This is a genomic window from Pseudomonas sp. JUb42 (assembly GCF_024807945.1).
Classification (GTDB): domain Bacteria; phylum Pseudomonadota; class Gammaproteobacteria; order Pseudomonadales; family Pseudomonadaceae; genus Aquipseudomonas.
In genome coordinates, this window is sequence record NZ_JANUFD010000013.1 from 56,985 (window position 1) to 114,655 (window position 57,671).

The window sequence follows — 57,671 nt, forward strand, 5'->3', positions numbered from 1 at the left end:
ACCGCGCCGCTGCGCGAAACGCCCAAGAGCGTGACTGTCATCCCGCAGCAGGTTATCCGCGACACTGCCGCCACCAGCCTGGCCGATGCCTTGCGCACGACACCGGGCATTACTTTCGGTGCAGGCGAGGGCGGTAACCCGAACGCTGACCGGCCGATCATTCGTGGCTTCAATGCCGAGAGCGACGTGTTCATCGATGGCATGCGTGACGTCGCCGCGCAAAGTCGCGAAATCTTCAATATTGAATCGGTGGAAATCAGCAAGGGTCCGGGCTCGGCCTTTACCGGTGCCGGTTCCACGGGCGGCAGCCTGAACCTGATCACCAAGGAAGCGCACCTGGGCAATGCCTACAACGGCGGCTACACCTTCGGTTCCGACCAGACCCAGCGCTACACCCTGGACGTCAATCAGCAGATGACCGATAGCTCGGCCGTGCGCCTCAATCTGATGAAGCACGATGCCAACGTGGCCGGGCGTAATGACGTCGACGTCAGCCGCTGGGGCTTCGCGCCGTCGTTCGCTTTTGGTCTGGGCACTGACACCCGCGTGAAGGTCGATTATTACCACCTGGAAACCGACGATATGCCCGACTACGGCATTCCGTTGGCTTACAGCGGTACGGCGCGCAGTAAGTACAACGTCGACAAGCCGGTCGACGTCAATAAGAACAACTTCTATGGCCTGACCGACCGCGACTACCGCAAGAGCAAGAACGACAGCGGCACCCTGCGCATCGAACATGACCTGAACGATGCCGTCACGGTTTCCAACAGCTTCCGTATGTCGCGTTCGACTCTGGACTACATCGTTACCAACCCTGATGACAGCCGCGGTAACGTCAACAGCGGCACGGTTTCGCGTTCGGCCAAGAGCCGTAATTCGACGTCCAGCGGTTTCGTCAACCAGACTGACCTGAGTGCGAAGTTCGACACTGGCTTTATCAACCACAGCCTCAATACCGGCGTGGAATTCAGCTATCAGGACACCCATAACCGCGCCTACAACGTGCTCAGCGCTACCGGCGGGACTATTGCCAGCGTCTGCTCGGCTGCGCTCATCCGCTCCGGTGATTGCACCAGCCTGTACGACCCGACGCCCAAAGACGCGTGGAACGGCCAGATCACTGACAGCGCGGCGTATACCGATACCGACACCAAGACCTCTGCGGCCTATGTGTTCGATACGCTGAAGTTCAACGAGCAGTGGTCCCTGAACCTGGGCCTGCGCTACGACAACTACGATGTGCGCTCAAGCGGTTACGCCACGGCCGGTCGCGGTACGGTGGCGGGCAACTTCGATCGCCAGAAGACCAGCAACCTGTGGAACTACCAGGTTGGTGTGGTTTACAAGCCATTGCCTAACGGCAGCGTGTATGCGGCCTGGTCGACCTCGAGCAACCCGTCCGGTGAAACCAGTGGTAACGGTGGCCAGGAAGTCACGGCGGCGAACGGCGATCTCGATCCGGAAAAGAACCGTAACTATGAGCTGGGCACCAAGTGGGACTTCTTCGGTGATGACTTGTCCCTGACCGCCGCGCTGTTCCGCACCGAAAAAACCAACGCCCGTATCACCGATCCGGACAACAGCACCTATCAGGTACTGGACGGCGAGCAGCGTGTTGACGGCTTCGAGTTCACCTATACCGGCAAGCTCACCAGCAAGTGGAAGGTCTATGGCGGCTACACCTATATGGAAAGCGAGCTGGTCAAGACCACACTGGCAGCGGACAAGGGCAATCACATGCCAAGCACCCCGCGTAACAACTTCAACCTGTGGTCCACGTACGAGCTGATTCCGAAGCTGACCATCGGCGCCGGTGCCACCTTCGTCGACTCGCGTTTCGGCAACGAAGCCAACTCCATCGAGGTACCGTCCTACTGGCGCTACGACGCCATGGCCAGCTATGCCCTGACCAAGAACGTCGACTTGCAACTCAACGTGCAGAACCTGACCGACAAGCGTTATTTCGACCAGGTGTTCCAGACCCACTACGCCCACGTAGCGGCTGGCCGTACCGCGTTGATGAGCGCCAGCTTCCACTTCTAAGTTGAAGTAGCGATTAAAGCCCTGCTTGCCTTCGGGTGAGCGGGGCTTTTGTTTGTGGGGCGAGCACGCACAACCTGTTAAATCACAGCCATTGATGTGAGAGCGAATTCGTTCGCGAAAGCGCAATTTCAGCAACTGACGCGAATGAATTCGCTACCACACGTGTTGATGTCCGGTAAGTGCCCGTGCTGCGTCGAGACCGTCTACGTAAATAATTGATACAAATCGATAACGCTAATGAGAATGCATTCCGTTCAGTTCATACTACGCGGCATGGCTGATGAGTGAGGTAATCCAGGGTGTTGAAGAAAGTTTTGTTTCAAGTGCATTGGTTCTTCGGAATCACGGCCGGGTTAGTCCTGGCCTTGATGGGGATAACCGGTGCGCTGTATTCGTTTGAAGACGAAATCACCGAGTTACTGAACCCGAGCGTCGTGCTGGTTCAGCCCCAGAGCGTGCAGATGACGCCTGCCGCGCTGGCAAGCAAGATCGAGGCGGATACTGGCAAGAAGATCTCGATGTTCCGCATCGAAGTCGATGGTAACCGTGCCGCTCAGGTTTACTACACACCGCCGCCGGGCGAACGCCGCGGCATGATGCAGTACTTCAACCCTTATACCGGCGACATCACCGGCACCACCGGCAGCGACCAGGTCTTCGGCTTTATCCTGACCCTGCACCGCTTCCTCGCCGCCGGCGAAACGGGCAAGCAAATCACCGCAGCCTGCACCTTGATCCTGGTGTTCTTCTGCCTGTCCGGGCTGTATCTGCGCTGGCCGCGACAAGCCCTCAACTGGCGGGTGTGGCTGACCCTGGATTGGGCCAAGAAGGGCCGCAGCTTCAACTGGGACCTGCACTCGGTGTTCGGCACCTGGTGCCTGATCGTTTATCTGTTGCTGGCCATCACGGGGTTGAACTGGTCCTACCAATGGTTCAATGACGGTCTGACTCGCTTGATCGGCGACCCGGCGCCTGCTGATCAGCGCAAAGGTGGCGGTGGTGGCGGCCAACGTCCGGGCGGCGGCCGTGGCGGTCAGGAACAGGCCCCCCCGGCAGCGCCGACTATTGATTACGTAGCGATCTGGGATAGCATCCAGAAAACCGCCGGGCCGGATCTGCGCGGCTATAACCTGCGTCTGCCAAACGCTGCCGGGCAACCGGCGACGGTGTTCTATTTGCTGAAAACCGCACCCCATGAGCGCGCCCTGAACCAGATGAGTCTCGATCCGGCCACGGGTAAGGTCTTTAACGTCTCGCGTTATGCCGAGAAGGGTGTCGGTAGCCAGTTGCTGGCCAGTAACTATGCGTTGCACGTCGGCAGTTACTTTGGCCTGACCGGTCGCCTGATCATCACCTTTGCCGCGCTGTTGATGCCGCTGTTCTTTATTACCGGCTGGCTGCTGTATCTGGATCGTCGGCGCAAGAAGCGCCAGGTCAAGGCGGCACGTGGGGCGTTGGCTCCAGTGGCGGGTAGCACCGGTGAAGGCGCGCCATGGCTGATCGGTTTTGCCAGCCAGAGCGGTTTTGCCGAGCAACTGGCCTGGCAGGCCGCCGGGCAACTGCAGACCGCCGGTTGGCCGGTGCAGGTGCAGCGCCTGGCCGATGTCACCGAGCAGGACCTCAAGCGGCGACAGAATGCGCTGTTCGTGGTCAGCACCTTTGGTGATGGCGAGGCGCCGGACAGCGCCCGAGGTTTCGAGCGCAAGGTGCTCGGTCAGCCCCTGGCCCTGGAAAATCTCAACTACGCGGTACTGGGCCTGGGCGACCGTCAGTATGCGGATTTCTGTGGTTTTGCCCGGCGCCTCAATGGCTGGCTCAACGAGCGCGGCGGCAACACGCTGTTCGCCCCGGTTGAAGTGGACAGCGGCGATGCCACGACCTTGCAACACTGGCAGCAACAACTGGGGCAACTGACCGGCACACAACCGGCCACGACCTGGCAGGCGCCGGCATTCGATAACTGGACCCTGGGCAAGCGTCAGCTCCTTAATCCGGGCAGCAGCGGTTCGCAGGTGTTCCTGCTGGATCTGGAACCGCCCGCCGGGCAAACCTGGCAGGCCGGTGATTTGGTTGAAGTCATGCCGCGTAACAGTCAGGCGGCAGTGGCGCAGTTCATCAGCGGCCTGGGCATTGCTGCCGACACCTCGGTGAAGGTGGATGGTTTGCAGGAAAGCATCAGTCAGGCTCTGGAAAGTCGCCAGTTGCCGATGCACCGCGCCCATCTGGTTGGTCTGCATGCTCAGGCGCTGATCGATGCGCTGGTGCCGATTGCCGTACGTGAATACTCCATCGCTTCGATTCCGGCCGATGGCTCGCTGCAGCTGGTCGTGCGTCAGGAGTTGCACGCCGACGGCAGCCTCGGGCTTGGCTCTGGCTGGCTGACCGAGCATGTTGCACCGGGTGATTCGGTGAGCCTGCGCGTGCGCCGCAACAGCGCCTTCCATATGCCGCTCGAACCGGTGCCGCTGATCATGATCGGTAACGGTACGGGCCTGGCCGGATTGCGCAGCCTGCTCAAAGCTCGCATCGAGCAAGGGCACACGCGTAACTGGCTGATCTTTGGCGAGCGCAATATCGCCCATGACTTCTACTGTGGCGATGAGCTGCAAGGCGCGCTGGCCAATGGCGGCCTGGCTCGCCTGGACTTGGCGTTCTCCCGTGATCAGGCCGAGAAAATCTACGTACAGGACCGCCTGCGCGAAGCGGCGGACGAGCTGCGTGAGTGGCTGGCGCAAGGCGCGGCGATCTATATCTGCGGCAGTCTGCAGGGCATGGCGGCGGGGGTTGATCTGGCGTTGAGCGAGATACTCGGTGCCGAGGAACTGGAGAAGCTGGTTGAGCAGGGACGTTATAGAAGGGATGTCTACTGACAAAACCCGTGTAGGAACAAAACTGTCAGATTGAACGCTGGGGGAGCGAAATTTGTGGGAGCGAATTCATTCGCGAAGAGGCCGTTACATTCAATGCATTTGCATCGTCTCGCCTACCGTCTTCGCGGATAAATCCGCTCCCACAGGGTGATGTGTATTGCCCTGATAAAAAGGTGGTGTGTCGAACAGGCACACCGCCTTTTTTATTTGCGCAACTGTCAAAACTGACAGTAGATCCGCTCTGGAATGCACCTTAGTTTGCCCGCGTTATCTCATCAGAAGCGGAAGGACAGAGTGGATAAACTGAACAGGCTTGTTATCGATCACATCGACGTTGATGTAAGAGAGCTAGTGCTCAGCCGTGGAACTATCAGCGAGCTTGATACAGTCGATGCAATCGACTATCTGCTGATTTCCAGCCAGAGCAAGGACTATGACCCCGCTCAGGGCGGTTGGGTAGCGGAGCTATATGAGGCAGGTATTTCTGTCGAGGCGCTTGAGCGTGAACCTGCATTGGATCTGCGTCCATTGTTGCCTTGCTGGATTTCCAAAGAAATTATCCGGCAGCCCGGGCATTATTTTAAACGGCTCGTGGTATTTGAACCGATTGATCCCGCCGAGTCTGCGGCGAAGGATGTTTGGGTTGCCTTTCAGGCATTGCGATTGTTTGCCGGTGAAAGCGCGGGTGCCGATGCGGATATCCGGGTGGCAGCTCCAGTTTTGAGTTCTTTCGCGGGAGAAGAAGACTTCTCTGTGATGTTGAGAATGATCTTCTTTGCCGCCACCAGCCTGGCAGCACGAGGGCGCTGGGGGTACATCACTATCATCGTGCCTGATGAGCGCGCCGATCAGGCGAGTACCGAGTTCGCCTCGCTCAAGAGCAGTTACTTGTCACCTCCCTTTGAGCCTGAACATATCAAGGCATTGGTTGCACCGATCAAGGCCCAATATGAGCATGCGCATCGGGTCGAGCGCTTGGCGCACGCGGCAGAGCTAGGTCTGACGGAGCGTCAGGCTATTGCCATTTATTACTACACCGTTCAATCCTACATATTCGTTAACAGGGCGCTGCGCCAAGAGGATGTCACGGATCCTGAGTTCATGTTTTTCCAACCCTTCATAGAAGCATTGAGCTCGGGTTTGGCAGCGCTGGTTAATCATATTTCTGGTACTCGAGTGTCGCGAAATATAGCTGCTTTTCCGGGCGTAGAGGATCTCTACAAGGTTTCCAATATCGTGCGAGAGGCCGCCTATACCAGTACTACCCTGAATGAAATGCCGGTTGCCCAAGACTATAAAATCATGCTGAAAGGACAGATTGGTAAAAGTATCGAAGTGCTGTCGCACTACCCCCAAGAAAGAGAAGTGTTGTTTGATCGCACAATGCTTCATTTGATAAGTCATATCGAAGACGTGTATTGGGAGTCGGCCCCAGGCATTCCGGCCTCATTCAGAGCAGTTACAACCGATGAAATGCTGGCCAATACATCAAATATTCATTTTTCCTGTTTGTAAGAGGATGATGCCGTGACTGTTTTACCTCTACCTTCAAGAAAGACTGTCAAAATCATTCTCTGCCATACGCCGGATTTTTCCAGACTAAAAGCCCTGTCAGATGAAGAGCAACAGCGCGAATTGAGCACCTTTCTTGCGGTTATCTATGCGACGGACTTTATGGCTCCGTTCGACTGGATGACAGAGTTTGCCGGAAAACATGATCAGCTTGCCGACCTGACAGTGCTGGACAAGGCCGATGCGGCGATGGTGAGAAAATTGCTGATTGCCAATCTGCGGTGTGATCGCTTTTATACCGGGCATCTTGAGCACTTGCTGCGTTCAGGGTACCTGGAGGCGGCTCTGGATCGGTTGCGGGTTCTGTTCGCCGCACTTTGAGCCAGGGGCAGGAGCGGCTTTGAGAGTCAATTGTGTGAGAGCGAGGCTTGCCCGCTAATACGGTTTTCAGCCACAGAGGACGCGGCGAATGTACCGGCCTATTCGCGGGCAAGCCACGCTCCCACAGGATCTGTGTTGTCCAGCGTATATTTGAGTTGAGGCGATTTGTGGGAGCGAATTCATTCGCGAAGAGGCCGTTACATTCAATGCAGTTGCATCGTCTCGCCTACCGTCTTCGCGGATAAATCCGCTACCCAGGTTGATGTGTATTGCCCTGATAAAAAGGTGGTGTGTCGAACAGGCACACCGCCTTTTTTATTGCCTGTATTACGCCGCGACAAACTGCTCGGCGTGGTGGCAAGCCACCTGGCGATTATCGATCAGGCGCAGTTCCGGCAGTTCGTTCACGCAGCGCTCGGTCGCGTAGGGGCAGCGCTTATGGAAGGCGCAGCCGGTTGGCGGGTTGAGCGGGTTGGGCAGCTCGCCGACGATCTTGATCTTCGGCTTGAGCGGGTCCGGGTGAATGGTCGGGGTCGCCGACAGCAAGGCCTGGGTGTAAGGGTGCAGCGGACGGTTGTAGATCTCTTCCTTGGGACCCATTTCCGCCGGGCGGCCGAGGTACATCACCAACACCGTATCGGCGACGTGACGCACCACCGACAGGTTGTGGGAGATGAACACGTAGGCGGTCTGGAACTGCTGCTGCAAGTCCATGAACAGGTTCAACACCTGAGCCTGGATGGACACGTCCAGTGCCGAAGTCGGTTCGTCCGCCACCAGCACCTTGGGTTGCAGCATCATGGCCCGGGCCAGGGCGATCCGCTGGCGCTGACCACCGGAAAACATGTGCGGGTAACGATGGTAGTGCTCAGGACGCAGACCGACCTGAGCCATCATTGCCTGAACCTTTTCCCGACGTTCTTCCTTGGACAGGTTGGTGTTGATCAGCAGGGGCTCGCCCAACTGGTCACCGATTTTCTGCCGCGGGTTGAGCGAAGCGTAAGGGCTCTGGAACACCATCTGCACGTCGCGGCGCAGTTGCTTGCGCTCGGCCTTGCTGGCGCCAGTGACTTCCTGTCCGGCGATCTTCAGCGAGCCGGATGACGGCTCTTCGATCAGGGTCAGGGCCCGGGCCAGGGTCGACTTGCCGCAGCCGGATTCACCGACCACAGCCAGCGTCTTGCCGGCTTCCAGTTCGAACGACACACCGTTGAGGGCGCGCACCAGGGCGTGGCCCTTGAACATGCCACGGGAGACTTCGTAGTGACGGGTAAGGTCGCGGGCGGTAAGAACGACGCTCATTACGCCACCTCCTGATTCAACGGATAGAAACAGCGTGCGAGGCTATGGGCTTTCGGGTCCAGGCCTGGGCGCTGGGTGCGGCAGTTGTCCTGCACGTACGGGCAGCGCGGCGACAGCAGGCAACCTTGTGGGCGGTCATAGCGACCGGGGACCATGCCTGGCAATGTCGCCAGACGCTCGGCGCCCATGCTGTGCTCGGGAATCGCTGCCAGCAAGGCTTCGGCGTAAGGGTGCGCGGGGATGTCGAACAGCTCGGGGACCTGACCGACTTCCACCGCTTGCCCGGCGTACATCACGCAGACGCGCTGAGCGGTCTCGGCGACGACAGCGAGGTCGTGGGTGATCAGCACCAGTGCCATGTTCTGTTCTTTCTGCAGGCTCAGCAGCAGCTCCATGATCTGCGCCTGAATGGTCACGTCCAGGGCCGTGGTCGGCTCGTCGGCGATCAGCAGCTTGGGCTCACCGGCAATGGCCATGGCGATTGCAACGCGCTGGCTCATGCCGCCGGACAACTGGTGCGGGTAGGCATTGAGACGTTGGGCGGCGCCGGGGATTTCGACTTTTTCCAGCAGCTCGAGGGCACGTTGACGCGCCGCCTTGCCGGACAGATTGAGGTGCTGGCGCAGCACTTCTTCGATCTGGAAACCGACGGTGTAGCTGGGGTTGAGCGCGGTCATCGGGTCCTGGAACACCATGGCCAGGTCCTTGCCGACGATGCGGCGACGCTGGCGATTGCTCAGCTTGAGCAGTTCCTGGCCGTCGAAGTTGACCGAGTCGGCGGTGATGATGCCGGGGTGATCGATCAGGCCCATCAGCGCCATCATGGTCACCGATTTGCCGGAACCCGATTCGCCGACGATGGCCAGGACTTCGCCCTTTTCCACTTCCAGGGACAGGCCGTCGACAACAGGAACGGCGTTGCTGTCGCCGAAGCGGACATTGAGATTCTTGATGCTTAAAAGTGACATGTGAACCTCCTCAGGCGGCGTTCTTGAGTTTCGGGTCCAGCGCATCGCGCAGGCCGTCGCCCATCAGGTTGATTGCCAGCACGCTGAGCAAGATGGTCAGGCCGGGCAGGCTCACCACCCACCAGGCGCGTTCGATGTAGTCCCGCGCCGAGGCGAGCATGGTGCCCCACTCGGGCGTTGGCGGTTGCACGCCCAGACCGAGGAAGCCCAGTGCAGCGGCATCGAGGATTGCCGAGGAGAAACTCAGGGTCGCTTGAACGATCAGCGGCGCCATGCAGTTGGGCAGCACGGTGATGAACATCAGGCGTGGCAGAGTGGCACCGGCCAGACGGGCGGCGGTCACGTAGTCGCGGTTCAGTTCACCCATCACGGCGGCCCGGGTCAGGCGCACGTAGGACGGCAGCGAGACGATGGCGATGGCGATCACGGTGTTGATCAGGCCTGGGCCGAGGATGGCGACAATGGCGACGGCCAGCAGCAGCGACGGCAGGGCCAGCATGATGTCCATCAGGCGCATGATCGAGGGGCCCAGAATGCGCGGGAAGAACCCGGCGAGCAGGCCCATGAAGATGCCCGGAATCAGCGACATCACCACCGAGGACAGGCCGATCAGCAGCGACAGGCGCGAACCCTGGATCAGGCGCGACAGCAGGTCGCGACCCAGCTCGTCGGTGCCGAGCAGAAAGCGCATCTGCCCGCCTTCGAGCCAGGCTGGCGGCGTCAGCAGGAAGTCGCGGAACTGCTCGCTGGGATCATGGGGTGCAACCCACGGCGCGAACAAGGCGCAGAAGATGATCAACAGCATGAATGCGAGGCCCGCGACGGCGCCTTTGTTCTTGGCAAAGGCTTGCCAGAACTCTTTGTACGGGGATGGATACAGCAGGCTTTGATCGACTGCTGCCACAGGAGTAGGTGTGCTCATGGTCGTGGTCTCAGCGCTGATGACGGATGCGTGGGTTGGCCAGGCCGTAGAGGATATCCACGACGAAGTTGACCAGGATCACCAGGCAGGCGATCAGCAGAATGCCGTTCTGTACGACAGGGTAGTCACGGGCGCCGATAGCCTCGATCAGCCACTTGCCGATACCCGGCCAGGAGAAGATCGTTTCGGTCAGCACCGCACCGGCCAGCAGCGTGCCGACCTGCAGGCCGAACACCGTCAGTACCGGGATCAGCGCGTTGCGCAGGCCGTGGACGAATACCACGCGCGCAGGCGACAGGCCCTTGGCCCGTGCGGTACGCACATAGTCTTCGCGCAGCACTTCGAGCATCGAGGAGCGGGTCATCCGGGCGATTACAGCCAGCGGGATGGTGCCCAGCACGATGGCCGGCAGGATCAGGTGATGCAGGGCATCGAGGAACGAGCCTTGCTCATCGCTGAGCAGGGTGTCGATCAGCATGAAACCGGTGCGCGGCGGGATGTCGTAGAGCAGGTCGATCCGCCCCGAGACCGGCGTCCAGCCCAGGGACACTGAGAAGAACATGATCAGGATCAGGCCCCACCAGAAGATCGGCATCGAGTATCCCGCAAGCGAGATACCCATGACCCCATGGTCGAACAGGGATCCTCGCTTGAGTGCCGCGATCACCCCGGCCAGCAGCCCCAGGATGCCAGCGAATATCAGGGCGGCAATCGACAGTTCCAGCGTGGCCGGAAACAGCGATGTGAACTCGCTCCACACGCTTTCGCGGGTGCGCAGGGACTCGCCGAGATCGCCATGGGCGAGCTTGCCGACGTAGTCGATATATTGCGCATACAGGGGCTTGTTCAGGCCAAGACGTTCCATGGCTTGGGCGTGCATTACGGGGTCTACCCGGCGTTCGCCCATCATGACTTCGACCGGGTCACCTGGAATCAGGCGAATCAGGGCGAAGGTCAGCAGGGTGATGCCGAAGAAGGTGGGTATCAACAACCCCACCCGGCGGGCAATAAAACTCAACATCTTCTGGTGTACCTCATCAGCCGGTTAGGCATACCCGTCGTCTCTCGGATTGATCGACGACGGGCGTTTCTTCTTTTACTTCACGCCGGTAGTGGTGAAGTTGTTATTGGTCAGGGGACTAATGTGATAGCCCTCGACGTTCTTGCGCATTGCAGTGAACAGCTTGGGGTAAGCCAGGCTGATCCACGGTTGCTCCTGGTTGAACACTTGCTGGGCCTTCTGGTAAAGCGCGGCGCGCTCTGCCGGATCGGTCTTGGCCCGTGCTGCGCTGATGGCGTCTTCGAACGCCTTGTTGCACCAGCGAGCGTAGTTCTCACCGTTCTTCGCTGCATCACAGCTCAGGTTCGGTGTGACGAAATTGTCCGGGTCGCCGTTGTCGCCGGCCCAGCCTGCAAAGACCATGTCGTGCTCGCCGTTCTTGGCGCGCTTGAGCATTTCGCCCCATTCCATGACGCGAATATCTACCTTGATACCCACTTGCGCCAGATCCGACTGCAACATCTGTGCCCCCAGCATCGGGTTGGGGTTGGTCACGGCCCCGCCATTGCGGGCGAACAGGGTAAACACCGTGCCTTCAGGCACTCCAGCGGCCTTGAGCAGGGCACGGGCCTTGGCCGGGTCGTGGGCAGCGTTCTTGATCGATGTGTCATAGCCCAGCATGGTCGGCGGGTACGGCCCGACACCTTCGGTCGCCTTGCCTTCGCCGAACAGCGCCTTGATATAGGCCTGCTTGTCGAACGCCAGGTTGATCGCCTGACGCACCCGCGCATCGCCCAGGTACTTGTGCGAGGTGTTGAGGGCGACATAGCTGGTCATCATGGCTTCCATCTCGTCGAGCTTGAGATTGGGATCCTTCTTGATGCTGTCGATATCGTCAGGTTTTGGGTAGAGGGCGACCTGGCACTCGTTGGCCTTGAGTTTTTGCAGGCGCGTATTGTTGTCGAGCGTGATGGCAAAAACCAGTACTTCGCTCGGAACCGGGCCCTTCCAGTAATCGGGGTTGGCTTTATAGCGGACCTGCGCATCCTTGGCATAGCGCGTCAGGATGAACGGGCCGGTGCCGACGGGTCTGCTGTTCAACTCGGCGGTTTTGCCGCTTTTAAGCAACTGGTCACCGTACTCGGCCGAGTAGATCGAGGTGAAGGGCATGGCCAGGTCGCGCAGGAACGGCGACTCGGGACGCGACAGGGTGAACTTGACGGTGTAGTCGTCGACCTTGTCGACGCCCTTGAGCAGGTTGTTGAAGTCCATGCTCTCGAAATAGGGGAAGCCGGTCAGGGACTTGTCATGCCACGGATGCTTGGGGTCCATCTGGCGATGGAAGCTCCACAGCACGTCATCGGCATTCATGTCACGGGTCGGCTTGAAGCCATCGATGGTCTGGAACTTGACCCCGTGGCGCAGCTTGAAGGTGTAGGTCAGGCCGTCCGGGCTGATCTCCCAGCTTTCGGCCAGGCCCGGCACGGTGTCGGTGGTGCCGGGTTTGAACGCGACCAGACGCTCGAGAATGGTTTCCGCCGAGGCATCGGCCGTTACCGCAGTGGTGTACTGGACGATATCGAAGCCTTCAGGGCTCGCTTCGGTGCAGACCACCAGGGGCTTGGCCGACACGCCGACTGCGACGCTGAACAAGGCCAGGGCAATCGAGTTGCGCAGTGAGATCAGTTTCAAAATAAACCCTCCATCAGAGACCTGTAGGAGACCTGTGGGAGCGTGGCTTGCCCGCGATGAACGATAACGCGGTACATCTGAAGTACTGCGCTGACTTCATCGCGGGCAAGCCTCGCTCCCACAAATCCACATCCAATTCAGTTCATTACAGAATGTTGAAAGGAATCGTCGTCACGACCCGCAGTTCATTCAGGTTGCCATCGGCCTGGAACTCGCTGGCACGGTGGGTGGTGTAGGTGGCGCGGATGGTCGAGGCCTTGAGCGGGCCGCTTTGCATCGTGTACGAAGTACCGACCCCGTATTCGTAGTGATGTTCACCGTCCATGTTCTTCACGTCGTAGGCCGTACCCTTGTAGTGAGTACCGTCGATGCCCCAGCCGCGGGCCTTGTAGACGTTGAACTTGAGGCCTGGCACGCCGTAGTCGGCCATGTTCAGCACGTAGCCGATCTGCAGCGACTTCTCGTTCGGGCCGTTGAAGTCCGAGAGCAGGGAGTTGGCCAGGAAGATCGCGTTGGTTTCGTGGGCGTAGTCGAAGTACTCGTCGCCGATGACTTGCTGGTACGCCAGGGTCAGGCTGTGGGCCTGGTGGGTACCGGTGAACGACAGGCTGTAGGTGTCGTTGTCGATCGGGCCGAGCTTGCGCTCCCCGGAATCCTTGGTCTTGTAGTAGTTCAGGTTGGTGCTCAGAGCCAGGGTATCGGTGTTGCCGATATCGTGGGTGAAAGCGAAGTAGTACTGCTTCCAGAAGTCTTCGACATTCGAAGCATAGAAGCTGGTGGTCAGGGCTGCGGACGGTTTGTAGTCCATGCCGAACATGTCGATCCGGTCAGCGAAGGCGCGGGTGCTGGCGTATTCGGAGCGGAACTTAGTCAGGCTCTGCTCGGTACGCGGCGAGACGCGGTCGAAGCTGCCGGCCTGGAACGACAGGTTGCTCAGCTCGTCACTCTTGAGGCTGAAGCCTTGGAAGCTCGACGGCAGCGCGCGGTTGCCGATATAGGCGATCACCGGGGTGTTGACCGACTGGCGGCCGGCGGTGAGGGTGGTGTTGGAGACGCGGGCCTTGATATTGCCCAGGCCCAGCTTGCTCCACTGGCCGACGGCGTCGCCGTCGTTTTCGGTCAGGGTACGGTTGGAGCCACCGGCCATGTCCTTGCGGTCACGGTCCAGGGCTACGGCGTTGTAGACCGCCAATTCCGTGGCGAAACCTACGGTGCCTTGGGTGAAACCCGAGGTGTAGTTGAGGATGCTGCCTTCTACCCAGTTGATCCGGCGCGGGGTCGGAGTCGGGGTGTCGCCGCCTTTCCTGTAGGAAAAACTGGTGTCGCGACGGGCCAGTTCATTGGCGTACCAGTTGCGGGTCGAACCGGTCAGGTGCTGGTCTTCGATAAAGCCTTTGGCATCTGCCTGGGCGTTGTCCGTGCTGACGGTAGTCGGGACGAATGCCTGGCTGATTTCCTCGGCCTGAGCCATGCCCGCGATGGAGGCGATGGACAGGGCCAGTAGTGTTTTACTCACGGTTTTCACTATTTGAAGCTCCCTTATTACTTTTTATAAAGCGCCAGTTTTATGGTCTGGCTTTGGTGAAGCAGGGCTTGTGGCCCTGCTTTGCACGGTTTGGATCAGTCGTTGTGTACGCTTGATCACTCGGCGAGGCTGACGCCGGAAAAGTTGTTGCGACCGAACGGGCTGACACGGAAGCCCTGCACACTGGCACGCAACGGTTGGTTGACCGTCGAGTGGGCAATGGGGGTGATCGGTACTTGCTGTTTGAGGTAGTGCTGCGCCTGCTTGTACAGCTCGCTGCGCTGGCTGCGGTCGCTGCTGGCGACGGCGGCCTTGATCAGGGCGTCGTATTTCTCGTCGCACCACATGGAATAGTTGTTACCGCCAATCGAGGCGCAGCTGTACAGGGTCCCCAGCCAGTTGTCCGGGTCGCCGTTGTCGCCGGTCCAGCCGATCAGCGAGATGTCGTGCTCGCCGTTCTTGCTGCGCTTGAGGTATTCGCCCCACTCGTAGCTGACGATGCGCGCCTTGATACCGACCTTGGCCCAGTCGGACTGAAGCATTTCAGCCATCAACTTGGCGTTGGGGTTGTAGGGGCGCTGTACCGGCATGGCCCACAGGGTCAGCTCCGTGCCTTCCTTGACACCTGCGTCGCGCAGCATCTGCCGGGCTTTATCCGGGTTGTAGGGGGCGTCCTTGATGCTGTCGTCGTAGGACCACTGGGTCGGCGGCATGCCATTGGTGGCCAGTTGGCCTGCGCCCTGATACACCGCATCGACAATGGCCTTCTTGTCCACCGCCATGTCCAGCGCCTGGCGCACCTGTAGGTTATCCAACGGTTTTTTGCGCACGTTGTAGGTGATGTAGCCGAGGTTGAAACCGGCCTGTTCGATCACTTGCAGCTGCTTGTCGGCCTTGAGCGCGGGCAGGTCGGCGGGGCGCGGATTGAGGGTGACCAGGCATTCGTTCTTGCGCAGTTTCTGGATGCGCACCGAGGCGTCGGTATTGATGGAGAAGATCAGTTGGTCGATCTTCACACGCTCCGGCGCCCAGAAATCCTTGTTGCCCTTGTAGCGAATCTGCGCGTCTTTCTGATAACGCTGGAATACAAACGGGCCGGTGCCGATTGGTTGCATATTGATATCGCGCACAGTGCCCGATGCCAGCAGTTGTTCAGCGTATTCGGCGGAAAGAATCGAAGCGAAGTTCATTGCAATATTCTGGATAAACGCCGCATCGACTTTGTTCAGGGTGAAAACCACGGTCAGTGGATCCCGCTTTTCCACGGACTTAATGTTCTGGTCCAGGCCCATACTGGTGAAGTAGGGAAATTCTGTCGGATAAGCGACGCGAAATGGATGCGCTTTATCAAGCATGCGGTTAAAAGTAAACAGCACGTCGTCGGCGTTGAAGTTGCGACTGGGCGTAAATGCCTTATTGCTGTGAAACTTCACGCCCTCGCGCAGGTGAAAGGTGTAAGTGAGGCCATCCGGGGAGACCTCCCAGCGCGTGGCCAGTGCCGGAACCACGGCAGTGCCGCCTGCTTCGAACTCGGTCAGGCGGTTATAAATGGGCTCGGCGGCGTCGTTGTCGGTGCCGGAGGTGTACTGGGCAATATCAAAGCCTGCCGGGCTGCCTTCGGCGCAGAACACCAGATTGCTGGCGGCCTGACCAATGGGAGTTTGAGCCAATAGGGCCAGCCCCATTAGCGATGAAATGGCGAGTTGATTACGCATGGTTTTCCTGTTCCTTCGATAATGATCTTTCACGCGCAACATGCCGGTATACAGGCATGGAATAGCCTTCGATCCGGAAGTATTCTCGATTGCACGATTAGAACTGCCATGACAAGCGCAGTTGCCCTCGAAGGTTTATCCGTCGGGCGGTACAGTAGATAGTCAGGGTATTAGTAAGTATGTAGGAAACTTCCGTGTGCTGTGTAGGTGATTGCTTTTTGCAATCATTTTCCAGGCATCGAGTAGAGTTTTCCTGACAAGAAAAAAAGCAACTGCGCTGTATGAACAGCGCAGTTGCCACAGTCTTACTTGACGCTTACACCGTAGAAGGAGTTCAAGCCGAATGGGCTGATCTTGAAGTCCTGTACTTTGACACTCATCGGTTGGTAAACCGTGGAGTGGGCGATAGGCGTCATTGGCACGGCAGCCTTGAGCAGGTGCTGGGCCTGTTTGTACAGTTCGGTACGCTTGGCCTGGTCAGTGGTTTCCTTGGCCTGGTGGATCAGCGTGTCGAACGGCTTGTCACACCATTTGGCGAAGTTGTTGCCGTTGACCGCGTCGCAACCGAACAGGGTGCCCAGCCAGTTGTCCGGGTCACCGTTGTCGCCGCTCCAGCCAATCAGCATCGCGCCGTTTTCGCCGTTCTTGGCGCGCTTGATGTACTCGCCCCACTCATAGCTGACGATCTTGGCGTTGATACCGATCTTCTTCCAGTCGTTCTGGAGCATCTCGGCCATCAGTTTGGCGTTGGGGTTGTACGGACGCTGAACCGGCATCGCCCACAGGGTGATTTCGGTGCCTTCGGCCACGCCTGCTTTCTTCAGCAGTTCCTTGGCTTTGGCGACGTCGTACGGCGCATCTTTGATAGTTGTGTCATAGGACCACTGGGTCGGTGGCATGGCGTTGACCGCCAGCTGACCTGCGCCCTGATACACGGCATCAATGATGGCTTTCTTGTCGACGGCCATGTCCAGTGCCTGCCGCACTTCCAGCTTGGCCAACGGGTTCGGCTTTGGGTCGTCCTTGATCTGCGGCATCACGTTGTACGCGATGTAGCCCAGGTTGAAGCCAGCCTGGTCAGGCATTTTCAGCTCTTTATCAGCCTTGAGCGGGGCCAGGTCGGCCGGACGCGGGTAGGCAGTGATCTGGCATTCGCCTTTCTTGAGCTTCTGCGCACGTACCGAAGCGTCGGTGGTGATGGCGAAGATCAGGTTGTCGATCTTGACGTCTTCAGGCTTCCAGTAATCCTTGTTGCCGGTGTAACGGATGTTGGAGTCTTTCTGATAGCTCTTGAACACGAACGGACCAGTACCGATAGGCTTCTGGTTGATGTCTTCAGGCTTGCCTTCCTTGAGCAGTTGGGCTGCGTATTCAGCGGACTGAATGGACGCGAAGCTCATCGCCAGGTTCTGGATGAAGGCGGCATCGACGGTCGCCAGGGTGAACTTGACCGTGTGGTCGTCAACCTTGTCGATCTTGGTGATATTGGTGTCCATCGCCATGTCGGTGAAGTACGGGAACTCGGTCGGATACGCCTTACGGAACGGATCGTCCTTGTTGATCATGCGATTGAACGTGAACAGCACGTCATCGGCATTGAAGGTACGGGTTGGCTTGAAGTAAGGCGTGGTGTGGAACTTGACGCCCTCACGCAGGTGGAACACGTAGGTCAGGCCATCAGGGCTGACGTCCCAGCTGGTTGCCAGGCCCGGAATAACTGCGGTGCCGCCACGTTCGAACTGGCTAAGACGGTTGAAAATGGTTTCAGCCGCAGCGTCGAAGTCGGTACCGGTGGTGTATTGGCCTGGGTCGAAACCGGCCGGGCTGCCTTCAGAGCAGAACACCAGGTTGGATGCTGCCTGGGCGAACGGTGCACCAGCGAGCAGACCTGCGCTGAGTACAAACGGGATGACCGCTTTTTTAAGCATGGTGGCCTCAGTTGTTGTGTTTTTTTGAATTAGAGGGAGGGCCTTGTGAGCCGATCCTGCCGATACTTATGCAGGGGGCATACCCAAAGCAAGATATTGGCGTCAAGGAAGGCACAAAGAGTGGCACGGGCGTACACGAATGTCGCAAAAGTATAATTTTCGGCGCATTTAAACGTTTGCGCGTCGGAATCAGGAATGTTTCTCGCACTATTGTGGCGCGAGGAAATGTGGGAAATGCACCCGCGCAGAGCGCGGGTGTTACTTAAGCTGACCAAAAACTCAGCTTATTTACCCAGGCTCACCCCATAGAAAGGCGTCAGACCGAAGGGGCTGATCTTGAAGTCCTGAACTTCCTTGCGCATCGGCTGGAACACCTTGGAGTTAGCGATCGGGGTGATCGGCACCTGCTCCTTGAGGATGTGCTGCGCCTGTTGATAGAGCTTGATGCGCTCGTCGCGATTGGGCGTCAGGCGGGCCTGTTGCACCAGTTTGTCGTAGGCCGGGTCGCACCATTTGGCATAGTTGCTGCCCTTGACCGCCGCGCAGCTGTAGAGCACGCCGAGCCAGTTGTCCGGGTCACCGTTGTCGCCGGTCCAGCCATAAATCATCACGTCGTGCTCGCCGGCTTTGGCGCGCTTGATGTACTCGCCCCATTCATAGCTGACGATATTGGCCTTGATGCCGACCTTGGCCCAGTCCGACTGGATCATCTGCGCCGACATCCGTGCATTGGGATTGGACGCACGTTGCACTGTCATGGCCCACAGGTTGATCTGTGTGCCCGGCGCGACACCGGCTTCCTTGAGCAGCGCCTTGGCTTTGTCGGGATTGTAGGGCGCATCCTTGATCGTAGGGTCGTAGCTCCACTGGCCGGGCGGCAGGGCGTTTTCGGCCAGTTGCCCGGCGCTCTGGTACACCGCCTTGATGATTGCCGGCTTGTCGATGGCCATGTCCAGGGCCTGACGCACCTTGAGTTGGTCCAGCGGCGCGTGGGTGACGTTATAGGCCAGGAAGCCCAGGTTGAAGCCGGCCTGGCTGAGCACCTTGAGATTCGGGTCTTTTTCGGCCTGCTCGATGTCCTGTGGACGTGGGTAGCCGCTGACCTGGCATTCGCCGGTCTTGAGCTTCTGCAGGCGCACGGCGGCATCGGTATTGATGGAGAAGATCAGGTTATCGAGTTTGACGTCCTCGGGCTTCCAGTAGTTCTTGTTGGCGCTGTAGCGGATCTGCGAATCCTTCTGATAGCGCTTGAACACGAACGGCCCGGTGCCGACCGGCTTCTGATTGATGTCTTCGGCCTTGCCCTGTTTGAGCAACTGGTCGGTGTATTCGGCAGACTGAATCGAGGCGAAGCTCATGGCCAGGTTCTGGATGAAGGCCGCGTCGATATTGTTCAGGTTGAAGCGTACGGTCTTGTCGTCGATTTTTTCGACGCTCTTGATCGTGCTGTTCATGTCCATGTCGTTGAAGTACGGCGACTCGGACGGGTAGGCCTTACGGAATGGCTGGTTGGGGTCGAGCAGACGGTTGAAGGTAAACAGCACGTCGTCGGCGTTGAAGTCCCGGGTCGGGGTGAAGTAATCGGTGGTGTGGAATTTCACGCCCTGACGCAGATGGAAGGTGTAGGTCAAACCATCGGCAGCGACGTCCCAACTGGTCGCCAGCCCCGGCTCGACTTCGGTGCCGCCACGCTTGAACTGGGTCAGGCGGTTGAACACGGTTTCCGCCGAGGCATCGAAGTCGGTACCGCTGGTGTATTGGCTCGGATCAAAGCCCGCGGGGCTGGCTTCTGAGCAATACACCAGGGTTCCGGCGGCGTGGGCAAACGGCGCGCAGGCCAGCATGGCCGCCAGCAGCAATGGTTTGAATGGCACTGTTCTTGTGGAGCGTGGACTCATGGGGACCTCAAGCGTGCGGCAGGAGAAGCGTCGCAGGGCGACGAACGGGCAGACTTCCGAGCATGCCGCAGCCGAGACTTTTCACACAAGAATCAAATCGTTATATCAACTGATCTGAATGACATGCTTGCCGAAGTCCTTGGTGTTGAATTTGCCGTCTTTGCCGGGCACCGCGTTCTTGTCGAGCAGGTCACCTATGCCCAGAAGCTCCTGAATGGTGCTGAATACGTACTGCCAGGAGGTCATGCCATCTTGCCCGAGTCTGGTCAATTCAGCTGTCATCGAGTCACGCAGTTGCTGATGCACTTTGTCCAGTTCGCTTTTCAGGCCGCCTCGTCTGATGGCTTCTGAGTGAGCCTCAGCCCATTGCCTGACCGTTTCATCCTGCCACTGACTGTCGTTGGGGTGAGCAAAGTACGCACTGGCAACGCTGAGCGGATCATCTCCAGGCACGCCGTTCCAGTGGTCGACCACTGCCTTCACTACGTCGATAACGGCCATGCCCGCCAGATTAGCCGCCAACTCGTGGAAGGGGTGTTCGGCATGGTCCTTGGCCAGCTGTGAGTGGGTCGGATCGGTCGAGCCATTGCTGTTGGGATCGCCAAACTCAGACTGGACGTCGCCGATGCTGTTGCCGACCATCTTGAATACGGCCTGGAAAACTGTGCCGTAGACATTTTTGATCTGCTGCAGCGGCAGTGCGGTGAACTGCCAGTAGAGCTTCAAGTATTTGCCAACTGCGGTCTGGCTCATCACATCGCGAAACTCCAGGTACGCCGTATAGGCAAGGAGCCATTCCGGGTTCTGATGTTCTTCGAGAAGAATCAGCGTCATCTTTTCGTTATCGGACCGCTCGCCGGGGACTCGCAGGCTGATGTCCGGGGCTTGCACCGGCGCAATCAGTTTTGCCAGCGGATAGGCAAGGCTGCCAATCACATCGGCGCCGCTGAACGTACCCGTCACCAAGGGAAATTGATGCCTGCACTCGACCTTGGACGTCCAGGGCAGGACCTTATAGCCCTGCTTGATCAAGCTCAGCTCGACGTAGTTGGAGTGGGCGAAAAGATCCTCCAGCACGTGCAGGGCAGCGCCCAGTCGTTGCAGCCCTTCAGTGGTGCGGCCCAGGCGTATGACATGGGCCAGCTCCTGGCGCATATAGTCCAGAGAGCGCTGCAGGTAACGTTTCATCGAACTCTGGTGAACCACTTCCAGCAGGGCGTTATCGGGCAGTACCCAAGGTTCGAAATCCGCATCGCGGCTCTTGGGATCCTGCGGTTTGGGATTGCTGACCCTGGGGTTATCGACATGCTCGCTGGGGCGGTACACCCCAAGTTTTGCCTCGGTCACGGTGAAGTCGGCGGAGTGTTTTTTGCGCAGTGCGTTGAATTTTCGCGCGGCCAGCACATCGACGATCCGGGTGAGGGCCGAACGGGACAGAAGGTCCGGGAAGTCCTTGGGCGTATCGGCGCCGCGCACTATTTTCGGGTCGAGCAACTGCGAGTAATCGCGCAGCCAGTTGCCGAAATAGACGGTCTGGCGCTCATCTCCGCTAAAGCCCAGCCCTGCCAGGCCTGCCTCGATGGTTTCGTGACTGAAGCGGCCTTCGTGATGGTCATCACTGCTGCCGGCTTCAAAGCCTTCACGATGATTCGTGCCTTTGCCGACATCCATGCCACTGCCGCCCTGAAAGCGGGCGATGGCCTGCATGGCGTCAGCGCAGTCGACGATAATTTCTGCTTCGTCCGCGTCCGCCAGCGTGTAGCGAGCAATACTGATTGCATGCTCTCGGGTGATCACGCAGTCAGCCATCGCACGGGCATAGCGCAAGCCTTCCTCGCCCCGGGCATCGCCGGTACGAACGATGTCCTCGGCCAGATCCTGGCGCAGCACGTTATCCACATGATGGCCAAACTCATGCAGCAGCAGCGCCAGTAGCTCCCAGGCGCGCTCGGGTGCTTGCAGCAACTGATCGAAGGCCAGGGGATGGATATTGATGGTGCGACTGCCGTTATCGTAGTCGGCCGGGTCGCTGGCCTCATGGTTGATCCGGTGCAGGGGCGGCTCGAAGGTGCGCTGACACAGGGATTGCTGAAGCTTTATATAGACACGCGGCGGCAGGTCGAAGCCGAAGATCGATGCCATCAGCATGACGAACTGTGGTGTAGCGCTGCGCGTTGCCAACTCGGTCAACTGCTCAAGGGCGAAGTTGCTCTGCAGGTGGGCCGAAGGCACGGGCATGCTCTGGATCTGGGTGTTGGTCGGGCGCAGCAAGGCGCGGATAGGACAGGTGTTTCTGTGGCTGGGACTCATCCGTGATTCCTCTTTAGAACGGGCGCGGGGGTGCCTTGCCTGCCAGATGGCGGGCGGCGGTTGCGCAAAAAGTGTTTTGGGGTGTTGCGGGGCCCGAGTGTACGGTTGTTACAGACCGTGCAAATCAGCCAGGAGAGGGGCGCGATGTAGGACTACGGAGATGTTCCAGCGGAAAACGACGGCAGTCTGGCTGCCGCCGTGTTGTTCAGGTTATTGCGGCATCTGCACTTCGATCATGCCTTCAGCGATGACATTGACCTGGCTGGTGCCCGCTTCGACCTCCGGTGCCGGTGCGGAATCGCGTGGCGCCGCTTTCATCATCATGACTGGCGCGCGCATATAGGGCTGTGGATAACCCGAGGTGTTGAGATTCAGGTTGACCACTTTGTAACCGTTGCCGCCCATGGCGTCGGTGACCAGTTGCGCGCGCTTCTTGAAGTTGAGCACGGCCTCCTTGAGCAGCGTGTCTTCGCTGGCCATGCGCGCAGGTTTGGAAATCGAGAAGTCCATGCCGGCGATTTTCAGGTCAGTGAGCAATTCGCCGGTGAGCTTGGACAGCGCGGCAAAGTCGGCGCTTTCCAGGCGCAGCTCGGCATGTTCGCTCCAGCCGATGATCTTCTGGCTCTTGTCATCGTAGATCGGCGTGCTGTTGCGGCTGCCCTGGCGCGTGGTGATGTCCTTGACCTCGCGGGCCTGGGTCACGGCCTTGTTCAGGGTTTCGGTGATCTGCGCGGCCAGTTTGGCCGGGTCCTTGTTCTGGGCCTCGCTGTACAGGGTGACCTGCATCAGGTCGCGGGGCACTTCCTGGCTGGCCTCGGCGCGCACTGAAACCAGGTTGTAGCGTGGCTCGTCCGCCAGGGCCGAAAAGCTGGCCAGGGTCAGGGTAGACAGGGCGAAGAGGGCGGCTGCGGGGCGTAGGCTGAACATGAAAACTCCTTGTTGATGGACTGCCCGGACGAAGTCTGTACAGGCACAAGAGCATCAGACTGTAGAACCCGATTCTTGTTCCAGCCAGGCAATTCAGGCACTTGATTTAATACCCAGCTGCGGTGCTTTGACGCAGTTTCACTGTATTTGATGACGCATTGGGTATACTCGCGCGATTCGCCTGGAGCACTCATCAGGAGAGCTCATGCTCGCCCCCGTTCAATTGCTTTCAGCCACTCGCCAGAATCTCTGGCGTCTGACATTCATACGTACCCTGGTATTGGGTGCCCAAGCCGGGTCGGTGGGTTTTGCCTGGTTGTTCGACCTGCTGCCATTGCCCTGGCTGCAACTGGCAATCACCCTCGGCTGCTCCATGGTCCTGTGCGCCCTGACGGCCGTTCGCCTGGGCGCATCCTGGCCTGTCACCGAGCTGGAATACGCGGTACAGCTGGCCTGCGACCTGTATATCCACAGTGCGCTGCTGTACTTTTCCGGCGGCTCGACCAACCCCTTCGTGTCCTACTATCTGGTGCCCCTGACCATCGCCGCCGTGACGCTGCCGTGGCGTTACTCGCTGATCCTGTCCGGGATTGCCCTGGCCCTGTATACCTTGCTGCTGGCGCAGTTCTACCCGTTGGTGACCTACCCGATTGCCCGGGAAAAGATGCAGATCTATGGCATGTGGCTGAGTTTTGCATTGGCAGCGGCGGTGATTACCTTTTTCGCCGCGAAAATGGCCGAAGAGCTGCGGCGCCAGGAGCAGCTGCGCGCCGAGCGTCGCGAAGAGAGTCTGCGTGATGAGCAACTGTTGGCCGTCGCGACCCAGGCCGCCGGTGCCGCCCATGAGCTGGGCACGCCACTGGCAACCATGAGCGTATTGCTCAAGGAAATGCGCCAGGACCATAAGGACCCGGCCTTGCAGGACGACCTCGAAGTGCTGCAGGAGCAGGTCAAGCAGTGCAAGACCACCTTGCAGCATCTGGTCCGCGCCGCCGAGGCAAACCGTCGCCTGGATGTGCGGTTGCAGCCGGTCACCGAATGGCTGGACGAATCCCTCAATCGCTGGCACCTGATGCGCCCCGAAGCCACTTATCGCTTCCAGTTGCTGGGCGAGGGCGCCGCGCCGCAACTGGCGCCGCCGCCGGACCTGACCCAGGCTTTGCTCAATCTGCTGAACAACGCCGCCGATGCCTGCGCCGAAGGCCTGGAAGTCATGCTGAACTGGGACAGCGAGGAAATCTGCGTCAGTATCCGTGATCATGGGCCCGGCGTGCCGCCAGCGATTGCCGAACAGATTGGCAAGCCGTTTTATACCACCAAGGGCAAAGGCTTCGGCCTGGGCCTGTTTTTGAGCAAGGCCAGCGTGACCCGCGCCGGTGGCTCGGTAAAACTCTACAGCCATGAAGAAGGCGGCACGCTCACAGAGCTGCGTCTGCCCCATGGCACCCGAGGAGACGAAGTATGAGTGACGAGATCCAGGTTGAAGGCGAGGAACTCCCGCATTTATTGCTGGTAGATGACGACGCCACGTTCACCCGCGTGATGGCCCTAGCCATGAGCCGTCGCGGTTTCCGGGTCAGCACCGCTGGCTCCGCCGAAGAGGGACTGGCCCTGGCCCAGCAGGATCTGCCTGAATACGCAGCCCTCGATCTGAAGATGGAAGGGGACTCTGGCCTGGTGCTGCTGCCCAAGCTGTTGGAACTGGACCCGGAAATGCGCGTCGTAATCCTGACCGGTTATTCGAGCATTGCCACGGCCGTGGAAGCGATCAAGCGCGGCGCGGCCAACTACCTGTGCAAGCCGGCCGACGCCGACGACGTGCTGGCGGCGCTGCTCTCCGAGCATGCTGACCTCGACACCCTGGTGCCGGAAAACCCGATGTCGGTGGACCGCCTGCAGTGGGAACACATTCAGCGCGTGTTGACCGAGCACGAAGGCAATATCTCCGCCACCGCCCGTGCGCTGGGCATGCACCGGCGCACGTTGCAGCGCAAGTTGCAGAAGCGTCCGGTACGTCGATAACCGCTCTTTCATGGATGAGCCTGTAGGGCGCCCGGCTTTTTAGCGAAGGGCGCCGATGTTCAATTTTTGCCGAGCCTTGCCCATGAATCCGAATGCCGAACACTCCGCGGTCAATGACACCGTGCGAGGTAACTTTTTTCCCCGGGTCTGGAAGCTGGTCACGCCGTACTGGCGCAGCGAAGAAAAGACCGTCGCCTGGGTCTTGTTGATTGCCGTGATCGCGCTGTCGCTGTTCAGCGTGGCGATTTCGGTACTGGTCAACAGTTGGTATCGCGACTTCTACAACGCCCTGGAAAAGAAAGACCTGGCGGCGTTCACTCACTTGATTCTGTACTTTTGCGGCATTGCGGCCATCGCCATTCTCGGCGCGGTGTATCGCCTGTACCTGACGCAAATGCTCACCATCCGCTGGCGCCGCTGGCTGACCGAGCAGCATTTCGCCAAGTGGCTGAGCCACAAGAACTACTACCAGTTGGAAAAGAACGGCTCGACCGACAACCCCGACCAACGTCTGTCCCAGGACCTCGATCAGTTCACCACCAGTACCCTGAGTCTGGCCTTGGGTCTGATTCGTACCGTGGTCAGCCTGGTATCGTTCTCCATCATCCTGTGGGGCGTGTCCGGCAGCATCGAATTGCTCGGCATTACCATTCCCGGTTACATGTTCTGGGCCGCGTTGCTCTACGCCGCGGTCGGCAGCTGGCTGACCCACCTGATCGGCCGGCGCCTGATCCTGCTCAGCAACCAACAGGAACGTTACGAAGCCGACCTGCGTTTCGGTCTGGTACGGGTGCGCGAAAACGCCGAGAGCATTGCCCTGTCCGATGGCGAACCCAACGAAAATCAGCGTCTAACTGCGCGCTTCGGCATGGTCTGGAATAACTTCTGGACCATCATGAAAGTGCAGAAGCGCCTGACTTTCTTCACCGCCGGTTACTCGCAGATCGCCATTGTCTTTGCCTTCGTCGTCGCCGCGCCGCGCTACTTCGCCGGCAAGATCGAATTGGGCGGTCTCATGCAGATCAACTCCGCGTTCGGCAACGTGCAGGAGAACTTCAGTTGGTTCATCGACGCTTACACCACGTTGGCATCGTGGCGGGCGACCTGTGATCGTCTGCTGAGCTTCCGCCAGGGCATGGACGAGAACGAGCAGCGCAGCTCGGCAATCAAGATCGCTCACCATGGCAATGCCCTGCGCGTTGACGATCTGGACCTGGCATTGGCTGGCGGCCGTCAGTTGCTCGACCACTCCAGCATGAGTATCGCCGCAGGTGAGCGAGTCATGCTCAGTGGTCGCTCGGGCAGCGGCAAAAGTACGCTGCTGCGGGCCTTGGGTGGCTTGTGGAACGACGGCAAGGGCCATATCCACCTTCCTGCCGAGCGCTACCTGTTCCTGCCGCAGCGGCCTTATCTGCCCATCGGCACCCTGCGTGAAGTACTGAGTTACCCGCAGGCGCCCGAGGTTTACCCGGCCGAACGCTTCGCACAACTGCTGGAAACCTGCCGTCTGGATCATCTGATTCCGCGCCTGGACGAAGGCAATCACTGGCAGCGCCTGCTGTCACCGGGCGAGCAACAGCGCGTGGCTTTTGCCCGGGCGCTGCTGTATGCACCGAGCTGGCTGTATCTGGATGAGGCGACCTCGGCCATGGACGAAGAGGACGAAGCGGTGCTGTATCAGGCCCTGATCGACGAGCTGCCGGGCGTGACGCTGCTCAGCATCGGTCATCGCAGCAGCCTCAAACGCTTCCATTCGCGTCATCTGCGCATTGAAGATGGCCAGTTGCACGAGCAGTCCGTCGTGCAGGCACTGGTGTGATTCTGCGGCCCCTGTGAGGAATCGTAGGGGCCACAGGTCGTTTTAGTACATGTGATCAGATATCCGCTGAGCTATCATTCATCTTTTTCACTGCCACGAGATTGACGTTGGATATGGAAAATCAAAGCGCTCTTCCTCGCGCCCGTAGAAAGCACCGCAGCCTCGCGCAGGAACTGGTGACAGAACTGTCCGAGCGTATCCGCAGCGGGCAGCTCAAGCGCGGCGACAAATTGCCCACCGAGTCGGCAATCATGGAAGAGCAGGGCGTGAGCCGTACGGTGGTGCGCGAAGCGATTTCCCGCTTGCAGGCCTCAGGTTTAGTGGAGACCCGCCACGGTATCGGTACTTTTGTGCTCGATACGCCGAGCCCGAGCGGCTTCCGCATCGACCCGGCAACCATCGTCACCCTGCGTGATGTGCTGGCGATTCTCGAATTGCGCATCAGCCTGGAAGTGGAGTCGGCCGGCCTTGCGGCACAACGCCGTACCGACGAGCAACTGCTGGCCATGCGCAAGGCGCTTGATGCGCTTAACGAAAGCGCGTCCCACGCCAGTGATGCGGTGTCGTCTGACTTCCAGTTCCACCTGCAGATCGCCCTTTCCACGGGCAATCGCTATTTCACTGACATCATGACTCACCTGGGCACCAGCATCATTCCACGTACCCGCGTGAACTCGGCGCGCCTGGCCCATGATGATCATCAGCGCTACATGACTCGCCTGAGCCGTGAGCACGAAGAGATCTACGACGCCATTGCGCGTCAGGACTCCGACGCCGCCCGCGCGGCCATGCGCCTGCACCTGACCAACAGCCGCGAACGCCTGCGCCATGCCCATGAAGAGGCGGAGTCGCAGCAGGCCTGACGTCGTATGAGTCGCCGTTGATACCTCCATTTTTGTACAGGTGAATTCAGTGGGAGCGAATTCATTCGCGAAAGGGTTTGTCAGGCAACATTGATGTCGGATGTGCTGACGTCTTCGCGGATGAATCCGCTCCCACTGAATACTGATTTACGCCGCCTATCTCCTTTTTTTCTGTCTAAACCCCTCATCTATCAAGGGCTTACTGGCCCGCGTCCGCCTTCTTTTGAAAAAACCTGCAAATCCCTGTTGAGGGTTTTTATTTCTAGTTGTACGATGACTTACGACATCAGCGCAGGCCGATGATCCATTCACTTTTTTTGCTTCCTCCAGGGTGTTCGAATAATGAATCCACAAGAACTGAAGTCCATCCTCTCTGCTGGTTTGCTGTCTTTTCCAGTTACCGATTTCAATGCCCAGGGCGACTTCAATCGCGCTGGCTACATCAAGCGTCTCGAGTGGTTGGCCCCGTACGGCGCCAGCGCTCTGTTCGCCGCAGGCGGCACCGGTGAGTTCTTCTCCCTGGCCGCCAGCGAATACTCCGAAGTGATCAAGACAGCGGTCGACACTTGCGCCACCAGCGTACCGATCCTTGCCGGTGTCGGCGGCGCAACCCGCCAGGCCATCGAATACGCTCAAGAAGCCGAGCGTCTGGGCGCCAAGGGCCTGCTGCTGCTGCCGCACTACCTGACTGAAGCCAGCCAGGACGGCGTAGCCGCCCACGTCGAAGCCGTCTGCAAATCGGTGAATATCGGCGTCATCGTCTACAACCGTAACGTCTGCCGCTTGACCGCTCCGCTGCTGGAAAAACTGGCTGATCGCTGCCCGAACCTCATCGGCTACAAAGACGGCCTGGGTGATATCGAGCTGATGGTTTCGATCCGCCGTCGCCTGGGTGACCGCTTCTCGTACCTGGGTGGTCTGCCGACCGCTGAAGTCTACGCCGCTGCCTACAAGGCCCTGGGCGTTCCGGTCTACTCGTCTGCCGTCTTCAACTTCGTACCCAAGCTGGCCATGGATTTCTACCACGCCATCGCCAAGGACGATCACGTTGCCGTGGGCAAAATGATCGACGACTTCTTCCTGCCGTACCTGGACATCCGTAACCGTAAGTCCGGCTACGCAGTCAGCATTGTCAAGGCAGGCGCGAAAATCGCCGGTTACGACGCAGGCCCGGTGCGTACTCCGCTGACCGACCTGACTGCTGAAGAGTACGAAATGCTCGCCGCTCTGATGGACAAGCAAGGCGCCCAGTAAGGCGATTGCAGGATGCTGGACCGCTGAGTGATCAGCGGTCTTTTGCCATCCACGTATCACCCGGCGATAAGGTGCAGACCTTATCGCCAAAAGCTGTCCGCGCTGAAGGTAGGGCGTTGTCATCAGACAACCTCTAAGGGGCCAGCAGCGTTAGCAAGACCTATATGTTCTACCCGCGCAAAAAAATAATTAGTGGGAGTCACCGTATATGCAAAATTCCAAGCCGACCCACGTCCGCTATTTGATCCTGCTCATGCTGTTCCTGGTGACCACGATCAACTACGCAGACCGTGCCACCATCGCAATCGCCGGTTCCAGCCTGCAAAAAAGCCTGGGCATCGACGCTGTAACACTCGGTTATATCTTCTCTGCATTCGGTTGGGCCTACGTGGCCGGCCAGATCCCCGGCGGCTGGTTGCTCGACCGCTTCGGCTCGAAAAAAGTCTACGCCCTGAGCATCTTCACCTGGTCGCTGTTCACCGTGCTGCAAGGCTATGTCGGTGAATTCGGTCTCTCTACCGCCATCGTCGCGCTGTTCATGCTGCGCTTTTTGGTCGGTCTGGCTGAAGCACCTTCCTTCCCTGGCAACGCTCGTATCGTTGCGGCCTGGTTCCCTACGGCCGAACGTGGCACTGCCTCGGCTATCTTCAACTCCGCGCAATACTTCGCCACGGTGCTGTTCGCGCCGATCATGGGCTGGATCGTTTACACCTTCGGCTGGCAGCATGTGTTCGTGGTCATGGGTGGCGTCGGTATCGTCTTCTCGCTGATCTGGCTGAAAGTCATCCATAGCCCGCGTAACCATCCGAAGATCAACGCCGCAGAGCTTGAGCACATCGCCAGCAACGGCGGTATGGTCGACATGGACCAGGACAAAGGCAAAAGCGCTGCCGGTGGCCCGAAATGGGACTACGTCCGTCAGTTGCTGACCAACCGCATGATGCTCGGGATCTACCTGAGCCAGTACTGCATCAACGGCATTACCTACTTCTTCCTGACCTGGTTCCCGGTGTACCTGGTACAGGAACGCGGCATGACCATCCTCAAGGCTGGTTTCATTGCCTCGCTGCCGGCCATCTGTGGCTTTATCGGTGGTGTATTGGGCGGAGTCATTTCCGACTACCTGCTGCGTCGCGGTCATTCGCTGACCTTCTCGCGCAAGGCGCCGATCATCGGCGGTCTGCTGCTGTCGACCTCCATCGTCACCTGTAACTATGTTGATGTTGAGTGGGTTGTGGTCGGCTTCATGGCCCTGGCGTTCTTCGGCAAGGGTGTAGGTGCACTGGGCTGGGCGGTGATGTCCGACGCTTCGCCGAAACAGATCGCCGGTTTGAGCGGTGGCCTGTTCAACATGTTCGGTAATATCGCGTCGATCACCACGCCAATCGTCATCGGCTACATCATCAGCAACACCGGCTCGTTCAAATGGGCGCTGGTGTTCGTCGGCGCCAACGCGCTGGTCGCGGTGATCAGCTATGTGTTCATTGTGGGTGAGATCAAACGTGTCGAATTGAAAGAGCCGCCAAGCAAGGGGCCTTCGCTGAACAGCGACCTTTCTCAAGCAAAATCCTGAGGAAACCGTGATGGACTTGATTCAACATGCCGATTCGCCGCGTTACATCCTGCTCAACGAGCTGGATAACGTGGTTGTGGTGGTCAACGACCAGGGTGTACCGGCCGGTACTGAGTTCGATAATGGTGTCGTGACCATCGATAACGTGCCGCAAAGCCACAAGGTCAACCTGGTGGACATCCCTGAAGGTGGCCCGGTGATTCGTTACGGGCAGACCATTGGTTATGCACTGCGGCCGATCCCACGCGGCAGTTGGGTCAAGGAAGATCTGTTGCGCATGCCTACCGCACCATCGTTGGACAGCCTGCCGCTGTCCACTGATGTGCCGGGCAAGGGCGAGCCGCTGGAAGGCTTCACCTTCGAGGGTTATCGCAATGCCGACGGCACCGTCGGCACGCGCAACATCCTCGGTATCACCACCACCGTGCAATGCGTCACCGGTGTGCTCGACTTCGCGGTCAAGCGCATCCGTGAGGAGCTGTTGCCCAAATACCCCAACGTCGATGACGTCGTGGCCCTGACCCACAGCTACGGCTGCGGCGTGGCCATTACCGCCACCGACGCGTATATCCCCATCCGCACCGTGCGCAACCTGGCGCGCAACCCGAACCTGGGTGGCGAAGCGCTGGTAATCAGCCTGGGCTGCGAGAAATTGCAGGCCGGGCAGGTGATGCACGAAGGCGATGCCTCGGTGGATCTCAGCGATCCATGGTTGTACCGCCTGCAAGACTCCAGCCACGGCTTCCACGAAATGATCGAACAGATCATGGAGCTGGCCGAGACCCGCCTGAAGAAACTCGACCTGCGTCGTCGCGAGACCGTTCCGGCCTCCGAGCTGATCCTCGGCATGCAATGCGGCGGCAGCGATGCCTTCTCCGGCATCACCGCCAACCCGGCCCTGGGCTACGCCTCGGACCTGTTGCTGCGTGCCGGCGCCACCGTGATGTTCTCGGAAGTGACGGAAGTGCGGGACGCCATCTACCTGCTGACGTCCCGTGCCGAAACCAAGACCGTCGCCGAAGAACTGGTGCGGGAAATGGACTGGTACGACCGTTACCTGGCCAAGGGCGAGGCCGACCGCAGCGCCAACACCACGCCGGGCAACAAGAAGGGCGGTCTGTCGAACATTGTCGAGAAGTCCCTGGGCTCCATCGTCAAGTCCGGCAGCAGCGCCATCAACGGCGTGCTGGGCCCTGGTGAGCGGGTGAACCGCAAAGGTTTGATCTTCTGCGCGACGCCGGCCAGCGACTTCGTCTGCGGCACGCTGCAACTTGCGGCCGGCATGAACCTGCATGTGTTTACCACCGGACGTGGCACGCCGTATGGCCTGGCCATGGCGCCAGTGGTCAAGGTCTCGACCCGTACCGAGCTGGCTCACCGCTGGCCGGATCTGATCGATATCGACGCCGGGCGCATCGCTACCGGTCGTGCCAGCATCGAGGACCTGGGCTGGGAGCTGTTCCACTTCTACCTGGACGTGGCCAGCGGCAAGAAGAAAACCTGGACCGAGCACTATCGCCTGCACAACGACATCACTTTGTTCAATCCGGCGCCGATTACTTGATATACCCGTCTCTTGCAGGATATTCATGATTCTGTGGGAGATCATTGTGGGAGCGAATTCATTCGCGAAGACGACACTGCATTCGATACATCTTTATCGTCTGTAACACCGCTTTCGCGGATGAATCCGCTCCCACATTTCGTGTCCCTCACTAAAGTCCCGCCTTTGCGACAGCTGTTTCAAAATTCTTCCCCACGCCGTTTTCTTTCCCACCTAGACTTCAACCCATGGCACACATCGCTGCGGGTCGCGATTGCCATCCTATTGCAACAGTCAGGTGTTTAGATCCGCGCATAGAAACCGAACGGGGAGAACCATCATGTCGGTGATTGCAAAGTGGGCGATGCAGGCTGTAACGGTATTTTTCTTTGCCTGGCTGGCGACGGTGGCGTCCAGTTGGAACAGTTCGATGGTCAGCGGCACCGGCAGTGATCGCCTGGCGGATCTGACCCGCAGCCCTGCTGTAATCAGCAGTTTTGCCAGCAAAAATGCAGCTGAACAGACTGCGGTGACCGGCCTGTCCGGCAACGGCGAATAACCCGCCAAACCTTACTCCCCTTGAACTCAACAGAACCCGCTTCGGCGGGTTCTTGCGTCTGGCGCACTTTGCAGCGGGCAAAAAGAGGCCCGCAGTGTGAGCGGGCCAAGTGGGATGTATTTCAAGGAGTGAGTTCACCATAAGTGCAGTCAGGTGAAAATCTTGTGAAAGCTTCTCATTTAACGCTTTGTGCAACTTCCATCACTCGCTCACGCAACCATTGCTGGACGTGATGCCCGGCGTTGCGGCGGTGCCAGAGCAGATGGAATTCGATGGCCGGTAGCACCAGAGGGGGCGCGAACAGTTTCAGTAGAGGCCTCTCGGCAGACTTGAGCACCACGCGTTTCATCAGCGTGGCCACATGATCGCTGTGGGCCACCAGCGTCGGTGCAGCGAACATATGCGCCAGGGTCAGGGCGATGCGGCGCTGTCGGCCAGCTTGTGCCAAGACCTGATCGACCACGCCATAACGATCACCCTCCGGCGAGACCAGGACATGGGACAGGCCCAGGAAGCGCTCCAGATCCATCTCTTGCCCGGCTGACGGGTGATCGTGGCGCAGCAGGGTCACGAACTCGTCACGCAGCAGGGGGCTGCTCAGGATCCGGCTTTCGGTCTGGCTGGGCAGAATGCCGATGGCCATATCGATGGTGCCAGCATCAAGCAGCTCCACCGCGCTGTCGCGACCATTGAAACCGTGCACGTTAAGGGTGATGCCCGACGCCAGGGTGCCCAACGCCTGAACCAGGTGCGGTAACAGCACATAAGCCGGGTAATCGGTCATGCCCAGATTGAAGGTGGTAGTGGCCTGGGCCGGATCGAAATTCGGCCGGGTCAGCAGTGCCGTTTCGATGGTATGCAGGGCGCTGGCGACCGGTTCGGCCATCTCCCGTGCCCTGGCAGTGGGCAGCAGACCGTCGGCACTACGCAGGAACAATGGATCGGCAAACAGCGTGCGCAAGCGGCCCAGGGCCGCACTCATGGCCGGCTGGCTGACACCCACCCGCGCGGCGGCGCGGGTGACATTGCGTTCGAGCATCAGGGCGTCGAATGCAGCAAGCAGATTAAGGTCCAGGCCTTTGAAATCCATAATTCGTATATCGCTATATACCCACCATTTGTTGGACGGATATTAGGTGTTTTCTGCAAGCTCTGCGTCACTACTTCCCGGCACAGCAGAGGCCCGCATGAGCGATATGTCTTCGAACACCCTTGAGACCCAGCGTCTGGCACGCGAGCGCACGGCGGTTGAAACCCTCTACCGTGCGTTCAATGAGCAGAATCCTGATCTGGTTGATCTGGCGGTCACCGCCGACTGGGATGATATTCCTCTGGCGCCAGGGCAGGGGCCGGGACCTGAGGGGATCAAACCGATCATTCGCGAGTTCGTTCTGGCGATGCCCGATGTGCAGATCATCGTCCATGACCTGCTTCAACTACCCGGCCGAATCGCCGTGCGCGCAGAGATTCGCGGCACGCATCAGGGCGTGCTGATGGGCATAGCGCCTAGCGGCAAGCAGATCAGTTTCAGTATTCACGAATTTCATGAACTGGATGGCGAACGTGTTACCCGTACCTGGCATCTGGAGGACTGGTTCGGCGCGTTCATGCAGATTGGGCGTTTTCCCGGTATTTGATCTCACAGAGGCAGGTGTGGCAGGAACCCTTTGGTACCTGTGAGATTTGTGGGAGCGAATTCATTCGCGAAATCGGTATTTCAAACGCTGCAAAAATGCGTTGAATCCACCGGCCTCTTCGCGAATGAATTCGCTCCCACATCTGTCTCCATACAGTGGTACAGAATGGCGAGTTATTGATTCATCAACGCTGGCCGTTCAGCCCTGGCGCTGGTCTTGGCGTTTTCGGGTAGCTCATGGGGCGCATCGAGCCGGGACTTCATCTTGTCGGCAAAGTCCCGGGCTTCGTGCCAGGTGCTGCATTTCACCGGGTAACTGTCCAGCATCACTACCCAATTGGCACCGTGAGTACCTTCTTCTATCTGGATAAGCATGAGCGAGCATCTCCGTAAGTGAGTTGTGTTTCACCGAGATTCGGCATGAAAAAACAACGAGCGAAACTCTGCGCCCAAAGGCAATCGACGGGCTACAGCAAATCCACGATTCCCGATGAACGTCACCCGAACTTATCGGGTTGATGTGACCAGTTGAGCATCAGCCGCAGACGCAGACTTGACCAAGGTCAAGCAGGCTGCTGTTTTGCGCTACAAGGCAGATGGCCGGTATCCGTTCGTCGTTTTCTTGCCGGTCTCGATCAGCTCACTCGGCGATCCCCTCAACCTCCGTGCAATGCAGGCGGATTTCATTGCGTACGACCTGGCCGCCGATCTGATGCAGGATCACGGAAATATCCTGGATCTCGAAATGGGTCTTGCGCGTGCGGTGGTATTCGTCCGACTCGAGGTCGATGCGCACACCTTTCTGCAAATGGGGCATGGCACCTTCGGATTCGATATAGCCGATTTCTTCATCGGCGCCGAGGAGGAAGCGGTAGCTGTGTTTCATGGATAACTCCTTGTCTTCATGAACGCGCGGCAGGCGCTTTGCTGGCGCGTTTAGGCTTGGCTGTTGTACTCCCAGCGGCCTTGCGCTTGCCAGTCTTGCGTGATTTTTTCCACGGGGTGCTGCCGGCCGGGGCGGGGCCGCTGATGGTCATGCGCAGGCCGACACAGCGGCTGACCTGCTTACTCATCCACGCCGCCTGCTTGGCGACGAATTCTTCCAGGCTCATCTCGCCGCTCTGCACCATGTCCAGCGCCTGCTCCCAGATGGCTGTGGTGCCGGGGTCGGCAATGGCTCTGGGCACGGCGTCGATCAGGCTGAAGGCAGCCGGAGTGGCGTAGAGGGCCTTGCCGTTCTTGTTCAGGTAACCGCGATCGAGCAGGCCCTGAATAATTCCCGCCCGCGTGGCCTCGGTGCCGATGCCGGTGGTGTCCTTGAGCTTCTGTTTGAGGCGCGGGTCCTCGACCAGTTTGGCGACATTCTTCATCGCCTTGATCAGGTCGCCCTCGGTGAAGGGCTTGGGCGGCTGGGTCCACAGGTCCTTGAGGCGTACGTCCATCACCGGATAGTCGTGGCCTTCGCTGAGCCGCGGCAGGTTCTGCGGCGCTACAGGCTCGCGACCTTTAGCGGGGGCAAGCGCCTCGGGCAGGGCGCGTTTCCAGCCGGGTTCGATAATCTGTTTGCCGACTGCACGCAGATCCTGCCCGGCGCAATCGAAGTCGGCCTGGGTGCGATCGTATTCGTGATTGGGCAGGAACTGCGCCAGATAGCGCGCGCGAATCAGGCTGTAGACCGCCCGTGGTTTGCTTGCCAGGCGGTCGAGGTCGCGCACTGCGGCAGTGGGAATGATGCCGTGGTGGGCGCTGACCTTGGCATCGTTCCAGGCCCGGGAGCGGCGCTTGGGGTCAAGGTGCGCTTGCAGCACCTGGAGGCTGGCATCGGCCCGCGCCAACGCGGCAAGAATCGACGGCGCCTCGCTGTGCTGGCTAAGCGGCAGGAAGCCGCAATCACTGCGCGGATAGGTGATCAGCTTGTGGGTTTCGTAGAGCGCCTGGGCAATGTCCAGAGTCTCCTGGGCGCCGAGGCCGAGCTTCTTCGAGCACACCTCTTGCAAGGTGCCGAGGTCGAAGGGCAGCGGTGCGGCTTCGCGGATGCGTTCGGTGCGCAGTTTGACCAGTTTCGCGCTGCCAGCCTGTTGCATGGCCTCGGCGGCCTGTTGCGCCAGGGGCTGATTGAGGCAGCGATCCTGATCATCACAGACGTCCGATTTGGCTCGCCATTGGGCAACAAAGGTCTGCCGCTCGGACTGCAACTCGACGTCGATGGCCCAATACGGCACCGGGACGAAGTCGGCGATGCTGCGGTCGCGGTCCACCACCAGACGCAGGGTTGGCGTTTGCACACGGCCCACAGGCAGTACGCCCTGATAACCCGACTGACGACCGAGCAGGGTGAACAGACGGCTCATGTTCATGCCGATCAGCCAGTCGGCGCGGGAGCGGCCCAATGCCGAGTGATACAGGTTAAAGGTTTCGATACCGGGCTTGAGGGACGCCAGCGCCTTGCGGATCGAGGCGTCGTCCAGGGCCGACAGCCACAGGCGCTGGATCGGCCCGCGATAGCGGCAGTGCTCCACCAGTTCTCGGGCGATCATCTCGCCTTCGCGGTCGGCGTCGGTGGCGATCACCAGTTCCTGCGCTTCCCCGAGCAGGCGCTTGACTGCCTTGAACTGGCTGGCGGTCTTGGGCTTGACCTGCATTTTCCAGCGCTCCGGGACGATGGGCAGGTCGGCCAGTACCCAGCGTTTGTAACGCGCGTCGTAGGCATCCGGCGGGGCGGTTTCCAGCAGATGGCCGATGCACCAGGTCACCGTCGCGTTGGCGCCGACCCAGCAACCGTCGCCCCGGCGTGTAGCACCGAGCACAGCGGCAATATCCTTGGCCTGGGAAGGCTTTTCGCAGAGAAACAGGCGCATGCAGATCGTCGTTTTTCGATGAGGGCAGTGCTACAGCATGGACAGTGATGTGACAGAGGGCAAGGTTTTTATCTGTATAAATGTACAGCTGTAGCTGTATGAGCGATGATCGCCGCACCCCTGATAATCAAGGCTCAATGCCATGTCCCGTGCCCAGCGTCTCCTAACTCTGTTGCAGGTCCTGCGTCGCTACCGTTTCCCGGTGGCGGGCGCGGTATTGGCGCAGGAGCTGGATATCAGCCTGCGCACCTTGTACCGGGATATCGGCACGCTCAAGGAGCAGGGCGCGGATATCGAAGGCGAGGCAGGCCTGGGTTTTCTGTTGCGACCGGGTTTCATGCTGCCGCCGCTGATGTTCGGCGACGATGAAATCGAAGCCCTGGTGCTGGGTGCGCGCTGGGTCGCGTCACGGGCCGACGATGAACTCGGCAAGGCCGCCCGCAGCGCCCTGGACAAGATCGCTGCCGTGCTGCCCCCGGAACTGCGTCATGAGCTGGACGCCTCGGCGTTGTTGGTGCCGCCCAATGGCCTGCCAGTCATCACGCCCATGATCAGCCCACAGGTCATTCGCCAGGCCATCCGTTGCGAACACAAGGCCCAGATCTACTATCAGGACGTCAAGGAGACCCAGACCGCCCGGACCATCTGGCCCTTTGCCCTGGCTTACTTCGATGGCGTGCAACTGTTGGTGGCATGGTGTGAGCTGCGCGAAGGCTTTCGCCATTTTCGCGTCGACCGTATTCATGAGCTGAACATATCCCCGGAGCGCTACCCGCGTCGGCGCCAGGCGCTGTTAAAGGCGTGGCAGGAGATTCAGGGGATTGATTCACTTTAATTCTTTGATTTGAAATGAGGGGTGTGGGATTCGGCTTGCTGGCGATGACGGTGAATCAGTCAACGCTGTTGCGAGCGCTTCGCACTCGATCGCCACCAAGGCGGCTCCCACAACCAACCAGTCGGCTCCAAAGGAAAGAGAGTTTGAAAATCACTGCTGACAAAAACGTGTAGCAGCGCCCCTTAGGCTTTTTCGAACTGGACGGACATACAGTCCATCGCCAGTTTCATGAATCAGCTATCAGGGAGCTACCCCCATGCTCGACCCCAACTTTCTTATCCTGTACGTCGACGATCCCCTGGCCAGCGCCCAGTTCTACGGGCACCTGTTGGGGCGAACACCCATCGAGTCTTCTGCAACCTTTGCGCTGTTCGCCACCGACACTGGCTTGATGCTCGGCCTGTGGGCGCGGCATGCCGTGGAGCCTGGCGTGGAAGCGCTGGGAGTGGGCGGCGAAGTGGCGTTTGCCGTGGCCGGTATCGGTCTGGTCAATGCGGCCTATCAGATGTGCCGGACCTTCGATATTCCGATCATCCAGACACCCTGCACCCTGGACTTCGGCTACACCTTCGTCGCGGTCGATCCGGACGGTCATCGGTTGCGGGTGTTTTCGGCTTCCTGACCGTCTGGCTGAAATGTATCAGGGATGACACATTTCCCCGGTTCCTCGCTCAAGGTCAGGGGTGTGAGGCCGATATTGCAGGCAATCGCATGGAGGCCTGTATGGAATTCAGCCTGACATTAAGTAACAGCCCGTCGCCCCAGAGCCTGATCGTGGACGCCTTGTCGGCCGCTTTATCAGCCAAGGCCGCGCCTGCCCACGAAGAGACTCCGGTCAAGCCGGGCGTCGAGGTGCTGCTCTCTGACAAAGGCCTGAGCAAGGCTCGCTACGACCGGCAATTTGCCGATATCGATGCGAGCAAGCTGCCGACCACGGTCAAGGAGCAGCTCAAGACCATCCGCCGCATTCAGCTGCAGATTGCCGAGAAAAAGGCTGAACTCAAGGCGGTGATGAAAAACCACCTGCTGACGCCCAAGGAGCGCGAGGTCAAGGCCCGGCTGCTGCAGTTGGAGATGACCAACCTGAGCAACACCATGACCGTGGCGACCAACAGTATCGGCAAGACCATGGGCGAAATGACCTTGCCCCTGGATCAGATTGGTGAAGCCAACAAGCTGATGAACAAGGAGCCGTCCTGACCCGGACGATTGGAGGCTGCCATGCAATTCAGTTTGACCTTGCGCAATAACCCCTCGACGACCCAGACGCCGTCTGTGGAGTTGCCTGTGCCCGCCGCGCCCACCAGCGACAAGGCGGCCATCGCCGAGGCACAAACCCCGGTCCGCCTGGGAGTGCAGGTGACGCTGTCGAGCCAGGCGAAGGCGGTCAACAAGGACGCCGATATCGACGCCAGCAACCTGCCGACAGTGGTCAAGGATCAGTTGAAGATGATTCGCCGGATCCAGGAGCAGATCACCAAAAAGATGGACGAGCTGCAAGCCGTGGCCAAGGATCCCTCCCTGTCGCCCAAGGCACGGGAGATCAAGACGCGTCAGCTGCAAATGGAGCTGACGGTCTTGAACCAGTCGCTGATGAGCGCGACGCGCGAGATGAACAAGACCATGAGTGACATGAAACTGCCTGCGGAGCAGGTCACCAAGGCGGCGGGGTTGATTGGTTTCGGGCATGCCTGACAGCTGCATGATCGGCTGTGCAATGTGGGACCGGCTTTAGCCGGGAAGACGCTCTGACCGACGACAGAGATGTATCGATCATGCCTACGCCTTCCCGGCTAAAGCCGGTCCCACAGTGGTTGTGTGTCAGGCTTGGGATTGATTAACGCTTGGCCACCACAAACAACCGTGGAAACGGAAACAACACCGTACCGTTTGGCAGCAGCGGATAAGCCTGGCTGATCGCCTCCAGATATTTCGCCAGATACGCTTCTTTTTCCGCTTCATCCAGCGGCGTCAGATAGGGCCGCAGCGCCGTCGCCTTGACCCATTCAACGACCGCCTGATGACCGCCCGCCAACGGATGGTGGTAGGTCGTGCGCCAGACATCCACCGAGCTGCAGTGCTCGTGCAGCAGTTCGTAGTAATAACTGGCGTTGTGCCGCGGTGGGTGTTTGACCGTGCCGATCTTGCTCGCCCAAGGCCCGCTGGCTGCGACTTCCCGGGCCAGGCGGTGCGAAGGTTCTTCCATATTGTCCGGGGTCTGCACCGCCAGGCTGCCGCCGGGATTGAGCTTGCTCAGCAGGCGCGGATAGAGGCTGGCGTGGTCGGGCACCCATTGCAGCGAAGCGTTGGCCAGGATCACGTCGAATGTCTGCGCCGGGTCCCAGCTGGCAATGTCGGCCAGCTCGAAATTCAACGCGGGCAGACGTTCACGGGCGTTGGCCAGCATGTCATCTGAGCTGTCCATGCCGCTGATGCGGGCGTCGGCAAAGCGCTGGGCCAGTACTTCGGTGGAATTACCGGGGCCGCAGCCCAGGTCGACGGCGGTCTGCACGTCGGCGGTGGCAATGGCGGCCACCAGATCGCGTACCGGGCGGGTACGTTCTTGCTCAAACGTCGAATACAGCTTGGCTGACCAGGTCATCAGGTTTCCTCATGTTCTAATGCCGCGTTTGCACGCCGGTACAACGAAGGCTATGCCTTGCCCGCCATGTTTACAAATGCTAGAAATGACGTTTAACAATACTTAAAAGGTATGAGTTTGCTCGAGCTACGTCGTTTGCATGCCTTCATCGCCATCGCCGAAGAAGGCCATATCACCCGCGCCGCCGAGCGCCTGGGCATGCAGCAGCCACCCTTGACCCGGCTGTTGCAGAGCCTTGAAGCCGAGCTGGGCGTGGCCCTGATGGAGCGCTTGCCTCGCGGCGTGCGGCCGACCCCGGCGGGGTTGGCCCTGCTCGAGGAGGCTCGCGTTCTGCTGGCCCGGGCCGAAGAAGTGACCCGCGTGGTGCAGCGCGCGGCCCGGGGTGAGCAGGGGCGGCTGGCCGTGGGCTTTACCAGTTCGGCGTCCTTGCATCCGTTGGTGCCGGACGTGCTGCGGGGTTTTCGCGAAGCGTGGCCGGGGGTAACGGTACTGCTGGAAGAGGCGGGGACCGGCGAACTGATGGACGCGCTGTTGCACGAGCGCCTCGACGCCGCCTTCGTGCGCTCGAGCCTGAGCGGCATGCCGACCTTGCAGAGTGAGCCGATCCTGACTGAACCGATGTTGCTGGCGATGCCGTTGCATCATCCATTGTCGTTGTCCGGTGATGCGCCGTTGGCCCTTTCAGCATTGGCCGACGAGGCTTTTGTCCTGTATCGGCGGCGGGCCGGGCAGGGCCTCTACGATGTGATCCTCGCCGCCTGCCGTGCTGCCGGATTCAGCCCGTTGGTGGTTCAGGAGGCGCCGCGCCTGACATCGACCTTGAGCCTGGTTGCTGCGGGCCTTGGCCTGTCCATCGTGCCCGCCTCGATGCGGCGATTGCGCGGCGACGGCATTGCCTATCGCGCCCTCAGCGATTGCCCCGGCCTGACCGCGCCTTTACATCTGGCGACGCGTATCGGTGATCAGTCCGCCGTGTTGCAGCGCTTTCGCCAGAGCCTGATGCAGGCGGTGCAACTCGAGGCCCAGAGCCTGCTGGTCACGACAGAGTGAAGCGTTCATGCTGTGCCTCGCCGCGCTGGCCCATCAAGGAATCGAGTCGCTATGGCTGACGACTTTTACGCCTTCAATACCCCGGACCCGAGGATCGGCCCTCGCGAGAAGGCGCCGATGAGCCCCGAGGAACAGGCCTGGGCCCATGAGCGCGGCGCCGTGCATCAGACCGGCTGGCTACAGATCCTGCTATTTCCACTGGCCGTCGGCAGCTTTGTGCCAGCGCTGTTTTTTTTCATCGGCCTGGCGGTATGGCGGGGAGTCGCCGACGACTTCAATCCAGATGACGCAATGGCCGGATCAGTCGGCTGGCTGATTGTCGCCACGCTGCTGTTTGTCGGCGGCTGGGCGCTGTACAACGGACTACATGGCAAATACTCCCGGCTCAAACGCTACTGGCGCGAGATGCCGGGGCAGGGTGTGGTCGAACTGGAACACCACAGGCTGCTTTCGGGGATCAGCCTGTGGTCAAACGACTATGACCCGGATATCAGCACCATCAGCCTGTGGATTGACGGGCGCATGCAGGTGGTGCCGGACAGTGGTGTATCCGAATGGCTGCTGGCCCGCACCGCCGCCGGGCACTGGCTGGTATTGCGGCAGAATTACCCGGGCCATTTCAGCTACGACAAACCGCGTCTGCCTGATCCGGACAAGCGCTTGAAGCCGAGCCAAGAGCTATCCATAGCCCTGGCCCCCGGCACTAATATCGCCCTTGGCCAGCGTCATTCGGGCGAGCCGTTGCCGCTGGTGCAAACTCTGTACTGGCTGACCCGGCCGGAACAACAACGGCTCAACGAGATCGCCCATCACTGGACGTTTTTCTACCCGGATCGCTATGGCGTGGTGAATGCGCAGGATGCCGACTGGGTCGAGGGGTTGGTGGCGCGGGCGCAACTACAACATTTCGTTCCAAATTAAAGATCCCTACAACTTCCCCCAAAACGCCTCGGCAAAATCACTCAGCGGTGTGCGGGCGCGAAACAGGCGGATCTGCATGGGGATATCCCAGTGCTCATCCAGTGCCCGCACCAGACGCTGTTGCTGCATCTCGCTCTCGGCCAGGGTCGCGGGCAGCCATGCCATACCTTTGCCTTCCAGAGCCATGGATAGCAGCACCGCCGCGAGGTGCGAGTTGAAACGACTCTCCAGATGTTGCTCGGGCTGGGAACGATTCAGGCGCCAGTTGACGATGCGGCCCAACCCGGAGTCGGCGGTGTAGCCCAGATAAGGCCGGGTGTCGGCAGTTACTTCGCTGATCGCCTGAGGCGCGCAAAGGGGGATCAGGCGGTCGCTGCCGATGGTCTTGCCAAGGAACTGCTCGCTGGGAAAACGCGGCGGTACGTCCGCATGATGATGGCAGAGCAGAAACTGCACCTCGCCATTGAGCAGCATCTGCTCGCACACGCGCATGTTGTCCGAGTGCAGGCGCACCGCCTCTATGGGCGCCTCGCGTTCGGTGCTTCTTATCCAGCCGGGAAAGAAGTTGAAGGACAGCGAATGGGTCGCGGCGAAGTACAGCGTGCGTAACTGCTTGCCCGCCAACTCTCGGGCGTCCAGGCGCATCTGATGCAGGCGTCGAGTCATGTCCTGGGCGTTGCCGAGCATCTGTCGGCCGACATCGGTGAGGGTCGCGCCCTGGGTCGTGCGTTCGAACAGATCGACCCCCATCCAGTTTTCCAGCGCACGAATACGTCGGCTGAACGCCGGTTGCGTGACATGTCGCGCATCCGCCGCCCGGGAAAAGTTTTCCAGTTCGGCGAGTGCGACGAAGTCTTCCAGCCAGGCGAGTTCCATGGGCGCTGCTACCGCTATGTGAGTCGGCCGATTCTAGCCCAGGTGTGACCCTGCGCGGGCAGGACATTCCGGCAAAGAATAGAAGCTATGCCCCCGGCCCTTCTACCGGGGGCACGGCGCGACTGTGACCATGGCCTGGCGATTTAGACACTTACTCACTCAGCCAGACAGGTAACGATCATGACCCTTCAAGCCAAACTCGATGCATTCAAGGCCGACTTCCAGAGCGGCAAACCTCCTTACAACGCCCCGCCGCAAGTACATGCCACCATGAAGAAGGCCACCGATGCGCTGATAGCCAGCGGCCAGGCTGAGCGCGCGCTGAAGGCGGGCGACAAGGCGCCGGAATTTACTTTGCAAGACCCTGACGGCAATCCGGTTTCGTCCGTCGAACTGCTGGCCAAGGGGCCGTTGGTGCTGAGTTTTTACCGTGGCGTGTGGTGCCCGTACTGCAACATGGAATTGCAGGCGCTTGAAGCGGCACTACCGGCCATTCGCGATCTGGGCGCCAGCCTCGTCGCCATCTCGCCGCAGATCAAGGCCAACAGCCGCAAGTCGGTACGCCAGAACGAGTTGAGCTTCCCGATCCTCAGCGACAGCAAGAACGACGTGGCCGCCGCGTTTGGCCTGCGCTTTACCCTGCCGGACTACCTGATCGAACTGTACAAAAACTTCGGCAACGACCTGCCGAAAATCAATGATGACCCGAGCTGGACGCTGCCAATGCCCGCCCGTTTCGTCATCGGTACGGACGGCATCATCACCTATGCGGAAGTGAACCCGGACTATACCCTGCGTCCTGATCCGTCGGAGTTGCTGCCTGCATTGCGTGGCTGATCAGTGAGAGCAATCTGAGGGAGCGAATTGCTGGACCGAATTGTGGGAGCGAATTCATTCGCGAAAGCGGTGTTCCAGGCGATGAAGATGCGTTGGATGTACCGGCCTCTTCGCGAATGAATTCGCTCCCACAAGTTTTTCTCCCGGCCTCGGTTAGTGTTTGCTGCGTGACAGCGCGGCGTCGTAGGCGGGGTGGGTCTCCCACAAGATTTACCCCGCCGGCTCACCGCTCAACAACTGCTCCACATATTCAACAAACGCCCGGGCCTTGGCGCTGGCCATGCGCCCGGTCGGAAAAACTGCCCACAAGTCCAGCACGGGCAGTTGCCATTCCTGCAGCACCTGACGAATTTCGCCACTGGCCAGTTCCGGGGCGAACATCCATTGCGATGACAAGGTGATACCCAGATGGGACAACACGGTGGTTCGCACGCCTTCCGCCGCCGTGACCCGCACCCGCCCCGAGACAGTGACCGATTGCTCGGTGCTGCCTTTCTTGAACTGCCAATGTGCGCCACCGCCATGCTGCGAATAAATCACCGCCTGATGCCCCGCCAGTTCGGCCGGTGAACAAGGCACGCCGTGCTGCTCAAAATAGGTGGGCGTGCCCAGCACCATCCGTGGGCATTCGCCGATCTTGCGTGCCGTCAGCCCCGAGTCGGGCAGCTCACCCATGCGCAAGGCGACATCGATACCTTCTTCGATCAGATTGACGTTGCGGTCATCGAGTATCACATCGATATCGAGGTCCGGATGCTGTTCCAGAAAACCACTCAAATGCGGAAGAATATGCAGCCGCGAAAAGGTCACTGCGGCGCAGATGCGCAGCGTTCCGCGCAACCCTGAGCCTGCGCCCCGTGCTGCCAGATCGGCTTCGTCTGCTTCCTCGATGGCGCGCTTGGCCCGCTCGAAAAACGCCGCCCCGGCTTCGGTCGGGCTCAGGCCCCGGGTCGAACGCAGCAGCAGGCGCACGCCCAAGCGTTCTTCCAGTTGCGCAACCACCTTGGACACCGCAGGCTGGCCGACCTTGAGCCGCCGCGCCGCTGCCGAGAACGAACCCGTCTCGACCACGCAGACAAAGGTTTCCATTGCCGATAACCGGTCCATCCACTGCTCCCCGAATCAATCATTACTGAGTCGGCCATCATGGGTGGCGCGCACGCGCTTGTGAACCACTGTCAGCAAAACGGCCGATAACATCGCGAGGGCGGCCGCAGCGACAAACACCACTGCGCGTTGGCCGGGCAGGTAGTCCATGAAGGAAGACAGGAACTGCCCGGTGAAAATCGCCATGGACAGCCAGGCCAGGTTGCGCCCGCGCAGCGCTACGTGGCTCTGTTCGAGGGTCATGTGGTTGACCAGCGGGATAGACAGGCCAAAGCCGATGCCCATGCACAGGCCGCCTTCGAGGAGCAGCGTCAGGCTGTCGGCGCAGGCGAAGGCCAGGTGGGCCAGGGCATAGAAAACGAAGGCGAACGCCAGCGTGCCGTACTCGCCCAGACGCCGCGCAGCCCTGGGCATCACGGCAGCCGCGGCGACCGCCACCAGGGACACATAGGCGAGCAAATAACCGGTCTGTGCCTCGCTGAAGCCCAGTTCATGCAGACGCAAGGGCAGCATGATCACCGCAGTGAAAAAGCAGATCATCGACAGGCTGGCGGCCAGCAGCACCCGCTTTAGCGCGGCTGTGATCGGGACTTTTGTCAGGGCGCTGTCGTCAGTAGGTCCGGACTCATCGGGGCGTGGTACGAAGGCCAAAATCATCAGCAGAAACACCCAGGCCATCAGGTACAGCAGAAACGGCCAATGCCAGCCGAGACTAGCCAGTACGCCGCCGAGGAACAGAAAAATCACTCCGCCCAGTTCGATGGCCATACCTTGCCGGGCGATCATCTGCAGACGCGCTTCGCCCTGATAGAACAGTGAAATCAGCCCGGTTCCGGCAGCCATCACCACCGCCGTGGCGCCGCCCAGGGCCAGGCGGTCGGCAAATACCGCCAGTGGACCGTGCAGCACAGCAGCGGCCACGCCCAACAGGCCATAGGCGAACAGCCCCAGGCATAAGGCGCGGTACAAGCCCTGGCGTTGAATGAGTCTGCCAGCCAGTGGCCCGAACAGGACCACGCCAAGGGAGGGCAGGGTGATCAGCCAACTGGCCATGTCACCGATCCCCAACTGTTCAGCAATGCTCGGCAGGCCGGGAACAATGACGCAGCCGACCATGATGGTCAGACAGGCGACGGCCAGCAGTGAGAAGGAACCTGCGGTGGAGAGTGTGCGCATTTAATAGGTTGTCCGTATAGCGGAACATATATCCGAATATCGGAACAGATTGTTCTGCGATATCATCGCAATGTCAAACTCACATCGATGAATTACACGGAGAGGCCCATGGCCCAGGACACCGAAGGCAGTGGCAGGCAAGTCATCGCACGGGCAGCGGCGGTGCTCAAGGCGCTGGAGAATCAGCGCCAGGGCTTGAGCCTGAGCCAGATCGCCAAGGCCGCGGATCTGCCTCGCACGACCGTCCACCGCATTGTCGCGGCACTGGAAGCCCAGCAGATGGTGATTTCCGGAGTCGGCGCAATACGTCTCGGCCCGGCACTGGTACGCCTGGCAGCCTCGGCCCATACCGATATCGTCGCGATTGCCCGGCCCTATGTGGAAAGCCTGGGGCGGCGCACTCGCGAGACGGTCGATGTCTGCGTTTACCGGGGGCTGCATGCGATCTCTGTCGATCAGTACCCCAGCGATCAGGAGTTGCGCGTGGTCTCGGCGGTGGGTACGGCCTTCCCGATCCACTGCACCGCCCATGGCAAAATGCTGTTGAGCGCCCTCGACGACGAAGTGATCCGCCGCACCCTGAGTGCCCCGCTGGAACGTCGCACGGCCAATACCATCGACGGGATCGAACCACTGATCCAGCAGGTCAACCTGGCCCGGCAGCAGGGCTGGGCCATCGATGAGCAGGAACACGCGCTCGGCGTTTGCGGCATCGGTATCTACCTCAATAGCGGCCTGGCTGAACACTACGCAATCTCCCTGGCCGTACCCGCGCTGCGCTTTCACGAGCAACGGGAAAGCCTCAAGGCGGCATTGCTGCAATGCAAGGCGGAGATCGAGGCGGTGATCGGCGGCTAGCCACGCATTGCAAGTGAGGATTCCATCCCGGATCGCTAGATGTCTATAATGCGAGCAATTCTCAAATGCATTTGCGTATCCATGTCGACTTCTCCGCCCAACACCCAACTGCTGGCCGCGCTTGCGCTGCACTACGATGACTTGGTCGAGTACATTCGCCGTCGCTTCAACGGACGGGACTTTGCCCGTGACCTGGTGCATGACGTATGCGTGCAAGTTATGGAGAAGCCGCCGCAGGAGCCCATCAAGCTGCCGTTGGCGTTTCTGCGGCGCACCGCCTTCAACCGCGCTATCGACCGCTTGCGTGCCGAACGGGTGCGGTACGACTATCAAAGCGGCCCCATGGCGGCGCAACCCGGCGTCGATGAGTGGGATGGCGCCAAGGCGCTGGATTTCGAACAGCAATTGACCGCGCTGCTGGCCATTATCGAAGGGCTGCCCGCGCGTCAGCGCCAGGTGTTTCTGCTGCATCGCATTCATGCCATGGCGCAGCGGGAGATCGCTGAAGAACTGGGCATATCCGCCAATATGGTGAACCAGCATTTTGCCCGGGCCATGCGTTCCATCGTGCAGAAATGGGGGCCGGCCCGACGCGCGTGTGGGGCCTTTTGATGAACCCAATGCCACCCATCCAGCACGACCAGCGACGAACCGCAGACGACGCCCTGCAGCCGTTCGCCGACTCCCTGCGTGAGCGCGTGCCCTCCCGCGAGGCGTTGCTGGCCGAAGCCAAGGCCATGACCCGACAGCGGCGCACGCTGCGTAATTCGACACTTGGCTTGCTGGCGGGGGTAGGGCTGTTGAGTACCTTGTGGCACGTCGATCCGGCGTGGCAGACCGAAGATGTGCGGGTGGCGTTCGGTCAGCGGCAACAGCTGCAGTTGCTTGATGGCAGCATCGTCGAGCTGAACTCCGGCAGTCATTTGCGCATTGAGCGACGCCTGCGCAGCCGACAACTGGAGCTGGTCCGGGGTGAGGCGCTGTTCAGCGTGGTGCATGACGACAAGCCATTTATCGTGCGCAGCCAGGGCGTGCTGGTGCGCGATATCGGCACGGTCTTCGATGTGCGCAGCGACGAGCGCGGCGTGGCTGTCGGGGTTATCCAGGGCGCTGTGGAAGTCAGCAACGGCACCACGGCACCGCAGCGTCTGAAGGCTGGCGAACAGCTGCAAGCCGGCGAACAATTGATCGGCCCGATTGAAGCGGCAGACAAGGACGCGCTGACCGCCTGGCGATACGACAAGCTGCGTTTCAATGGCCTGCCCCTGAGTGAGGTGGTCAGTGACCTGCAGCACTATCGTCAGGCGCCGATCCGCATCGCCGATGCCCGAACGGGTGAGTTGCGCCTGTCCGGTGAATTCGACACCGCCGGGGTGGAAACCCTGATCCGTCTGCTGCCGACAATTCTGCCGGTACGGGTTCAGGAAGGTGCCGACGGCAGCGTGACCCTGAATCGCATCCGCTGAAACGCCCAACAGGTGCTGATGAGAATTATTTTCAGCGGCACCTCAACATCTTCAATTCGACAAACGCCATTACCCATGAAGAACGCTAATAACGACTGTTCGAATGGGGGAATCAAGGTGGGTAAGAACACGTCATCACCGCGCCGGGGGCAACGGCTTAGTCTGTTGGCGGCCGGGCTGTTGCTGGCCGTCGGCGCCAGCGCTCAGGAGGCCACTCACGCTGTGGACATTCCGGCGCAGCGCCTGGATCAGGCACTTAACGCTCTGGCCGGACAGACCGGCAGTCGCATCCTGTTTGCTACCGACGTTGCCGAAGGCCGTCAGGCGGTGGCGCTGCACGGCAACCTTACTGTCGAGCAGGCACTGGAGCGCATGCTCGGGCGCAGTGGCCTCAAGGTGCAAAAGACCGCAGACGGCACCTGGCTGATTGCGCGGCCGGGCAATGACGCGGCTGTGGAACTGGGGGCGACCAATGTTCAGGCCAGCAGCCTGGGCAGTGAAACCGAGAACACCGGTTCGTACACCACCGGGGCCATGCAGTCGGCGACCAAACTCAACCTGTCCATGCGCGAAACCCCGCAGTCAGTCACGGTGATCACTCGTCAGCGCATCGATGATCAGAAACTCGCCGATCTCAGCGAGGTGGTACAGAACACCCCCGGCCTGACTGTACGCCGAACCGGGCCGGAGCGCTCTTCCTACTACGCTCGCGGCTTTTCCCTCGACAACGTCATGTATGACGGCCTGCCCACCAGCCTCGACAGTTCGCAACTGTCCCAGGATCTGTTGTCTGCCGACATGGCCATGTACGACCGCGTCGAAGTGGTCCGTGGCGCCACCGGTCTGATGCAGGGGGCGGGCAACCCGGCGGCGGCGATCAATCTGATCCGCAAGCGGCCGACCCGGGAGTTCCAGGCCAGTCTCGAGGGTAGCCTGGGCACTTGGGATCGCTATCGCACCGACCTGGACGTGTCCGGGCCGCTGACGGAAAACGGCGCAGTGCGCGGGCGCATGGTGACCAGCTATCAGACCCAGGACAGCTTTCGCGATGTGCTGGATAACGAGCGCAACCTGTTCTACGGCATCGTCGAAGCCGATCTGAATGACAGCACCACCCTGACCCTGAGTGCCTCGCGCCAGCAGGACAACTACAACGGCAACGGCTGGACCGGCCTGCCCGTGGGCTTCGATGGTCACGACCTGAACCTGTCGCGCTCAACCTCGCTGAGCAATGACTGGGAGTACTGGAACAAGACCAGCACCTCGGTCTATGCCGCGCTGGAGCATGCGCTGGATAACGGCTGGAAGCTCAACGTCTCGGCGACCAAGACCTGGGCTGATCTGGATATGCTCGGCACCTACCTGTTGGGCCGCACTGCGACCAAAACCTATGACCAGTACGTCGGCGCCGGGCATTATCGCGAGTCGCAGAACAGCTTCGATGCCTACGCCAGCGGCCCGTTCCGGTTGCTGGATCGCGACCATGAACTGGTGTTCGGCGCTAGCCACCGGCGTGTGGTGTTCAATGGTGATGTGCCGGTGAACGTGCTGTTGCGCAGCAATATCAATATCTATAACTGGGATTCCGGCGCCACGCCGCAAGTGGCCAGCCAGAACAAATACGGTTGGCAGAACACCAATGCCAAGCTCAACAGCGTCTATGCCAACACGCGCCTGAGCCTGGCCGACCCGCTGAAGCTGATTCTCGGCAGCCGCCTGGACTGGTACGACAACGACACCAGCGCGCCGTATAAAAACACCGAGACCGAGCTCAAGGTGAACCGCCATGTCACCAAGTACGCCGGGCTGATCTACGACCTGGATCAGCATCACTCGGTGTATGTCAGCTACACCGATATTTTCAAGCCGCAGAGTTATTTCGATACCTCGGGGGCGATCATTGCGCCCATCACCGGCAAGAACTACGAGATGGGCATCAAGGGCGAGTATTTCGACGGTGCCTTGAATGCGTCGGCAGCAATCTTCCAGATTGATCAGGAAAATCGCGCCAAGGCCATCACCGACCAGAGTCTGTGCCCCAGCTACCCGACCACCTCCTGCTATGAAGCGGCGGGCGAGGTACGCAGCAAGGGTCTCGAACTGGAAGTGCAGGGACAGTTGACACCGAACTGGCAACTCGGCGCTGGCTACACTTTTGCTGAAGCCAAATATAAAAAGGATGCCAATGTCGCCAACGAAGGGCGTCTTTTCGATACCGATATTCCCCGGCATCTGTTCAAAATGAGCACCACTTACACCTTGCCGGGCGAGTTGCATCAATGGCGGGTCGGCAGCTCGCTGTACCGGCAGAACCGCATCTACAACAAAGGCACTACCTACATGATCGAGCAGGATGCCTACACCCTGGTCGACTTCATGCTGGGCTTCAAACCGACCGAGCATATCGACGCCCGGCTCAACCTGAATAACGCCTTCGACAAGAAGTATTACAACTCACTCAGCTCGTCGGTGACGGTGCCCAGCAACGTCTACGGCGATCCACGCAACTTGATGTTGTCGGTCAAATACACGTTTTGAACCTGAACTGACAGAAGCCGCCTCTATTGACCTGAGTCGCGAGGCGGCTGACGCACCGGTCGTAGAATCGCCGGGCGACGTCATCCAGGGTCAGGAAATGAACAGTCAGGAACACACACAGAATCACGACGCAATGCTCAAGCGACTGGCCCGGGTCGAGGGGCAGATTCGCGGCATTCAGGCGATGATCAAACGCGGAGTTGAATGCGAGGCCGTGGCCGTGCAGTTCCGCGCAGCGCGCAAGGCGCTGGACAAGGCGTATCAGGAATTGCTGATGTGCCTGGTGGAAGATGCCATGGTCGATGATGGGCAGAGCGTTGAAGAAAAGCTGACGCAGGTGCGGGCGATTTTTACCAAATACACTTAGAGCCTCGGTATGCGCGCGGTCTTGTAGGAGCTCAGGCCACTCCATGAACCCTGGCCTGCCACAACAAGCCATATCCCAACCCCATCCACACCCAGCCCAGCAGCGGATGAAACACCGTCCGCCACAGCCGGCCGTGCGGGTCGAAACCCACGCCATGAATGAAGCCCGTGGACATGCCGAGCATGCTCAGGGAAATCAGGCCGTGGCTGTAGTGGCCGTTGGCGTCGAGCAGGGCCGCCGGGTGCACCAGAAAAATCAGTGACAACGGCCCCGCCAGCAGCAGGGAAACAACGCGGGTGTACCCGCGTTGCAGCCAGGGGCGGGCGTTACTGCTCACCCGGCACCTCTTCATCGAGGTTCTGCTGGGTCTCCAGCCACAGGGCGTTGATGATGCCGAAACTGCAGGCCAGCAGGACGCCGAGTATCCAGGCGAAATACCACATGATGTGCTCCTTGCCCCTCGGGGCGAATAGTGAGGCGATCAGTACAGCCCGTGGGGGTTGGCTTCGATGTGTTTATCGCCCAGGCGACCCCACATGCGGGTGTAGCACCACAGCGTGTAGCCGAGGATCAACGGCACGAACACGCAGGCCACGACAAACAGGATGCCCAGGGTCTTGTGGCTGGATACCGCGTCCCACAGCGTCAGGCTCGAGGCCAGATCAAGGCTCGACGGGAACACGAACGGGAACAGCGCAAAGCCCGCCGTGCAGATCGTGCCGACAATCGCCAGGCTGCTGCCGAGGAAGGCCAGGCCTGCGCGGTTGATCTGCGCACCAAGCAGTGCCAGCAGGCCACCGGCCAGGCCGAGGATCGGCGCGATGCGGGTCAACGGGTAGGCGCTGTAGTTGGCCAGCCAGCCGTGGTTATCGGCCAGCACCTGCTTGCTCAGGGGATTGAGTGCCGCATTGGTATCCAGACTCGACACCAGGCTCAGCCCGGTAATCGACGACACCAGCCAGACACCGGCCCCGGCAAAGGCAATCAGGTAAATCAGCGCACACAGGCGAGTCGCGATACGGGAGCGGGCATGCAACTGGGCGTCGGTGCGCAGCATCAGCCAGGCGCCGCCGTGGGCGCTGAGCATGCTCAGGCTGACCACGCCTGCCAGCAGAGCGAAAGGGTGCAGCAGGCCAAAGAACGAGCCTTCATAAGACGAGCGCATGAACTCGTCGAGATGGAAGGGCACGCCAAGGAACAGATTGCCGAACGCCACACCAAACAACAGGGCCGGCGCCGCGCCGCCGACAAACAGCGCCCAGTCCCAGGCCGTGCGCCAGGTCTTGTTCTCTAGCTTGCTGCGGTAGTCGAACCCTACCGGGCGGCAGAACAGGGCAAACAGCACCAGCAGCATCGCCCAGTACAGACCGGAGAAGGCCACGGCGTAGACCATCGGCCAGGCCGCGAACAGCGCGCCGCCAGCGGTGATGAACCACACCTGATTGCCATCCCAGTGCGGGGCGATGGTGTTGATCGCCACGCGGCGCTCATTGTCGGTACGGCCCACGAACGGCATCAACGCCATGGCACCCATGTCAAAGCCATCGGTCAGGGCAAAGCCGATCAGCAGCACGCCGATCAGCACCCACCACATCACTTTCAGTGTTTCGTAATCAAACATGACGAACTCCTCAGGCCTGGGCGGTGTGCGCGACGGCGTCACGCTCGAAGTGGTAACGGCCGGTGTGCAGGCTCGACGGGCCAAGGCGGGCAAACTTGATCATCAGGTACATCTCGATCACCAACAGCACGGTGTAAAAGGCCACCAAGGCCAGCAGCGAACCCAGGACATCACCCGCCGCCAGTGACGAAGCGGACAGATGCACCGGCAGCACTTCGGCAATCGACCACGGCTGACGGCCATGCTCGGCGACGATCCAGCCGGTCTGGGTCGCGATCCACGGTAGCGGCAGGGCGCAGACGGCAAATCGCAGCAGCCACGGCTTGCTCTCGGCGTTGCGCTTGATCGACGCCCAGGCCGCCAGCACAAACAGCACCAAGGTCAGGAAGCCCGAGAGCACCATGAGGCGGAAGGTCCAGAACATGGTGAAGACATTGGGGATGGTATCCAGGGATGCTTTTTTGATATTCGCTTCGCTGGCATCGACCACATTCGGTGTGTATTTCTTCAGCAGCAGGCCGTAGCCCAGGTCCTGTTTCACCGCGTTGAACGCGTCGATATTGGCCTGGCTCTTGTCGCCGTGACGAAGTTTTTCCAGTAGGCCGTAGGCGTGCATACCGTTGCGGATGCGCACTTCGTGCTGGGCAATCAGGTCCTTGATGCCGGTGACCTGCTTGTCCACCGAACGGGTGGCGATGATGCCCATCAGGTAGGGGATCTTCACCGCGTAGTCGGTGCGTTGCTCCGCCTGATTGGGCAGGCCGAACAGGGTGAAGGCGGCAGGCGCGGGCTCGGTGTTCCACTCGGCTTCGATGGCCGCCAGTTTGGTGGTCTGCACGTCGCCGATTTCGTAGCCGGACTCGTCACCCAGCAGGATCACCGACAGGGTCGAGGCCAGGCCGAACACCGCGGCAATGGCGAAGGAGCGCCGGGCGAACGCCAGGTCACGTTTCTTCAGCAGGTAGTAGCTGGAAATCGCCAGGACAAACACTGCGCCGGTCACATAACCGGCCGACACGGTGTGTACGAACTTCACCTGGGCCACCGGGTTGAACAGCAGGGCGCCGAAGCTGCTCAGTTCCATGCGCATGGTTTCAAAGTTGAACTCTGCGCCCACCGGATTCTGCATCCAGCCATTGGCAATCAGGATCCACAATGCCGACATGTTCGAGCCAATCGCCACCAGCCAGGTCACCGCCAGATGCTGAACGCGGGTCAGGCGATCCCAGCCAAAGAAGAACAGGCCGATAAAGGTCGATTCGAGGAAGAACGCCATCAACCCTTCAATCGCCAAGGGCGCGCCAAAGATATCGCCGACATAATGGCTGTAATAAGCCCAGTTAGTGCCGAACTGAAACTCCATGGTCAAGCCGGTTGTTACGCCCAAGGCAAAGTTGATGCCGAATAACTTGCCCCAGAACTTGACCATGTCCTTGTAGACCTGTTTGCCGGTCATGACATAGACCGACTCCATGATCGCCAGGATAAAGGTCATGCCCAGCGTTAATGGCACAAACAGGAAGTGATACAGCGCGGTGACTGCAAATTGCAGGCGCGACAGGTCGACAACGGATTCCGAGATCATCTCGGTTTCTCCTCGGTAAGTGGCGAAACAGGTGGGGTATCGAACAAATGCGCGGCAACGCCTGCCTGGTTATCCTCGGGGATGGTGGGTTCACCGAACCAGATGGCTTTGATGCTGAAAAGAATAACTAATTTGATAATCAGGATAATGCCAATATCCCGCGCCAATGGAATTCGCCATAAAGACTTGGGCTTGTCTTCGGACATGATAAGGCAACTCCGACGTTAATCAGCAGTCAGGGCATTACCGTGACGCTCGCAGTCAAGCCGCCGCCATTAAGCAATGTCTGTTGGGAGTAGAGTGAGTGTTTTTTGTATTCCGAACACTCATTGCATAATGCTACCGCATACCCATGAGGGTATGTAAGCCGGGCTTTATTGACGTGCATCAAGGTTGTTGCTGTATTTGCCGAGGGGCTGTGGCGGGGTGTCGCAGTTTGGTATTTATACTTTCTTGAATTTTAAAATCATGCCTCTATGGGAGCGAATTCATTCGCGAAGACAGTATTTCAGGTGGTGAAGGTGTATCGCCTGGCCCGACCTTCGCGAATAAATTCGCGCCCACAATGTTTACCGGCAGAGCCCTACGCTCTGCTCCATCCAGCGTTGTCGCAGGCAATGCCACCCCTGCATGACCTCCTCGATTTTAAGCATTGGCCCCGGCAGCACCCCCCGCCCTAGAGTTCTCTGGCATCGCCTAATAATCAGAGAGGACTCCCCATGCGTATCGTGGAAATTCGCGAGAAAACCGTCTCCATCGCGTCGCCCATTGCCAATGCCTATATCGACTTTTCCAAGATGACCTGTTCGGTCGTGGCGGTGATCACGGATGTTATCCGTGATGGCAAGCCGGTGATCGGCTATGGCTTCAACTCCAATGGTCGTTATGGGCAGGGCGCTTTGATGCGTGATCGCTTTCTGGCGCGGATCAGCGAAGCCGACCCCGAGACTCTGATCGACAAGGAAAACAACAACCTCGACCCGTTCGCCATCTGGAAAACCCTGATGACCAACGAGAAGCCGGGCGGCCATGGCGAGCGCTCCGTAGCGGTTGGCACCATCGACATGGCGATCTGGGATGCCGTGGCCAAGATCGAAGGCAAGCCCCTGTATCGCCTGCTCGCCGACCGTTATCGCGGTGGCGTGGCCGATGACAAGGTCTGGGTCTACGCGGCTGGCGGTTACTACTATCCCGGCAAGGACCAGACCAAGCTTCAGGCGGAAATGCAGAGCTATCTGGACCGCGGCTATGACGTGGTGAAAATGAAGATCGGCGCCGCATCGCTCGACGAAGACATCCGCCGCATCGAAGCCGTGCTGGAAGTGGTCGGCGATGGCCGTCGCCTGGCGGTGGATGCCAATGGCCGCTTTGATATCAAGACCGCCATTGCCTACGCCGAAGCGATCAAACCCTACAACCTGTTCTGGTACGAGGAAGTAGGCGACCCGCTGGACTACGCCCTGCAAGCCGAACTGGCCAACCATTATGAGCTGCCCATGGCCACCGGCGAGAACCTGTTCTCCCATCAGGACGCACGCAACCTGCTGCGCCACGGCGGCATGCGTTCGGATCGTGATTTCGTACAGTTCGACTGTGCGCTGTCCTACGGTCTGGTCGAGTACATGCGTACCCTGGACGTGATGAAAGACCTCGGTTGGTCCTCGCGCCGCGTCGTGCCCCACGGCGGTCACCAGATGTCCCTGAATATCGCGGCGGGCCTGCACCTGGGCGGCAACGAGTCCTACCCGGACGTCTTCCAACCGTTCGGTGGCTTTGCCGATGGCATCAAGGTCGAGAACAGCTACGTCGGCCTGCCGGATATCCCAGGCGTGGGCTTCGAAGCCAAGTCGGCGCTGTATGCGGTGATGCGCGAACTCGGTGAGGGCGTCTGATCTCGATCGTTTGACCCTCTCTGCCGGGGCGGCTTGATCAGGCCGCCCCGGTTCGCTCTACCTCCTACAAAAACAAAATGAGGTCACTATGAGCACTACGTCCCCACGCTGGTACGGCCAGCTCTACGTACAGGTCCTGATTGGCATCGTTATCGGTGGTGCCATCGGTTTTGTTTTTCCCGACATCGGCGCCAAGCTGCAACCCTTGGCGGATGGCTTTATCAAGCTGATCAAAATGCTGCTGGCGCCGATCATTTTCGGCACAGTCGTCGTAGGTATCGCCAAGATGGGCAGCGTCAAGGAAGTCGGCCGCATCGGCGGCAAGGCCCTGATCTACTTTGAGGTGCTGTCGACCCTGGCGCTGGTTATCGGCCTGGTTGTCGTCAACGTCCTCAAGCCGGGCGTCGGCATGAACATCGACATCGGCAGTCTCAACGGCAGTGCGGTCAATGGCTATGCCCAGGCTGCTGCGGCCCAGGGCGGTATCGTCGAGTTCTTTCTCAACATTATTCCGTCCACCCTGTTTGACGCCTTCGCCAAAGGCATGATGCTTCAAGTAATTCTGGTGTCGGTGCTAATGGGTGTTGCGCTGGTACAGCTGGGTGAGACCGGCAAGCCGTTGGTCAGCGTGATCGACCTGCTGTTGCAGAGTCTGTTTCGCATCGTCGCCATGGTCATGAAGTTGGCGCCGCTGGGTGCTGGTGCCGGCATGGCCTTCACCATTGGCAAGTACGGAATCGGTACGCTGATGTCCCTGGGGCAGTTGCTGATCGCGCTGTACGTCACCACGCTGCTGTTCATCGTGGTTGTGCTGGGC

Annotated in this window: 51 protein-coding genes (2 of these 51 cut by a window edge); 27 read left to right on the forward strand and 24 right to left on the reverse strand. The window is 59.7% G+C overall.

Translation table 11 applies throughout. The annotated features are described in order from the left end of the window. The 4 genes from M2401_RS23770 to M2401_RS23785 all read left to right on the forward strand — a co-directional run. Window positions 1-2,046, forward strand: partial view of a TonB-dependent siderophore receptor gene (locus M2401_RS23770; RefSeq protein ID WP_259106437.1) — the 3' portion only. The gene continues 207 nt to the left of window position 1, outside the view; the window shows 2,046 of its 2,253 coding nt (coding positions 208-2,253); the start codon falls outside the window, past its left edge; the stop codon is at window positions 2,044-2,046. Window positions 2,047-2,345: 299 nt separating this feature from the next. Next, a complete protein-coding gene (locus M2401_RS23775) occupies window positions 2,346-4,916 on the forward strand; it encodes a sulfite reductase flavoprotein subunit alpha (protein WP_259106439.1) in 2,571 nt (856 codons plus the stop codon). 294 nt (window positions 4,917-5,210) lie between these two features. After that, the gene (locus M2401_RS23780) at window positions 5,211-6,431 is read left to right on the forward strand and encodes an ADP-ribosyltransferase domain-containing protein (RefSeq protein ID WP_259106445.1); all 1,221 of its coding nucleotides are present in this window, start codon (window positions 5,211-5,213) and stop codon (window positions 6,429-6,431) included. A gap of 12 nt (window positions 6,432-6,443) precedes the next feature. Further along, window positions 6,444-6,809 (forward strand): DUF6508 domain-containing protein, encoded by a 366-nt coding sequence (locus M2401_RS23785; protein WP_259106447.1) that lies wholly within the window; start codon window positions 6,444-6,446, stop codon window positions 6,807-6,809. A 327-nt stretch (window positions 6,810-7,136) separates the two neighbouring features. Here the strand turns inward: M2401_RS23785 and M2401_RS23790 are convergent, their stop codons facing one another. The 11 genes from M2401_RS23790 to M2401_RS23840 form a co-directional block, all read right to left on the reverse strand. Then, window positions 7,137-8,111 (reverse strand): peptide ABC transporter ATP-binding protein, encoded by a 975-nt coding sequence (locus M2401_RS23790; protein ID WP_259106448.1) that lies wholly within the window; start codon window positions 8,109-8,111, stop codon window positions 7,137-7,139. Further along, window positions 8,111-9,079, reverse strand: coding sequence for an ABC transporter ATP-binding protein (locus tag M2401_RS23795; protein ID WP_259106450.1), 969 nt, complete (start codon window positions 9,077-9,079; stop codon window positions 8,111-8,113). The genes M2401_RS23790 and M2401_RS23795 overlap by 1 nt, the downstream gene beginning before the upstream one ends. A gap of 10 nt (window positions 9,080-9,089) precedes the next feature. Next, the gene (locus M2401_RS23800; RefSeq protein ID WP_259106452.1) at window positions 9,090-10,001 is read right to left on the reverse strand and encodes an ABC transporter permease subunit; all 912 of its coding nucleotides are present in this window, start codon (window positions 9,999-10,001) and stop codon (window positions 9,090-9,092) included. A gap of 10 nt (window positions 10,002-10,011) precedes the next feature. After that, window positions 10,012-11,022, reverse strand: a complete 1,011-nt coding sequence (locus tag M2401_RS23805; protein ID WP_259106461.1) for an ABC transporter permease subunit — start codon at window positions 11,020-11,022, stop codon at window positions 10,012-10,014. A 75-nt stretch (window positions 11,023-11,097) separates the two neighbouring features. Then, complete coding sequence (locus M2401_RS23810) at window positions 11,098-12,693, reverse strand: ABC transporter substrate-binding protein (RefSeq protein WP_259106463.1); 1,596 nt, start codon at window positions 12,691-12,693, stop codon at window positions 11,098-11,100. A 145-nt stretch (window positions 12,694-12,838) separates the two neighbouring features. Further along, window positions 12,839-14,218, reverse strand: coding sequence for an OprD family porin (locus M2401_RS23815; protein ID WP_409033975.1), 1,380 nt, complete (start codon window positions 14,216-14,218; stop codon window positions 12,839-12,841). A 116-nt stretch (window positions 14,219-14,334) separates the two neighbouring features. Further along, window positions 14,335-15,933 (reverse strand): ABC transporter substrate-binding protein, encoded by a 1,599-nt coding sequence (locus tag M2401_RS23820; protein ID WP_259106465.1) that lies wholly within the window; start codon window positions 15,931-15,933, stop codon window positions 14,335-14,337. A 305-nt stretch (window positions 15,934-16,238) separates the two neighbouring features. Continuing rightward, window positions 16,239-17,861, reverse strand: a complete 1,623-nt coding sequence (locus tag M2401_RS23825) for an ABC transporter substrate-binding protein (protein WP_259106467.1) — start codon at window positions 17,859-17,861, stop codon at window positions 16,239-16,241. Between the two features lie 284 nt (window positions 17,862-18,145). Then, window positions 18,146-19,759 carry an ABC transporter substrate-binding protein gene (locus M2401_RS23830; RefSeq protein WP_259106469.1) on the reverse strand — a complete coding sequence of 538 codons (1,614 nt, stop codon included), beginning with the start codon at window positions 19,757-19,759 and terminating at the stop codon, window positions 18,146-18,148. 105 nt (window positions 19,760-19,864) lie between these two features. After that, window positions 19,865-22,069: a Het-C domain-containing protein gene (locus M2401_RS23835; RefSeq protein WP_259106471.1), complete on the reverse strand. Its 2,205-nt coding sequence runs from the start codon at window positions 22,067-22,069 to the stop codon at window positions 19,865-19,867. A gap of 210 nt (window positions 22,070-22,279) precedes the next feature. Further along, window positions 22,280-22,996: an SIMPL domain-containing protein gene (locus M2401_RS23840; protein ID WP_259106473.1), complete on the reverse strand. Its 717-nt coding sequence runs from the start codon at window positions 22,994-22,996 to the stop codon at window positions 22,280-22,282. Between the two features lie 205 nt (window positions 22,997-23,201). Between M2401_RS23840 and M2401_RS23845 the strand changes: the two genes are divergently transcribed. The 8 genes from M2401_RS23845 (at window position 23,202) to M2401_RS23880 (ending at window position 32,629) form a co-directional block, all read left to right on the forward strand. Further along, window positions 23,202-24,461 (forward strand): ATP-binding protein, encoded by a 1,260-nt coding sequence (locus M2401_RS23845; protein ID WP_259106475.1) that lies wholly within the window; start codon window positions 23,202-23,204, stop codon window positions 24,459-24,461. After that, the gene (locus M2401_RS23850; RefSeq protein ID WP_259106477.1) at window positions 24,458-25,018 is read left to right on the forward strand and encodes a response regulator transcription factor; all 561 of its coding nucleotides are present in this window, start codon (window positions 24,458-24,460) and stop codon (window positions 25,016-25,018) included. The genes M2401_RS23845 and M2401_RS23850 overlap by 4 nt, the downstream gene beginning before the upstream one ends. A gap of 82 nt (window positions 25,019-25,100) precedes the next feature. Then, window positions 25,101-26,837 carry an ABC transporter ATP-binding protein/permease gene (locus tag M2401_RS23855; RefSeq protein ID WP_259106479.1) on the forward strand — a complete coding sequence of 579 codons (1,737 nt, stop codon included), beginning with the start codon at window positions 25,101-25,103 and terminating at the stop codon, window positions 26,835-26,837. A gap of 113 nt (window positions 26,838-26,950) precedes the next feature. Further along, window positions 26,951-27,700, forward strand: coding sequence for a FadR/GntR family transcriptional regulator (locus M2401_RS23860; protein ID WP_259106481.1), 750 nt, complete (start codon window positions 26,951-26,953; stop codon window positions 27,698-27,700). Window positions 27,701-28,042: 342 nt separating this feature from the next. After that, the gene (gene kdgD / locus M2401_RS23865; protein ID WP_259106483.1) at window positions 28,043-28,954 is read left to right on the forward strand and encodes a 5-dehydro-4-deoxyglucarate dehydratase; all 912 of its coding nucleotides are present in this window, start codon (window positions 28,043-28,045) and stop codon (window positions 28,952-28,954) included. Between the two features lie 208 nt (window positions 28,955-29,162). Beyond that, the gene (locus M2401_RS23870; RefSeq protein WP_259106484.1) at window positions 29,163-30,527 is read left to right on the forward strand and encodes an MFS transporter; all 1,365 of its coding nucleotides are present in this window, start codon (window positions 29,163-29,165) and stop codon (window positions 30,525-30,527) included. Between the two features lie 10 nt (window positions 30,528-30,537). Then, window positions 30,538-32,091: a galactarate dehydratase gene (gene garD / locus M2401_RS23875; RefSeq protein WP_259106486.1), complete on the forward strand. Its 1,554-nt coding sequence runs from the start codon at window positions 30,538-30,540 to the stop codon at window positions 32,089-32,091. A 319-nt stretch (window positions 32,092-32,410) separates the two neighbouring features. Next, on the forward strand, window positions 32,411-32,629 hold the full coding sequence (locus tag M2401_RS23880) for a hypothetical protein (RefSeq protein WP_259106488.1): 219 nt from the start codon (window positions 32,411-32,413) through the stop codon (window positions 32,627-32,629). A gap of 175 nt (window positions 32,630-32,804) precedes the next feature. On the opposite strand, the gene M2401_RS23885 is transcribed toward M2401_RS23880, so the two are convergent. Beyond that, a complete protein-coding gene (locus M2401_RS23885) occupies window positions 32,805-33,719 on the reverse strand; it encodes a LysR family transcriptional regulator (RefSeq protein WP_259106489.1) in 915 nt (304 codons plus the stop codon). A gap of 97 nt (window positions 33,720-33,816) precedes the next feature. Between M2401_RS23885 and M2401_RS23890 the strand changes: the two genes are divergently transcribed. Beyond that, window positions 33,817-34,266 carry an ester cyclase gene (locus M2401_RS23890; protein WP_259106491.1) on the forward strand — a complete coding sequence of 150 codons (450 nt, stop codon included), beginning with the start codon at window positions 33,817-33,819 and terminating at the stop codon, window positions 34,264-34,266. A 173-nt stretch (window positions 34,267-34,439) separates the two neighbouring features. On the opposite strand, the gene M2401_RS23895 is transcribed toward M2401_RS23890, so the two are convergent. From M2401_RS23895 to M2401_RS23905, 3 genes are all read right to left on the reverse strand, one after another. Next, window positions 34,440-34,640: a hypothetical protein gene (locus M2401_RS23895; protein ID WP_259106493.1), complete on the reverse strand. Its 201-nt coding sequence runs from the start codon at window positions 34,638-34,640 to the stop codon at window positions 34,440-34,442. 265 nt (window positions 34,641-34,905) lie between these two features. Then, a complete protein-coding gene (locus M2401_RS23900) occupies window positions 34,906-35,151 on the reverse strand; it encodes a hypothetical protein (protein WP_259106495.1) in 246 nt (81 codons plus the stop codon). A 16-nt stretch (window positions 35,152-35,167) separates the two neighbouring features. Then, window positions 35,168-37,123, reverse strand: a complete 1,956-nt coding sequence (locus tag M2401_RS23905) for a DNA topoisomerase III (RefSeq protein WP_259106497.1) — start codon at window positions 37,121-37,123, stop codon at window positions 35,168-35,170. A gap of 142 nt (window positions 37,124-37,265) precedes the next feature. Between M2401_RS23905 and M2401_RS23910 the strand changes: the two genes are divergently transcribed. The 4 genes from M2401_RS23910 to M2401_RS23925 all read left to right on the forward strand — a co-directional run bounded on the left by M2401_RS23910 (window position 37,266) and on the right by M2401_RS23925 (window position 39,653). Next, window positions 37,266-37,958: a YafY family protein gene (locus tag M2401_RS23910; protein ID WP_259106506.1), complete on the forward strand. Its 693-nt coding sequence runs from the start codon at window positions 37,266-37,268 to the stop codon at window positions 37,956-37,958. Window positions 37,959-38,214: 256 nt separating this feature from the next. Continuing rightward, window positions 38,215-38,580, forward strand: coding sequence for a VOC family protein (locus tag M2401_RS23915; protein ID WP_259106508.1), 366 nt, complete (start codon window positions 38,215-38,217; stop codon window positions 38,578-38,580). Window positions 38,581-38,681: 101 nt separating this feature from the next. Continuing rightward, on the forward strand, window positions 38,682-39,158 hold the full coding sequence (locus tag M2401_RS23920) for a hypothetical protein (protein WP_259106510.1): 477 nt from the start codon (window positions 38,682-38,684) through the stop codon (window positions 39,156-39,158). A 21-nt stretch (window positions 39,159-39,179) separates the two neighbouring features. Beyond that, on the forward strand, window positions 39,180-39,653 hold the full coding sequence (locus tag M2401_RS23925) for a hypothetical protein (protein WP_259106512.1): 474 nt from the start codon (window positions 39,180-39,182) through the stop codon (window positions 39,651-39,653). A 142-nt stretch (window positions 39,654-39,795) separates the two neighbouring features. On the opposite strand, the gene tam is transcribed toward M2401_RS23925, so the two are convergent. After that, on the reverse strand, window positions 39,796-40,560 hold the full coding sequence (gene tam, locus M2401_RS23930; protein WP_259106513.1) for a trans-aconitate 2-methyltransferase: 765 nt from the start codon (window positions 40,558-40,560) through the stop codon (window positions 39,796-39,798). 117 nt (window positions 40,561-40,677) lie between these two features. Between tam and M2401_RS23935 the strand changes: the two genes are divergently transcribed. Then, a complete protein-coding gene (locus M2401_RS23935; protein WP_259106515.1) occupies window positions 40,678-41,610 on the forward strand; it encodes a LysR family transcriptional regulator in 933 nt (310 codons plus the stop codon). Window positions 41,611-41,661: 51 nt separating this feature from the next. After that, complete coding sequence (locus M2401_RS23940) at window positions 41,662-42,531, forward strand: hypothetical protein (protein ID WP_259106517.1); 870 nt, start codon at window positions 41,662-41,664, stop codon at window positions 42,529-42,531. A 6-nt stretch (window positions 42,532-42,537) separates the two neighbouring features. On the opposite strand, the gene M2401_RS23945 is transcribed toward M2401_RS23940, so the two are convergent. Beyond that, on the reverse strand, window positions 42,538-43,407 hold the full coding sequence (locus M2401_RS23945) for a LysR family transcriptional regulator (RefSeq protein ID WP_259106518.1): 870 nt from the start codon (window positions 43,405-43,407) through the stop codon (window positions 42,538-42,540). A gap of 180 nt (window positions 43,408-43,587) precedes the next feature. Between M2401_RS23945 and M2401_RS23950 the strand changes: the two genes are divergently transcribed. Then, entirely contained in the window at window positions 43,588-44,244 is a 657-nt protein-coding gene (locus M2401_RS23950) for a peroxiredoxin-like family protein (RefSeq protein WP_259106520.1), read from the forward strand. 210 nt (window positions 44,245-44,454) lie between these two features. Here M2401_RS23950 and M2401_RS23955 read toward each other — a convergent pair whose 3' ends face one another. Next, window positions 44,455-45,351 (reverse strand): LysR family transcriptional regulator, encoded by an 897-nt coding sequence (locus M2401_RS23955; protein ID WP_259106521.1) that lies wholly within the window; start codon window positions 45,349-45,351, stop codon window positions 44,455-44,457. Window positions 45,352-45,366: 15 nt separating this feature from the next. Continuing rightward, complete coding sequence (locus M2401_RS23960) at window positions 45,367-46,527, reverse strand: MFS transporter (protein ID WP_259106523.1); 1,161 nt, start codon at window positions 46,525-46,527, stop codon at window positions 45,367-45,369. Between the two features lie 108 nt (window positions 46,528-46,635). On the opposite strand from M2401_RS23960, the gene M2401_RS23965 reads away from it, so the two are divergent. The 5 genes from M2401_RS23965 (at window position 46,636) to M2401_RS23985 (ending at window position 51,756) form a co-directional block, all read left to right on the forward strand. Next, a complete protein-coding gene (locus tag M2401_RS23965; RefSeq protein ID WP_259106533.1) occupies window positions 46,636-47,385 on the forward strand; it encodes an IclR family transcriptional regulator in 750 nt (249 codons plus the stop codon). 81 nt (window positions 47,386-47,466) lie between these two features. Then, entirely contained in the window at window positions 47,467-47,997 is a 531-nt protein-coding gene (locus tag M2401_RS23970) for an RNA polymerase sigma factor (RefSeq protein WP_259106535.1), read from the forward strand. Continuing rightward, window positions 47,997-48,851 (forward strand): FecR family protein, encoded by an 855-nt coding sequence (locus M2401_RS23975; RefSeq protein WP_259106543.1) that lies wholly within the window; start codon window positions 47,997-47,999, stop codon window positions 48,849-48,851. Before M2401_RS23970 ends, M2401_RS23975 begins: the two co-directional genes overlap by 1 nt. A gap of 117 nt (window positions 48,852-48,968) precedes the next feature. Continuing rightward, window positions 48,969-51,389, forward strand: coding sequence for a TonB-dependent receptor (locus M2401_RS23980; RefSeq protein ID WP_259106545.1), 2,421 nt, complete (start codon window positions 48,969-48,971; stop codon window positions 51,387-51,389). 97 nt (window positions 51,390-51,486) lie between these two features. After that, the gene (locus M2401_RS23985; RefSeq protein ID WP_259106563.1) at window positions 51,487-51,756 is read left to right on the forward strand and encodes a metal-sensing transcriptional repressor; all 270 of its coding nucleotides are present in this window, start codon (window positions 51,487-51,489) and stop codon (window positions 51,754-51,756) included. A 31-nt stretch (window positions 51,757-51,787) separates the two neighbouring features. Here the strand turns inward: M2401_RS23985 and M2401_RS23990 are convergent, their stop codons facing one another. Genes M2401_RS23990 through cydP form a run of 5 tightly spaced genes read right to left on the reverse strand, consistent with a single transcriptional unit; the run spans window position 51,788 to window position 55,168 of the window. Then, window positions 51,788-52,093: a cyd operon YbgE family protein gene (locus M2401_RS23990; RefSeq protein WP_259106565.1), complete on the reverse strand. Its 306-nt coding sequence runs from the start codon at window positions 52,091-52,093 to the stop codon at window positions 51,788-51,790. Continuing rightward, entirely contained in the window at window positions 52,083-52,199 is a 117-nt protein-coding gene (cydX, locus tag M2401_RS23995) for a cytochrome bd-I oxidase subunit CydX (protein ID WP_259106567.1), read from the reverse strand. Before cydX ends, M2401_RS23990 begins: the two co-directional genes overlap by 11 nt. Window positions 52,200-52,237: 38 nt before the next feature. Beyond that, window positions 52,238-53,377: a cytochrome d ubiquinol oxidase subunit II gene (gene cydB, locus M2401_RS24000; protein WP_259106569.1), complete on the reverse strand. Its 1,140-nt coding sequence runs from the start codon at window positions 53,375-53,377 to the stop codon at window positions 52,238-52,240. 10 nt (window positions 53,378-53,387) lie between these two features. Further along, complete coding sequence (locus tag M2401_RS24005) at window positions 53,388-54,962, reverse strand: cytochrome ubiquinol oxidase subunit I (RefSeq protein WP_259106571.1); 1,575 nt, start codon at window positions 54,960-54,962, stop codon at window positions 53,388-53,390. Next, window positions 54,959-55,168: a cytochrome oxidase putative small subunit CydP gene (gene cydP / locus M2401_RS24010; protein ID WP_259106573.1), complete on the reverse strand. Its 210-nt coding sequence runs from the start codon at window positions 55,166-55,168 to the stop codon at window positions 54,959-54,961. The genes M2401_RS24005 and cydP overlap by 4 nt, the downstream gene beginning before the upstream one ends. 513 nt (window positions 55,169-55,681) lie before the next feature. Between cydP and M2401_RS24015 the strand changes: the two genes are divergently transcribed. Both M2401_RS24015 and dctA read left to right on the forward strand, forming a co-directional pair. Beyond that, window positions 55,682-56,854 carry a mandelate racemase/muconate lactonizing enzyme family protein gene (locus tag M2401_RS24015; protein WP_259106575.1) on the forward strand — a complete coding sequence of 391 codons (1,173 nt, stop codon included), beginning with the start codon at window positions 55,682-55,684 and terminating at the stop codon, window positions 56,852-56,854. Window positions 56,855-56,942: 88 nt separating this feature from the next. Further along, a protein-coding gene (gene dctA, locus M2401_RS24020) for a C4-dicarboxylate transporter DctA (RefSeq protein WP_259106577.1) crosses the window boundary here: on the forward strand, window positions 56,943-57,671 show its 5' portion. 591 nt of this gene lie beyond the right edge of the window; the window shows 729 of its 1,320 coding nt (coding positions 1-729); its start codon is at window positions 56,943-56,945; its stop codon lies beyond the right edge, outside the window.

What these genes read in the sequence shown, in the direction of transcription:
- cydB (WP_259106569.1), bottom strand. Translation starts at nt 53,377, where the DNA reads ATGTTTGATTACGAAACACTGAAAGTGATGTGGTGGGTGCTGATCGGC.
- M2401_RS23955 (WP_259106521.1), bottom strand. Translation starts at nt 45,351, where the DNA reads ATGGACCGGTTATCGGCAATGGAAACCTTTGTCTGCGTGGTCGAGACG.
- M2401_RS23835 (WP_259106471.1), bottom strand. Translation starts at nt 22,069, where the DNA reads ATGAGTCCCAGCCACAGAAACACCTGTCCTATCCGCGCCTTGCTGCGC.
- M2401_RS23880 (WP_259106488.1), top strand. Translation starts at nt 32,411, where the DNA reads ATGTCGGTGATTGCAAAGTGGGCGATGCAGGCTGTAACGGTATTTTTC.
- M2401_RS23850 (WP_259106477.1), top strand. Translation starts at nt 24,458, where the DNA reads ATGAGTGACGAGATCCAGGTTGAAGGCGAGGAACTCCCGCATTTATTG.
- M2401_RS23790 (WP_259106448.1), bottom strand. Translation starts at nt 8,111, where the DNA reads ATGAGCGTCGTTCTTACCGCCCGCGACCTTACCCGTCACTACGAAGTC.
- M2401_RS23965 (WP_259106533.1), top strand. Translation starts at nt 46,636, where the DNA reads ATGGCCCAGGACACCGAAGGCAGTGGCAGGCAAGTCATCGCACGGGCA.
- M2401_RS23925 (WP_259106512.1), top strand. Translation starts at nt 39,180, where the DNA reads ATGCAATTCAGTTTGACCTTGCGCAATAACCCCTCGACGACCCAGACG.
- M2401_RS23805 (WP_259106461.1), bottom strand. Translation starts at nt 11,022, where the DNA reads ATGTTGAGTTTTATTGCCCGCCGGGTGGGGTTGTTGATACCCACCTTC.
- M2401_RS23825 (WP_259106467.1), bottom strand. Translation starts at nt 17,861, where the DNA reads ATGCTTAAAAAAGCGGTCATCCCGTTTGTACTCAGCGCAGGTCTGCTC.
- M2401_RS23905 (WP_259106497.1), bottom strand. Translation starts at nt 37,123, where the DNA reads ATGCGCCTGTTTCTCTGCGAAAAGCCTTCCCAGGCCAAGGATATTGCC.
- M2401_RS23950 (WP_259106520.1), top strand. Translation starts at nt 43,588, where the DNA reads ATGACCCTTCAAGCCAAACTCGATGCATTCAAGGCCGACTTCCAGAGC.
- M2401_RS23800 (WP_259106452.1), bottom strand. Translation starts at nt 10,001, where the DNA reads ATGAGCACACCTACTCCTGTGGCAGCAGTCGATCAAAGCCTGCTGTAT.
- M2401_RS23860 (WP_259106481.1), top strand. Translation starts at nt 26,951, where the DNA reads ATGGAAAATCAAAGCGCTCTTCCTCGCGCCCGTAGAAAGCACCGCAGC.
- M2401_RS23945 (WP_259106518.1), bottom strand. Translation starts at nt 43,407, where the DNA reads ATGGAACTCGCCTGGCTGGAAGACTTCGTCGCACTCGCCGAACTGGAA.
- M2401_RS24015 (WP_259106575.1), top strand. Translation starts at nt 55,682, where the DNA reads ATGCGTATCGTGGAAATTCGCGAGAAAACCGTCTCCATCGCGTCGCCC.
- M2401_RS23830 (WP_259106469.1), bottom strand. Translation starts at nt 19,759, where the DNA reads ATGAGTCCACGCTCCACAAGAACAGTGCCATTCAAACCATTGCTGCTG.
- M2401_RS23840 (WP_259106473.1), bottom strand. Translation starts at nt 22,996, where the DNA reads ATGTTCAGCCTACGCCCCGCAGCCGCCCTCTTCGCCCTGTCTACCCTG.
- M2401_RS23970 (WP_259106535.1), top strand. Translation starts at nt 47,467, where the DNA reads ATGTCGACTTCTCCGCCCAACACCCAACTGCTGGCCGCGCTTGCGCTG.
- kdgD (WP_259106483.1), top strand. Translation starts at nt 28,043, where the DNA reads ATGAATCCACAAGAACTGAAGTCCATCCTCTCTGCTGGTTTGCTGTCT.
- M2401_RS23795 (WP_259106450.1), bottom strand. Translation starts at nt 9,079, where the DNA reads ATGTCACTTTTAAGCATCAAGAATCTCAATGTCCGCTTCGGCGACAGC.
- M2401_RS23910 (WP_259106506.1), top strand. Translation starts at nt 37,266, where the DNA reads ATGTCCCGTGCCCAGCGTCTCCTAACTCTGTTGCAGGTCCTGCGTCGC.
- M2401_RS23870 (WP_259106484.1), top strand. Translation starts at nt 29,163, where the DNA reads ATGCAAAATTCCAAGCCGACCCACGTCCGCTATTTGATCCTGCTCATG.
- garD (WP_259106486.1), top strand. Translation starts at nt 30,538, where the DNA reads ATGGACTTGATTCAACATGCCGATTCGCCGCGTTACATCCTGCTCAAC.
- M2401_RS23820 (WP_259106465.1), bottom strand. Translation starts at nt 15,933, where the DNA reads ATGCGTAATCAACTCGCCATTTCATCGCTAATGGGGCTGGCCCTATTG.
- M2401_RS23895 (WP_259106493.1), bottom strand. Translation starts at nt 34,640, where the DNA reads ATGCTTATCCAGATAGAAGAAGGTACTCACGGTGCCAATTGGGTAGTG.
- M2401_RS23960 (WP_259106523.1), bottom strand. Translation starts at nt 46,527, where the DNA reads ATGCGCACACTCTCCACCGCAGGTTCCTTCTCACTGCTGGCCGTCGCC.
- M2401_RS23885 (WP_259106489.1), bottom strand. Translation starts at nt 33,719, where the DNA reads ATGGATTTCAAAGGCCTGGACCTTAATCTGCTTGCTGCATTCGACGCC.
- M2401_RS23920 (WP_259106510.1), top strand. Translation starts at nt 38,682, where the DNA reads ATGGAATTCAGCCTGACATTAAGTAACAGCCCGTCGCCCCAGAGCCTG.
- cydX (WP_259106567.1), bottom strand. Translation starts at nt 52,199, where the DNA reads ATGTGGTATTTCGCCTGGATACTCGGCGTCCTGCTGGCCTGCAGTTTC.
- M2401_RS23845 (WP_259106475.1), top strand. Translation starts at nt 23,202, where the DNA reads ATGCTCGCCCCCGTTCAATTGCTTTCAGCCACTCGCCAGAATCTCTGG.
- cydP (WP_259106573.1), bottom strand. Translation starts at nt 55,168, where the DNA reads ATGTCCGAAGACAAGCCCAAGTCTTTATGGCGAATTCCATTGGCGCGG.
- M2401_RS23900 (WP_259106495.1), bottom strand. Translation starts at nt 35,151, where the DNA reads ATGAAACACAGCTACCGCTTCCTCCTCGGCGCCGATGAAGAAATCGGC.
- M2401_RS24005 (WP_259106571.1), bottom strand. Translation starts at nt 54,962, where the DNA reads ATGATCTCGGAATCCGTTGTCGACCTGTCGCGCCTGCAATTTGCAGTC.
- M2401_RS23975 (WP_259106543.1), top strand. Translation starts at nt 47,997, where the DNA reads ATGAACCCAATGCCACCCATCCAGCACGACCAGCGACGAACCGCAGAC.
- M2401_RS23890 (WP_259106491.1), top strand. Translation starts at nt 33,817, where the DNA reads ATGAGCGATATGTCTTCGAACACCCTTGAGACCCAGCGTCTGGCACGC.
- M2401_RS23855 (WP_259106479.1), top strand. Translation starts at nt 25,101, where the DNA reads ATGAATCCGAATGCCGAACACTCCGCGGTCAATGACACCGTGCGAGGT.
- M2401_RS23940 (WP_259106517.1), top strand. Translation starts at nt 41,662, where the DNA reads ATGGCTGACGACTTTTACGCCTTCAATACCCCGGACCCGAGGATCGGC.
- M2401_RS23915 (WP_259106508.1), top strand. Translation starts at nt 38,215, where the DNA reads ATGCTCGACCCCAACTTTCTTATCCTGTACGTCGACGATCCCCTGGCC.
- M2401_RS23985 (WP_259106563.1), top strand. Translation starts at nt 51,487, where the DNA reads ATGAACAGTCAGGAACACACACAGAATCACGACGCAATGCTCAAGCGA.
- tam (WP_259106513.1), bottom strand. Translation starts at nt 40,560, where the DNA reads ATGACCTGGTCAGCCAAGCTGTATTCGACGTTTGAGCAAGAACGTACC.